Raw genomic sequence first — 57,671 nt, 5'->3', positions numbered from 1 at the left:
CAATAACTTCGTCACGATGACCTTCACCATTATCTAAATGATACGCTTTGAAAATCATTAAAGCAGTCCACTCACCATGAGCACCTGCAGCTGGTTGTAATGTAACTTCATCCATACCAGTAATTTCTTTAAGTTCTTCTTGTAAACTATACACAATTTCTAAAGAACCTTGAACTTGCTCTTCTTCTTGTAAAGGATGTGACTCTGCAAATCCAGGTATGCGAGCAACTTTTTCATTGATTTTAGGATTATATTTCATAGTACATGATCCAAGTGGATAAAAACCTGAATCTACACCAAAGTTTTTATTTGATAATTCAGTATAATGACGAACTAAATCTAATTCTGCAACTTCAGGAAACTCTGCTTTATTTTTACGGATAAATTTATCATCAAGAATACTTTCAACTGAATCTGTTTTTATATCGCTTTGAGGTAATGAGTATGCATATCTACCTTCTCTAGATCTTTCAAAAATTAATGGACTTGATTTACTTACTACCATTTAGCTCACCAGCTTTCTTAACAAATGTATCAATTTCATCTTTGGTTCTTAATTCAGTAACAGCAATTAACATATGATTTTCGAAATCTGCTGAGGCTTCACCTAAATCAAAGCCTCCAATGAAACCATGTTCTGCTAATTTTTTATTTATATCTTTGATTGGTTGATCGAATTTGACAACAAATTCATTGAATGAAGTACCATCAAGCACTTCAAAACCGTTGTCTTTAAATTGATTTTTAGCATAATTTGCGTGTTCTAAGTTTTGAACTGCAATGTCGTAAATACCTTGTTTACCAAGAGCTGACATAGCAATTGATGATGCAAGTGCGTTTAATGCTTGGTTTGAACAGATATTAGAAGTGGCTTTATCACGACGAATATGTTGTTCACGGGCTTGTAAAGTTAAAACGAATCCACGGTTACCTTCATCATCTTGTGTTTGTCCTACTAATCTACCAGGCACTTTACGCATTAATTTTTTTGTAGTTGCGAAATAACCACAGTGTGGTCCACCAAATTGTGCTGGTATACCAAATGGTTGTGTGTCTCCTACTACAATATCAGCACCAAATGAACCTGGAGGTGTCAATAGGCCTAATGCTAATGGATTAGCATAAACGATAAATAATGCTTTTTTGCCTTCAATAAATGATTGGATTTTTTCTAAGTCTTCCACTGAACCATAGAAGTTTGGATATTGAACTGCTACTGCAGCAGTTTCATCGTCTACAGCCTGTTCTAATTTTTCTAAGTCTGTAATTGTTCCATCTAAATCAACTTCAACAATTTCAAATTCTTCTCTAACTTTAACGTAAGTTTTTAACACTTGAAGTGCTTGATAATGAAGACCTTTAGATACTACAATTTTATTTTTCTTAGTATGATTAAATGCTAAAATACAAGCTTCAGCAAAACTAGTAATACCATCATACATAGATGAGTTAGCTACATCCATATCTGTTAGTTCACAAATTAATGTTTGGAATTCAAAAATCGCTTGTAATTCACCTTGTGAAATTTCTGGTTGATATGGTGTATATGCTGTATAGAATTCAGAACGTGAAATCATTGCATCTACAACAGCTGGAGCATAATGGTCATAAACGCCAGCACCTAGGAAAGATGCATGAGTTTCTTTAGTTACGTTTTTATTTGCAACTGTATTAAGTCTTCTTAATAAAGAAGTTTCAGCTTCACCACTAGCAATATTTAAATCTCTATTTAGTAAAATATCTTTTGGCACATCTCCGAACAATTCATTAATTGAACTTGCGCCAATTTTATCTAGCATTTCTTTTTTATCTTTTTCAGTTAATGGTATATAACGATGACTCACAATACACACCCCTTAATTATTTTTCAATTTGGTTTTTCTTAACAATTTTAGCTTTAAGCTGTCTTTTACGTACTTGAACTAATAATTCACGGCCCATTTCAAATTCATCTCGCTTAATAATTGCCATAGCGATTGATTTACCTGAAGATGGTGCTTGTGTTCCTGAAGTAACTTCCCCAATTTCGTTACCATCAAGGTCTAAAACAGGATAACCAGTTCTTGCAATTCCTTTATCAAGTAACTCTAAGCCAACAGTTCTACGTTCTGAACCATTTTCTTTTTGGTCTTTTAACACTGATTTACCGATGAAGTCTTCTTCAATCAGTGGTTTAGCAGCAAAAGCAATTCCGCCTTCATAAGGTGTGATAGATTCTGTTAAATCTTGACCATGTAATGGAAGGCCAGCTTCTAATCTTAATGTATCACGTGCACCGAGACCGCATGAAACTACATTATGTTCAATGAAGCCGTTCCAAATGTCTACTGTGTCTTTTGCTTCACAATAGATTTCAAATCCGTCTTCACCTGTATAACCAGATTGAGATAAGATAACATTTTTTCCAAATAGAGTAACGTTTTGTTGGAAATCAAATGGTTTCATTTCACTTACATCTATATCAACTAACCCGCTTACCAAATCTCTTGCTTTAGGACCTTGAACAGCTAACTGACCGAATTGATCAGATACATTTGATACTTCAACATCAAATTTAGGTGCATGTTTTTGTACCCAAGCAAAATCTTTATCTGTATTTGCAGCGTTAACAATTAATAGATAATCATTGTCGCCAATTTTATATGTTACTAAGTCATCAATAATACCGCCTTCTTCGTTACATAAAGCAGTATATTGAGCTTTAGTATCAGTAAGGTTGTTAGTATCGTTTGAAAGTAAGTATTGGACAAATTTACTTGCATCATTGCCTTTTATAGAGATTTCTCCCATATGGCTTACATCGAACATACCTACTTCATATCTAACTGCATTATGTTCTTCTTTGATACTTGTAAATTGAACAGGCATTGCCCATCCACCGAATTCTACTATTTTTGCACCACTGTCAACATAATTTTGATACAATGGTGTTTTTTTTAATTCGCTTGTCATTAGAAAACCCCCTATAATTTTTATAAAAAACAGAGTAGCAAATAGCTACCCTGTTTATACACTTAATCCAGGAATGCGTAGCAGTATTATCCTTTTGCCTGAGAGTTTAGTAGTTAACTTGCACCTTCGGCGATAAAAATTATTGTACTTAAATTTAAGTAATATATTTTTATTCTCTCTAATACTGATCAACCGCAAGTAAGATAATTTATAATCTCATTATAAATTTCTCTGATTGTTTTATCACTATTCACTTTCATGAATGCGATTTCATTATATCTTGAAATCCTTGATAAATACAAGTTATTTAACTGTTTTTTGGATTTATCAATTGCATTTGGTCTATGATTGTCGTTTAATACTCTCTTGAAGATAACATCAATGTCACAATCTAGCCAAAAAATGTATTTATACTGTTTCAAATGATTTAGTGATTCACTATATTCGATAACACCACCACCAGTTGCAATAACATCGTATTTTTTTGTGCATTCAGTTAAATAGTTATATTCTATCTTCCTAAAACCGATTTCTCCAACTTCTTCAAAGATTTCCGGTATTGTTTTATTTTCCTTAATTTCTATGTATACATCTAAATCTATGAAACTTAATTGATTTTCTAATGATAAGTATTCTCCAATAGTACTTTTACCTGTGCCCATAAAGCCGATAAGAATTATTGGCGAATTTTTTTTGTTCAATAGCATCACCTTTTTTCAAATAGTTGATATATCTTCAAATCATAATAACTATTAATGTTATGAATTGTCTTCAATTTTAAACTATATTGAGTTGTATAAAAAGAGATGATTGATAAATATATGATAAATATGAGCATAGTATATATGCTTATAAAACCTTTATAGTTATAAGTAAAGTGTTTTGTCATAGAAATTCTCCCTATTTCCAATCCTTAGAGACACTTCTATAATTCCTTTATGATTAGAAATGAACTTCGCATTTAAAACATTATTTAGTAGTGTAATATTCCCTCTATTGTTATTTACAAAAATAATTTTGTGATTTTGATATTTAATGAAACTATTTTGATTTTGTTGTTTGAGTAAAATTGAATGTTCATCAATTAATTTTAAAGAAGTTGCTTTAGAATTGGTCATTTTATTAAGGTCCAATTGAAAAAATGAATATTCTAATTGGTCAAATTCATAGGCCGCACTTAAGTAAGTATCAGTCAAACGAAATAGATGGGGTATTATAGTTAAAATAATTATAGTAATTAATAAGGATATTAGCATTTCTATAAATGTAAATCCTTTAGTTACTGAGCTGAACACAGACCTTATTCTTAGATAAACTATTATTATTGCATATTGTATTTTTATAAATTTTAATTTCATATTTTCCTATAGTTATCCCCTTCTTTAATTCTTTAATACTATAATGTTTTTGGCTTGTGATAATAGCACTTTTCATATCTAAAATTTCGTATTGATTACGTATATTGAAATTTAATTGTTGTAATAGAGGTAAGAATATTAAAGTAATAAAAGTTAGAATCAAAAAGCCTAATAAACTATCAATTAATAAACTTCCCCTAATTTGATAATTTAACAAATCTTATCCTTCCTTTATCAATGTTAAAAATTACTCTGTAAATATTCTCTTTAGCTTTCAAAATGATTGATCCAAAACGATTGATTTTACCTTCATTATTGAATGTTATGGTGTGTACTTTTGCAACTGAAATAATTTTAGTGCCAAATAATCCTAATTTGTATTTATTTCCATTTTGTTCAATAATATTCATTTCTGTGGCTTGTTTGCTAAATACAATTGTAATTGATTGGTTCTCAGCAATTGCTTTTGATTTTATATACTCTAATTGGGTGATAATATTTTTTACTTTTAATTCACTTTCGATTAAATCTAATTTAGTTTTTGTATAAATGCTTGGGGAAATCATAATAATTATTATTAAAATTAATAAGGTAAGCAATGTTTCAAGAAGAGTAAACGCATTAATTTTACTAGTTCGCAATAGCCTCACCATTAGATATTGTAATTGTTTCTCCCGATCTGCATTGTTTTTGTCCTTCTTTTATAAGGCCATCATTTATAAGATCATTTATATTAGAAGGTGTTCGATTATGTTTTAATGTATATGCTTCTATTTGACTATTTATCATTTTGACTTGAGCTTCACAACCTGTGGACTGGATATGAGCTGTTTGTTTTGCAATGTTTGGAATAATTAATATTAGTAATACGCTGATAATTAGTAATACTAATAACATTTCTATTAGAGTAAAGGCTTTTAACTTTTTTAAATTTTCAAAGTGATTCTTCATATTAAACTCCTTATCATTTAATATTTTGCATTAACTGAAACATTGGTAACATAATTACTAAATACAAACTAACAATGAACAAGCCTAGAAACAGAAAAATAATTGGTTGAATGATTTTTGTATGAAGAAGTGATTTTTCTTTAAATCTATTAATTAAAATACTTGAGTAAATTTTAAGTTCTATATCTAATTTGGCACTTTTTTCTCCCTGCTTTATAAATTTAATTAAGTCTTTTTGAAAACACGGCATCATAGCTAAACTATTTGCTAAAGTTTCACCTCTATTAGTTTTATCCATTAAAAATTCTCCTAGAAACCTTAAATATTCATTATCATTTTGTTTAATATATGTTGTAACAATGTCCTGTAAACTTACGCCATTTTTATAAAATAGACTTAAATCATTAGATATTTGATAAGTTTTAAAAATTTTATAATAGCTATTAAACAAAGGTATTGATGATAAAATAATTATTTTTTTAGAAGTTTCTATTCGTAATAATACTATGGTTAAAATTACAAAGATTAAAATTAAAATAGTAATGAAAAAGATTAAAAAAGCGGGAAAAGAAGTAATCATTGAGGTTAAGAATTTCTGGTAAAATGATAAATTTACATCCATAGAAATGTATAGTTGTTCAAATTGTGGAATGACAGTATAGTTTAAAACTACTATCATACACATAAAAATACAGCATAATAAGAGTGGATATTGAACAGCTTTAATTACTTGCTGTTTTGCAGATAAATTTGTCTTTAAATATTTAATGGACTCCTCTAAAGCGTCTTCTAAATTACCATATTTTTGTGAAAAATAGATTGGAGTTGTAATTGAATTTGGATAACCTATCAAATTTAATACTTCATAACATGTTTCACCTGACTTAATAGATGCTATGATTTTATTTTTTAATTCCTTATCTCTGTATTTGAAATATAGGTTGATGAACTCAAAACTCTCTAAAAGTGTGAAGCCACTTTTTAATAAGTTTGACAGTGTTTCAAGTAAGTGAATCATTTGTGCACTCGTTAAATTCTTAGATGACATTTTAAAAATATTTACTTGCAGTATCTTCACAAATTGTTCCTTCTTTAGATAATAAATTTAATTGCTGTTCTAAATTATTAAAATTATGTGGCATTGTTTGTTCATGCTCGAAGAAATATTGTATCTGCATTTTATCTATTGTTTCACAAATTAAGCGACGCTCATTCTGAGTAGTCGTTATTAATCTTTGATTAGAAATGATATTGATAGATTGAGTTAATTCTTGAATTGAAATTCCCATCTCAAGTAACCGAAGTAATGCACCTCTACAATTAGTAGAATGCATGGTTGATAATACAAGATGTCCACTCAAACTAGCTTGAATAACACATTTAGCAACCTCTGCGTCTCTTATTTCACCTATTAAAATAATATCAGGATCACATCTTAATATATCTTTAAATGAACTTATGTAGTCTATACCTGCCTTTTTATTTATTGATATTTGGGTAATGCCTTTTAGTAATTGCTCAACTGGGTTTTCGATAGTGATAACATTAAGATTTAATTCTTTATATGCGTGTAGAACCATTTGATACATTAGAGTACTTTTGCCGGATCCTGTGGGTCCAGTTAATAGAATTAATCCCTGCTTTTTATTTACTAAGTGTTTAAAATCGTTAAATTCTTTATATTCTTTTTTTGCTTGAAAATATTGAGGAATTATCCTAATTACACAACTTTCTATACCTAAAGACAAAGGTAATGTTGAAATCCGTAAATAAAAAGTAGATTTAGATTGATAAGTATAACGACCACTTTGAGCGGATTGTTGAGATGAAACGTCCAAGCCTGATTTGAACTTCATAAATACTAATAATTTTTGATATATATCTAAGTTGAATATTTCATAAAGTTCAAGGTAATCATTAATTCTAAATTTAATATGAACTTCATCAACTGAAGGGATAAAATGTATGTCGCTCGCATTTTTTGAAATAGCTTTATTAACTATCTCTCTGAATAATAGTTTCAAAAAAACACCTCCTACATATATAAACGTAGGAGGTGAAGAAATTACTTTATTTTATTGGCCATCTAAAAATGGATTTAATTGCTCGTCATCGACTGTTGTATATGGACCATGGCCAGGGAATAATGGTAAATCGCCTTCTAATTCAAATAATTTATCTTTGATAGAATCAACCAGTGTTTCATAATCACCGCGATATAAGTCAGTACGACCTATACCATTGTTAAATAACGTGTCACCGACTACAGCGAAATCCTCAAATACATACGTCAAACTTCCAGGAGAATGACCAGGAGTATGCAGTACATTGAATTTAAATCCTTCAATATTGTACTCACCTTCATCTAATTGGATTGGTGAGACGTCACTAGTAATTAAAGGCATACCATATTGCTTAAACTTAGCAGAACCATTTTTATCAGGATCCTTTAGAAAACTAAACTCTTCTTTATTCATGTATAATGGTACTTCATATTTATTAACGACATCGTCTAGTGCACCAATATGATCAAAGTGCGCATGTGTTAATAAAATTGCTTTTAATGGTTTGTTAATTTTATTTAATTTTTTAAAAATCTTATCTGGTTCACCAGCAGGATCGATTAATATAACACTTTCTTCATTTTCAATAAAATATGCATTAGTATCTACCATTCCTAAAGTTAAGCTTGAGATTTTCATATTATTCTCCTTGATTATCGATATGTTTTTGAACTGATTTTAGTTTATCGTTCATTTTACGTGATTTATCGCGTCTATCATCTATACGTAAGTTTGTGCAAACTCTATCAATACCTTTATTAAACGGCAATTCATGGATTGCCTGTACTACTTCGAATAAGTCTTTTAAATCCCCTTCGATTAGAGTATTCATTGGAGTTAATTGATAATCAATTTTTCCTTCTTGTTTAAAACTTTCTAATTTCATTTGTATTTCTGCAATATATTTACTAACACTTGGTCCTTCAGTTCCAACTGGAATAATAACTACATCAACAATAGCCATTATTTAACACCACCCTTTTCTAATATATATGTTTTAATTAGCCCTGCTGCACCAGTTATTCCTGCATCATTACCTAGTTGAGCTTGAACAATTTCAGTATCTTTTTGAGCGGGAGTGAATGTTAAGTTGTGGTACTCAGTTTTAATATTTTCGATTAAAATCAAACCAGCTGTTGACATACCTCCACCTAAAACGATGTATTTGGGATTGCTTGTTGCGCTAATAATACTACATAAATAAGCGATGTGGTTTGCCACTTTTTCAGTAATAAAGATACAGAATTGATCACCTGCTTTAGCGGCATCAAATACGGCTTTAGCTGTAACTTTATTGTCTTTTATTAACGGTAATATTGATGATTTAAACGTTAATTTTGGATAATAAAAATTAACCAAATTAACGACACCAGTAGCAGAAGCAACAGTTTCTATACAACCTGATTTACCACAATTACAATTAAAGCGTTGATCAAAATCAGTTCTGATGTGACCTATTTCTGCACCTGATCCATTATGACCATGGACAAGTTCACCATTAGAGATAATACCTCCACCTAAACCGGTACCTAATGTTATAGCAACTACATCGTCAGCACCTTGACCTGCACCTTTATGTTTTTCTCCTAATGCCGCTACATTAGCATCATTATCAACATACACAGGACAGTTAATAAATTCACTAAATATTTGTCGAACATTTACACTACCTGGCCAATGCAAATTAACTGCCCCATTAACAATGCCAGTTTCAAAATCAACAGGCCCCGGTACACCAATTCCAACACCAATGACATCATCAATTTTTAATTGGTGAGTTGAAAGTGTTTCGTTAAATGAATGATAGATATTCTTTAATAATGTTTTCCCCGTGTGGTCAGACGTATCTGTTTTTATAGACCATTTGTGTAGTTGTTCGAGTTCGCCATTGAATATTCCAAGTTTACAAGTTGTCCCACCAATATCTGCTGCTAAAATAATATCTTTCATTTATGCTCATTCCTTCTTTGGTTAATTAGTAAAATACATTTAAGGTATTCATCTTTAGATAATAGTTCGTAATGATATAATGATTTTATTTCTTGTAGCATCATTTCATACATATCGTTTGGATTTTTAAAATAGATAATAAATCCATAACGCTTTAAAAGCTGTAATACATCATAGAAATTTTTAATTTCTCGATTCATTTGATTGATCCAACTCTTTTTTTAAATTTTTATAATCATTATCGTCAGAATTAATAGTTAAAGCTTTTTTTACATATTTGAGTGCTTTTCCATTATCATCAAGTGCTCTATTAGCAATTGCAAGTTCATAGTTCAAAAGACCAGAATTCGGATGGTTTTTTAAACCGCGTTCCCAATCCGCCATGCCCTCTGCTCTAGAACTTGTAGCTGCTGTTATAAGCCCCTTTAAATAATACGTTCGATCGTCATCATAACCTTTGTCAATTGTATGGTTTACAATTGAACTTGCCTCTTTATAATTATAGTCTAATATAGCATCCTCAATTAATTTATCATAAATATTTTCTTCTTTAATAGTAAAAATTCTTACCTGTAATGCAACAAACAAAACAAGCAATATAATTAAGAAAATCCAAAATAAATTACGATTGTGTGTGAAATAATAACCAATTAAAGTGATTAAAACACCACCAATAAATCCTCCTAGATGAGCCATAATATTAATATTAGACATAAATAATGATAAAACAATTAGCACTAATAATGCGATTAACATTTGACCAATTGTTTTTCTAGTATAGGTCTTACTTACAAACATCATTGCAAAAATTGAGCCAATTAGCCCGAAAATAGCTCCGCTAGCACCTACAGATACAGTATGAAGATTAAATGATAGTGAAATAAAATTTCCGAGTAAACCAGAAATTACATAAATCCCTAACATTCTTAATGGGCCGACTATAGATTCGACTATCTTACCGAAAATAAATAATGACAGCATATTAATTAAAATGTGCTCAAAATTAAAGTGTAGAAACATGGATGTTATAAGTCGATACCATTCGCCATGAACGACGTTAAAGTGTACTAATCCACCTAAATCTAACAATTTAACATCGGAAAAATGATTTAGATAAAGAATCATTATTAGCCATATCAAAACGTTGATTATGATTAACCCATATGTCATAGGTGTAAAACGCAACATATGTTTATCAATTGGGTTTTGTGACAATACACGTCGCTTATAGTAATTTGATAGTTTGTTATCTTGTCTAAACATTAATTTAGTTAATATATTATTATGAATCAATTTATTTAAATCATTGTTATTTGAAATACTCATGCTTTCTATTTTAATGGGACTAGAGTCAGCGGATTTGATATTATCAAATTTTTGATCTGTGAAATAATAATATTTAACGCTTTTTAATTTAAAATTGAGGTCATCCTCATATTGTTGATAATTATCCAACATTTTAGCTTTATCAAACTGAATTTCTTGGTTAGAAGCGATATCTTTCCTAAATATCACTAGCTTGTTTTTCTTTTTATGTATAAGCCAAATTTCACTATCATTTTTATCAATATTTACAATGTGATAATTGTAATATTTTATAAAATAATAGATAGACTTCCAGAAGTATTTTTCTGTATCCATTAATTCCTCCAAAATTTAAGTATTGAAAATTATTAATTTTTCAACAGGTTGATCATGGGATTCGATATCAAACTGTGTTAATTGTAGGTCATAAATTAAACTAATAGTATTGGCATTTGAATCACTTAAGAAGCGATCATAATATCCTCCACCATAACCTATTCGATAACCATCATCTCTAAAAGCAACTCCAGGAACAACAATTAAATCTAATTGATCAGTAATTTCAGTGTCATCATTAACATATAATAAGCCTTTTTCATCTTTTTCAAGTCGGTTTAAAGATAATAGCTGTTTAAAATTCATTTCTTTTAATTTGTAGTTTGTATTAGGAACAAAGACTTTCTTATCATCAGATAACATCGTTTCGATGATGGGATAAGTATCTACTTCATGAGGCATAGATAAAACAATACCTATTCTTTTCGCGTTTTTATATTCAGTATTATTGATTAATTGATTCTTCAACCATGCGTCTGCACGAAGTTTGTGTTCTTTTTCTAATTGTTTCATTTGAGATAATATTTCTTTTCTAATCTCTTTTTTACTCATAACATCCCCACTCTCTAAACACTATATATATTATAACGTTATTAAAAGATGATGTCATTTAGATGAAATAAAAAAGGAGCTAGACAGAATCCATTATGGATTCATAGTCTTGCCCCTGTAAGGATGACTTGAGCCGAAAAACGCAACTTTAGCGTTTAACTATCAAGTCGGTTACTGCAAATTAGCAATGTAGTCTTATAATATTATTTTTGAAACAAACTCTTTAGATGAGTTGTTATTTAGTTTCACGGTGTAAAGTGTGTTTATTATCACGTGAACAATATTTTTTCATTTCAACACGTTCAGGATTAGTTCTTTTGTTTTTAGTAGAAATGTAGTTTCTATCTCCACATTCTGTACAAGCTAATGTTACATTTACGCGCATGTTAAATCCTCCTTACCTTTTCTAAATACGACTTTATAATCATACCACTTAGTTTAAAAATTGAAAAGTATTATTTTTGATGCTCTAAAAAATTTCAATTCATTAAAAGTAAAATAGTTATTTTTTATCGTCAAAGTAATAATTAATTACATCTCTTCCTAGGTCTCCACCATTTAACCATGGTGGTGGGACAGGTTGATTTGTATATACAATTGAGAATGATAATTTAGGATCTTTAATAGGTGCATAACCTATATATGTTGAATTAACTCTAGATTCACCGTCTTGGAATACTTCAGCAGTACCTGTTTTTCCTGCAGATGGCACTTTAGTTTTGTGGAAACTTGAATAACCTGTTCCATCTTGCTTATTGAATGCCATCTCAAACCCTTTTTGAACTTCATTAATTTCATCTTCAGAATTGTTTACTTTGTTTAATACATTACCTTTGATTTTTTGTTTAACAGGTCCTATGTCATCACTATTTGTAGCATCATGAATTGCTAATCCAATGTGCGGTTGGATTCTATAACCATCATTAGCTATTGTAGAAACGTACTGTGATAATTGAATTGGACTATATGTGTCATATTGACCAATTGATAAATCAAGATAATTGCCTGAATTGTTTGTTAATGGTTCAATTTGACCTATTGTTTCATTTGGTAAGTCAATACCTGTTTTAACTCCCAATCCGACTTGATTAAGCCCTTTTCTTAATTTCTGGCCAGCTTCACTTATATCTGTAGGTAAGCCCATTCCACTATAGTAAGGATCTCCGGCTAATTTAAGAGCAGTTTTAAACATATATACGTTTGAAGAGTGCATTAATGCTTCTTTATCATTAATTCTGACTTTATCATTTTTATTAAAGTATGAGCGTTTTGTTAATCCACCTTTAAAATGAAGTGGCTCATCTATCATTTCCTCGCCAACTTTAATCGCATTATTTTGATATCCAGCTAATAGGGTTCCACCTTTTACTGAAGAACCAACTGCAAATTGACCAGTAAAGTTTCCTAAATCATAATCTGTTAGCTTACCATTTTTATCGATTTGTTTTCCTGCCATAGCTAAAATATCGCCATTTTTAGGATTTTGCACTACAATAAGCGCGTTATCCATATCTTTAGCACCTTGACTGCGTAACGTCTTGATTTGATTTTCTAATAAAGATTCTACTTTTCTCTGTAAGTCTATATCAATTGTTAACTGTAAATCATCGCCTCTAGATCCAGGATTGATTACTTCAGAGTTTATGACTTTTCCAGATTTATCAGTAGTATATTTCATTTCTTTTTTCTTACCACGTAAAATATCTTCATATTGATATTCTAAATAAGATTTTCCAACTCTATCATTTCGAGAATAACCTTTAGCTAAATATTGTTCGGTCAATTCTTTAGGAATACCTTCACTTGATGTAGATACACTACCAAATATACTTCTTAATGTATCTCCATAAGGATAGCGTCGGTCCCAATCCATAGTTGTATTTACACCTGGAAGACTATCAAGTTGCTGTGACACTGCAGCATATTCTTTTTCACTTACATCCTCATTCTTAATTGTTTGCGGGTTCATGGTAGAACCAGCAGACATTTCACGATAAATTGCTAAAACTTGCAAGTCTTTTTTTGATAAACTATTAATTTGTTTGTCTCCAACTTTTTTATATAATTGTTTATCATATTGGTCTTGAGTAATACTACCTTCATTTAACATTGAAGTTTCTTTTTTCATTAATTTGTCTACTTCATCTTGATGTTTCTGAATCCAAAAATCTTGTTTATCTCTTTCAGTAATTTTGTCAGTTTTCATAGTAATGAGAGAAGACAATTTTTTTGCAGTATCGAGCATATCTTTTTGACTTGTTTTCCTAGATCTTGTGTATGTAATCGTTAGTTTAGAAGCATTATCTACTAATACTTTTCCATTCCTATCAAGAATTCTTCCCCTAGGAACAGATTCATTTACAGTTATGTTTTCATCGTTTTTTACTAGTTGGCTATAATGGGAGCCTTGCGCAATTTGTAAATATCCTAACCTTAAAACTATAATTCCAAATATAACTACAATAGCACCAAACACAAAACTTATTCGTTTATTCATTGTGTGCTTTATTTTTTCATCATTAGACTTTTCCTTTAACCTTTTAAGCAAGATAACCTACCTCAATTATTAAACATGTTTACTCATAAATGATATATGAAAATTAAACATATTACCATCATTTTAATAAAAAAAGTGGCCTCTAATAGAGGCCACATGTTAATTAGGAAATATAGAATTATTTTGTTGCATTGTATAATTCGTCAACTTTTTCCCAGTTAACAACATTCCAGAAAGCACTAATATAATCTGGACGTTTGTTTTGATATTTAAGGTAATAAGCGTGTTCCCAAACATCTAAACCTAAGATAGGTGTTTTACCTTCAGTTAATGGGTTATCTTGGTTAGGTGTAGTAACAATTTCTAATTGACCATTGTTAACAACTAACCATGCCCAACCTGAACCGAAACGAGCTGCTGCTTTGTCAGCGAATTCTTTTTTGAATTCATCTAAAGAGCCCCATTGTTCTTTGATTTTATCAACAACAGTACCTTTTTCTTCAGAATTAGGAGTTAATAATTCCCAGAATAATGAGTGATTTAAGTGTCCGCCACCATTATTACGAACAGCTGTTTGAATATCTTCAGGTACACTATCTAAGTTAGCAACAATTTCTTCAATTGATTTAGATTCAAGATCTGTTCCCTCAACTGCAGAATTTAATTTTGTAACATAAGTGTTGTGATGTTTGTCATGATGGATTTCCATAGTTTGTTTGTCAATGTGTGGTTCTAATGCATCTGCTGCATATGGTAAATTTGGTAATTCAAAAGCCATAATTAATCATCCTCCTAAAAATTCGTTACATTTATAATAACAAGTTATTAACTAAGCAACAAAATATTTGCTTGCAACTAATATTAATACGCTTATTATCAACTTACTTTTATAATATAACTCAAAATGATAACTTTTAAACATAATTACAGACTATAATTGGTTATTTTTAAATAATTCCTACTTTTGACCTATGTATATCAAAATTTTTTAATTACATTTAATTTTAAGATTGTTAAATTAAACTGAAATATGATTTGTTTTCTATTCTGTAAATCTATTAATTCTTTAATGGGATTCTCAGTCGACTGACTCAAAAAACTGAGAAAGCTACAATTAACACTTTCTCAGTTTACATTGCTAATATATATTTGCATTTTAGCCTTACAATAACTCATTTTTAAATTATTTAAGTGTATGAGCAAAAACAATTGATATTTATAATTTAAAAAATTTTATTTTGAGTTTTGTTTTTGACATTCTTCACACACGCCATAAACTTCTAGTTTATGGGTGTGAATATCTACATTAGGTAGATATACCTTTATTTGATCAATTGGGCAAAAATCAATGACTTTAGTATCACCACAATTTTCACAAATAAAGTGATGATGGTGATGATTCATACAAGCAATTCTAAATTTCATTTCACCATCTAATTCAGTACTCTCAATAATTTTTAAGTCTTTAAATAAATGTAAATTACGATAAATTGTATCGAAAGAGATACCTGGATAATCTTTGTCTAATTGTTGTTGAATATGTTTTGCATTAATGTATTTATCTTCTTTAACAAAAATATTAATCATATCTTCACGTTTCTTAGTATATTTCAAACCATTATCTTTTAAAATTTTAATTGCATCATTTGTATTCATAAGTTATTGCCCCTTTTTAAGTCTTACAATTGATTTTTGAAATAACATTGTAAGTCCTAATAATAAAACTAATAGTACTACAATAACACCACCTGGTGAAATATTCATATAAAATGCTAAAACAAGGCCCATTATAACTGAAAATTCGCCAATTATGACACTTAAAATGATTAATTGTTTGAAACCTTTAGTTATTCTCATTGCTATAGCAATGGGTAATGTTATTAATGCGCTGACTAAAAGTATGCCAACCACTCTCATTGAAGCAGAAATTACCATAGCCACGATAACTATAAATAAAAATTGAATCCATTTAGGAATATTTATAACTCTACTATATTCTTCGTCAAATGAAAGTATAAATAATTCTTTATAAAATAAAGTAATAAATAAAATAACGACAATTGCTATACCTACAACCGTTAATAAATCACTAAGACTGACCGCACTTATGGAACCAAATAGTAAACCTACTATTTCTTGGTTAAATCCATCTGCAAGAGAAATAAAAATGGCACTTAGTGCAATCCCTGCGCTCATAATAATTGGTATGGCAATCTCTTGATAGTTAGAATACGATGTTCTTAACTTTTCAATTAAAAGCGCACCTACGATAGCAAATAATATTCCAAACCACATCGGATTAATAATAGCTAGTGCGGGTGACAAAGTTAGTATAAACATGCCAAATGAGATACCGCCTAGTGTAACATGGCTAAGCGCATCTGCAATCAAAGATAATCTTCTTACAACTATAAAAGCACCAATCAAAGGTGCAATAAATCCAATTAAAATACCACTAAGTAATGAATATCTCATGAAGTCGAAATTTAATAACGCTTCAATCATGGATATCACCACTTACTTGTTTAATTAATACATTCATTTTGTTACTCCTAATATATTAAATTTTAAACTTCACAACAATCTCTATTATGTTGATGATCCACAAATTTAATGGGGTGACCATAAATTTTAGAAATTTCAACTTCGTCTAGTTTTTTGAAGTCCTCGGTTGATCCATGGAAATGTAAATGTTTATTTAAGCATGCTACTTTTGTTGCTGTATCAGCTACAACGCCAATGTCATGTGTTACTAATATAATCGTTATACCTTCATCTTTTAATCTTTCAAGCGTTTCATAAAATTCGCTTACATGTTTTGCATCAATACCATTTGTAGGTTCATCTAAAACTAAGACAGAAGGATTGGAGATTAAAGCTCTCGCAATTAATACACGCTGTTGTTGTCCGCCGGAAAGTTCTGCAATATTCTTGTTGATGAGATGATTAATATTTAATCTAGTTAAAACGTCATCGACAAGTGCTTCATCTTTTTTATTAAACTTTTGAAATAACTTCTTTGTTTTAGTAAGACCACTAAGTACCACTTCTTTAACACTAGCTGGAAATCCAGCATTAAAAGCTGTAGCTTTTTGTGATACGTAACTTATCTTTAAAGCAGATTGGTTTTGCTTTTTATATGATTTACCATCTATATATATTTCGCCCTTTTGCAACGGAAGCAACCCTAATATGATTTTTAGTAAAGTAGACTTACCTGCTCCATTGGGACCTACAATTGCTAAAAATTCTCCTTTATTTATGTGTATATTAATATTTTCTAAAACTTGCTTATTATCAAATTGATAATCGATATTTTTTAATTCAAAAACAGGTTGATTCATTATTTCACCTCGTTTAATACTATACAATTAAGTTTAGAAGTTGTAAATAGTAATGTTTACGACTTGATTTAATAGATAATAAAATGGAGCGATACAGAATTATTGTAAAATTCATTGTATCACTCCTGAGAAAATTATTAAGTCTGTGAAGAGTTAAGGTTTAACGATTTTAAGGTTATACAGCTATTGTTTTATTACATCATAGCCTCAAATATTAATATTTGATTCAGCTTCCAATTAATAGTAATTATTGTTGAAGAATTTTATCTTTTAATTCTGAATCAAATTGTTGTGCTTTTAACATCTCTATTTCAAATTTATAAGGGGGTTTCTTATTTTTTTTATCTTCACCAACATAAGGTGTTTCTAAAATTTTAGGAATATCTTTGAAAACATCATGGTGTACTACATAATTTAATGCGTCAAATCCAATGTGACCGAATCCAATATTTTCGTGTCTATCTTTATGAGCACCTTGCTCATTTTTACTATCATTAACATGAACCACTTTTATTCGATCTAAGCCAATAATTTTATCAAATTCATTTAATACACCATCGAAATCCCCTTTAATGTTATATCCAGCATCATGAGTGTGACATGTATCGAAACAGATTGATAATCGATCATTATGCGTAACCCCGTCAATAATTTGTGCGATTTCCTCAAAACTTCGTCCAACTTCAGATCCTTTTCCAGCCATAGTTTCTAGAGCGATACGCACATCATTATCATGAGTTAAAACTTCATTCAAACCTTTAATAATCTGTTGAATACCTTTATCAGCACCAGCGCCAACATGTGAACCAGGATGTAGAACAATATCTTTAGCACCTAAAGCTTGTGTTCGTTCAATTTCATTTTGAAGGAAATCTACCCCTAATTGAAAGACTTCCGGTTTTGTAGTGTTAGCGATGTTTATAATATATGGAGCATGGACGACTAAATTAGATAAACCATATTTATCCATGGCTTCATGTCCTTTTTCGATATTTAAATCCTCTATGCTCTTTCTTCTTGTATTTTGAGGTGCACCAGTATAAATCATAAATGTAGACTCACCAAATTTGTGTGCTTCTTCTGCAGAACCTTCTAACATCTTTTTACCACTCATAGAAACATGTGACCCAAGTAACATTGCTTTCACCTAACCCTTTTTATTATTTTTTCGTTGTTGTCTATTTTGTCTTTTACTAAATTGTTTTCTTTCTTGTCTCTTCATTCTTTCGACTTCTTGTTTAAATTTCTTTTTATAACCTGGTTTGACTTTATTTTTAGTCTTACTTCGCACTTTATGTTTCACTTCGTTCGTTAAGTGATCGTCTTTTCTTACACGCTTACGTCGAGTATTATGTGCTTTAATTGGTGTTAATTCATTATTTTTCACATCAACATTTTCAAAATGGTAGCCTTTATCTTCAATTAGTGTGATTAAATGTTCTTCATCCGGACTATAAAGAGTTATTGCCACACCTTTATAATTACCTCTACCTGTTCTACCCACACGGTGTGTGAAGAAGTCAATATCTTTAGGTACGTCAAAATTAATAACATGACTAACGCCTTCAATGTCTATACCTCGAGAAGCTAAATCACTTGCGATAACAAATTGAAATTCTAAATTACGTATACGTTTCATTTGTTGCTTGCGCTCTCTAGGTGTTAAACCTCCGTGTATCATGCCAACTTTAATACCGGCTGCATTTAATGAATTAGCTAATTCATCCGCATTATCTCTACTATTACAAAATACAATACATAAGTACGGATTTAAAATATCAATTAATTGAAGTGTTTTATCTACTTTTTCAGTACCTTTAGTTGGAATTAGATAAAATTCGATATTTTTTTTATTTTGAGATTTAGAATCAACCTCTACATACTCAGGATTACTAAGATATTTATTTAAAAATGGTTGTAAGGATTTAGGTATAGTAGCACTGAAGACAGCTATATGTGCATTTTCATCTAGACGAGATGCAATTAAATCTACATCTTCAATTAATCCTAAATCAATCATTAAATCAGCTTCATCCACAATAAGATAAGATGCTAAGTGCGCATGTAAATGACCACTTTGAGCTAAATCATTAATTCTAGTTGGTGTTCCTATTACTAATTGCGGTTGATTACTTGTACGCTGTCTATCTTTCTCTATATCTGTACCACCTATAAACAAACTAACTTTAACGCCCTGTTTAAAAGTAGCTAGATGGTTTGCTGCCTGATATAACTGTTGTGCTAATTCTCTTGTAGGAGCCACCACGATAGATTGAGGTTCTTTATTTTCAACGTCTATTTTATCCATTAATGGTAATAAAAATGCATGAGATTTCCCTGTACCTGTTTGAGATTGACCTATTAAATTAACCCCTTTTTTAATTCTAGGAATTATTCTATTCTGAATTTCAGTTGGTTTTTCAAATTTTAAATCTTTAATTGCTTCTATAAGTTTTGAGTCTAAATTAAATAACTCAAATGGATGAGTTGCCATCGATTAGGCCTCCTTAAAATATTCAATTGATGTTGATTAAATTTTATTTAGCTATAATTGAATGGGTCTGTATTAATATTAGAAGCCTCAATTGGGAAGTTTACATTTTCAGTATTTAACCAATGCTTCAATAAATCTTTCAGTCCCTCTCTCATTACATATTCACTATAATGATTAATATCTAAAATGGTTATGCCGTTGGTCTGTGCATCAAGTGCATCATGGTGTTTAACATCCCCTGTTATAAAGATATCAGCACCCTTATTGAATGCAAGCGATTCAAATCCAATTCCAGAGCCACCAATGATTGCTACATTTCGAATGAGTTTATCAGAATCACCAGTATATCTAACACTAGGTATACCAAGCTGCTTTTTTACAAATTTCACAAATTCAGCTAATGGCATTGCTTCTTCCATATTCCCGATTTTACCAAGTCCATAATTGGCAGTTTTAGTCATTTTAATAAAATCATAAACTGGCGTTTCATAAGGATGGTTGCTAATTATTGCTTTTTCAGCTAATTCATATTGACTATCTTTAATCATAAATTCAATTTTAACTTCGTTCACGTATTCAATATTGTTTATTTGACCTAAATATGGTTTAGCTTCACCTACAGGTTTGAACTGACCGCGGCCCTCAGATTCATAAAAACAATATTCATAATTACCTTCTTTTGCGAGTCCTACTAGATCAAGGCTATTTTTAAAGGTTTCTATATCTTCCTTAGGTATATAAGTCTGAACTTTAAAATAGGTTTCGTTTTCTTGTGTTAAAAATTGTATATTGTTCAACTTTAATTTATTAGCTAGCATTTGGTTTACACCATTAACGTGGTTATCAAGGTTTGTGTGTAAAGCAATGAGGTTAATATCATGACGAATAATTTTTTGAATTAATTGTCCATAACCATCATCAATAATTGATTTTACACCCTTAAAAATGAGTGGATGATGAGCGATAATCGTGTTGTAATCATTATCTATCGCTTGGTTAACAATTGCGTCGGTACAATCCAGTGTAGTTAAGATACCATTGATTTCAGATTCATTACTACCTATAAGTAATCCAACGTTGTCCCAACTTTCTGCTGTTTTGAGAGGAACGTGATTATCAATAATAGACATTAACTCTTTAATCTTCATTATTTAACACCTCAGTAATTAATGATATATCATTCTCTATTTCTTTAAGTCTCTCATGATGTGATTTTGAATTCAATTGATTGCGAATATGTTTAAGTGCTTCTAATTCATGATTCCATTTCTTATAAAAAATTTCATTTTTCTTTTGTAATAGCTTGGGTCCAAATTTTAATTCTTTATTATTCAAATTTTCACTAGTCGTATTGTATTCAGCTACAACTATTTCGTAAATATGTCCTTTTTCTTCCATAATAATCTCATCAACAATGTGATAGTTGATAGACATTAAAGTATATCTTAACGCTTCAGTCTGAATGTTACTTTGCAGAACTAGTCTAGGACCTTGAACTAGATGCTCTTTTCCTTCTTTCAATATTTTAGCAATTAGTGGACCGCCCATACCACAAATAGTTATATTCTGTATTGATTCGTTTTTGCTTAAAACACTCAATCCATCCCCTAATCGAACATCAATTACATCATTAAGTTGATTTACTAATACATTTTTTCTTGCTGCTTCATATGGACCTTTAATAACTTCCCCAGCAATAGCACTAGAGATTAAATTATTTTGAATCGCATAAATTGGAAGATATGCATGGTCAGAACCAATGTCAGCCAATTTTCCAGGAATAAGGTAATTGCAAACAGAAGTTAATCTTTGATTTAAAGTTATCATAGGTATCTCCTTTACTATAAAAAGAGACTGGGACAAAGTTAAGTGTCTCAGCCTAAAATTCTCTTTAGCTCAATATAGTAACGTTTAAAATGGAATTGAATTATCAAAGTAGATAATAGAATCATTAATTAGTAAATGCTACAAACTAACTAATAAATTAATTGAAATGAATATTTCAAAATTTTAAACGATAAGTACTCTATGAGCATTGAAAACAAATAAAGTTTTAACTCGAATTATTAAAATTAATCCATAAAGTCTTTTAATCTCTTACTTCGACTTGGATGTCTAAGTTTTCTTAGTGCTTTTGCTTCAATTTGACGAATTCTTTCACGTGTAACACCAAATACTTTACCAACTTCTTCAAGTGTTCTTGTTCGACCATCGTCTAAACCAAATCTTAAGCGTAAAACATTTTCTTCACGGTCAGTAAGTGTATCTAAAACATCTTCTAATTGTTCTTTTAAAAGTTCGTAAGCTGCATGGTCAGATGGACTTTGCGCCTCTTGGTCTTCAATGAAGTCACCTAAATGACTATCATCTTCCTCACCTATTGGTGTTTCTAATGATACTGGTTCTTGAGCAATTTTAAGAATTTCACGTACTTTTTCTGGAGGTAAATCCATTTCTTCCCCGATTTCTTCAGGTGCAGGATCACGACCTAAATCCTGTAATAATTGTCTTTGAACACGTATTAACTTATTAATTGTTTCAACCATGTGAACTGGAATTCTAATTGTACGTGCTTGGTCGGCAATCGCTCTTGTAATTGCTTGTCGAATCCACCAAGTTGCATAAGTGGAGAATTTGAATCCTTTACTAAAATCAAATTTCTCAACAGCTTTTATTAATCCCATGTTGCCCTCTTGAATTAAATCAAGGAATAACATGCCACGTCCAACATATCTTTTTGCGATACTTACAACTAGTCGTAAATTAGCTTCAGCTAATCTAGACTTAGCAATCTCATCACCTTGCTCAATTCGTTTAGCTAATTCAATTTCTTCTTGAGCACTTAGTAGATTAACTCGGCCAATTTCTTTTAAGTACATTCTTACAGGGTCATTGATTTTAACACCTGGAGGGGCACTTAAATCATTTGGGTTTAATTTTTCATCAGTATCTGAGCTATCTTTCTCATTTACTAAACTAATATCATTATCATTTAATTGGTCAAAGAAATCATCCATTTGATCAGAATCCATATCGAAATTTTGTAATTTTTCGGCTATTTCCTCATGACTAAGGTGACCTTCCTTTTTACCTTTATCGATTAATTGTTTCTTAAAATCTTCTAATGTTAATGTCGGATCTATTGTTTGTTTTTTAATTTTAACTTGGTTATCAGACATAAAAAGGCCTCCCAATAGTAATATATGCTTTCAAACAAGATATTTAATTATATAATATTTCAATATAATAAGAAAAGTATTAATAAAAATTCATAATAATGGTAACATTTCATATTCAATATTTGAACGTTTAATATCAATTATATTTAAACGACATCACATTTATTAAATATTACTTATGTTCCATATCTACCCGTTAAAAACGCATAATAACCATTATACAATAATGGTTATTAAATAGAAATACTATTTATATGATTTATTAAAGTATGCAATTTCATAGCAGTTTTTATCATAATGAGTTACATACGAGCTTTATTTTTATTAACGATTTGTTCCAAATAATATTTTTGCAATTCTACGTCGCCTATCCGTGACGCTTCACGTAATTTATGATTTAATTCTTCAAGTGTATCTCCATACTTTGATTCATTGATGACATTCATGTAATCTTCTATTTCACTATCATAAGGCTCTTGATTTAAATCATAATTATCCAAAGCGATAATTGCATCTCTCAAATTATCATTATCTGTGTAAAGTATCATATCGCTAATTGTATAACTGTCATTTTCAGCGTAAAAATCTTCTAAAACACTATATATACGTTTGAAAAATTGATTATCAAAGTCATCACTTTCAAGTTGCTTATGATAATTTAAGAATAAGTCTTTATCATTCATAAAATGTTTAAGTAAGGCTCTTTCAGCGCTTTCATGTTTTGATAAATGACTAAATAAATTATTTGTATTATTTTGTATTTCACTATCATATGATTGATAATCATTAAAATGAGGTTCGCTAGGAATATATTGTTGTTGATTCAACACAGTGCTATTTAGAGTATTAGAATCAACATTAAATATATGTGCTACATCTTTGATTATCTTATTCTGCAAAATTTGAGAATTCATTAATGCAATATCTTGGGTAACTTCTTTAAGATAACGTTCATAAGCTAAGTCATTATTAGCAATTTCATCTCTGTGTTTATTTACTTTATAAATGATAAATGATTTCTTTTCATTATTTACATATTCAAGAAATTTTTCATTACCATATTTTGATATATACTCATCTGGATCCATATCTTTAGGTAATTGAACAACAAAAACATTAAATCCTTGTTGTAAAAGGTGTTGCCCAGTTTTAATTGTTGCTTCTTGACCAGCGAAATCACCATCAAACATTAGAGTAATATGAGATGTTAATTTTTTTAGAACAGTAATGTGTTCATCTGATATAGCTGTTCCCATACTTGCAATGACCGGTTTTAGACCTGATGAATCGGATTTAATTACATCCATAAATCCTTCTAATAATATGGCTTCATCATTTTTTCGTATATGCTTTCTAGCATTATCAAGATTATATAATAATCTTCTCTTTTGAAATATGGGGGTTTCCGGGCTGTTTAAATATTTAGGTTCTTGATTATTATATGTTCTACCTGAATAGCCTACTATACGACCCTGAGCATTATTTAAAGGGAACATAATGCGATCTCTAAACCTATCAAAATAGCTGAAATTTTCTTCATTTCGTGATAAAAGACCAGCTTCGTACGCGAGTTCTATATCATACCCTTTTTGTTGTAAAAAGTCATGACAAAAGTGAGTATGATTAGGCGCATAACCAATACCACGTGATTTAATAAGCTCTTCAGTAAAACCACGTTTTGTTAGATAATTTAATGCCTCTTCACCTTCTACTGTCTTAAGCAAAGCATATTGATAATATTCATTCATTAATTCATGCATCTCAATCATTGTTAAATCATCCGATGCTATTTGACTTGTATAGTCACTACTATTACCAATATCAACTGAAATGTTAATTCTTTCTCCAAGCTCTTTTACAGCCTCTACAAATGATAAATCTTTTATCTCTTGAGTAAATTGAAAGACATTACCACCTTTTTTACAACCAAAGCAATGACAAATCTGTTTATCTTCAGATACAGTAAACGAAGGCGTCTTCTCATCATGAAAAGGACACAAACCAATGTAATTGCGTCCTCTCTTTTCTAATTTTACATATTCACTTACTAAATCCAAAATATCGGTCTTATCTTTAATTTCATTAATTACTGATTGTTCAATACGCAATATATATCACCTATAAATTGTAGTCATAATATTATACTTTGTTTAAAGATAAATTAAAACTATTTTGATTGGCTTTCGATTATGTTAATTACATCATTAGCTGTTTCTTCAATTGCTTTATCAGATACATCAATGACTGCACATCCAATTCTGTCTACGATATCTTCGAAATATTTAATCTCTTCTTTAATACGTATTTCATTAGCGTATCTAGCTGAATCACCTAATCCGAGCTGTTTCAAACGTTGTTTTCTAATACGATTTAATTTTTCTTCACTAATTCTTAAAGCGATACATTTTGATGAGTCAATGTCAAATAACATGTCCGGTGGGGTTACTTCAGGTACAATTGGAACGTTCATCACTTTATAACTTTTATGGGCTAAATATTGAGATAAAGGAGTTTTAGATGTTCTTGAAACACCAATTAATACAATATCCGCTTTAGGTAATCCTTTAGGGTCTTTTCCATCATCATATTTTACCGCAAACTCAATCGCATCAATTTTCTTAAAATAAGCGTCATCTAAACGATGGACTCTACCAGGTTGATTATATGGATTCTCATCAAAAGCATCTTTCAAATAGCCCATTAATGGTCCCATAATATCAATAGAACGTAACTTATTAGTACCTATCTTACTTTCCATATAAGTTTTCATTTCTGGTTTAACTAACGTATAAACTATAATTGCATTTCTGTCATTTGCTACTTGAATAACTTCATCAATATCCTCTTTTGTCTCGATATAAGGATACCTTAAAAATTCATGTTTACATTCCTTTGGATTGAATTGAGAAATACATGCTCTTGTTACTAATTCAGCAGTTTCTCCAATTGAATCAGAAGCGATGATTATCTTTATATTTTCCATCGTTCTACCACCTATTCTTTAAATAATGATACAAATAATTTTGCAATTGTTGTTTTTGAAATTCTACCAGTGACTTGATATTTATTATTACCTTTATTTTTTACAATGGGTATTGAGTCGATTTCTTTCTCTATCATTTGATCTGCAGCATATATAATAAGTTCATCTTCTTCTAAATAAGTTAAGTTAGGCATTCTAGACATGTTTACACTGATAGGCATTGTATGAATATCCTCACCAATCATAGATGCTCGTAACAAATCCTTTCTTGAACAAACGCCTATAAAATCATTATGCTCATTTGTAATGAATAAAGTACCTGCGTCTTCTAAAAAGATGGTACAAATAGCATCATAAACAGTCATATCTTCTTTTACAATGACTGGTGGAGACATATAGTCTTTAACAACATATTGGCGCAATTTATCGGTCATTAATTTGTTTTTTGATTTTCCTGAATAATAATAACCAACTCGAGGTCTAGCTTCTAAAAAACCGGACATAGTTAAAATTGCTAGGTCAGGTCTTAGAGTAGCACGCGTTAAATCTAATTTTTCGGCAATGTGTTCTCCAGTGATGGGTCCACCGCTTTTAACTATTTCAATGATTTGCTCTTGTCTTTTACTAAGTTCTATAGGTCTTCACCCCTTTTTTATTCACGTCTATTATACCTATTTATTTATGTAGCTACAAATACATATAATTTCTTGCTATTAAATAATCAATCTATTAAACTAATAGTAAGCGAGTTAAGGATGGTGTAAGCTTAACAATTTTAATTTGGCTAATATTAAAACTTTATAAAAGAGAGTGGCTACACTAATTTGGGTGGAACCGCGGGTTATTAAGGTATCAACTATATTAAAACAATATAGTAAAATAAATTAACTCGTCCCAAGATAATGATAAATGTAATTAATACATTTATTTATTGTCTTGGGGCGTTTTTATGTATTAAATAAGGAGAGATTATATGGTTAAAGATATGGAAACAATTGTATCATTAGCGAAACACAGAGGATTTGTATTTCCTGGTAGTGATATTTATGGTGGATTATCAAATACGTGGGATTATGGCCCATTAGGTGTTGAATTAAAAAATAACGTAAAAAAAGCATGGTGGCAGAAGTTCATAACTCAATCACCATTTAATGTTGGTATTGATGCTGCAATTTTAATGAATCCTAAAACTTGGGAAGCTTCAGGTCACTTAGGTAACTTTAATGATCCTATGATTGACAATAAAGATAGTAAGATTCGTTATCGTGCAGATAAATTAATTGAAGATTACATGCAAAAAGAAAAAGGCGACGAAAACTTTATCGCTGATGGTTTGAGTTTCGAAGAAATGAAACGTATTATTGATGATGAAGGTATTGTGTGCCCGGTAAGTGGAACTGCTAATTGGACAGATATTCGTCAATTTAATCTGATGTTTAAAACATTCCAAGGTGTTACAGAAGATTCTACAAATGAAATTTTCTTAAGACCAGAAACTGCACAAGGTATTTTTGTGAATTACAAAAACGTGCAACGTTCTATGCGTAAAAAATTACCATTTGGTATTGGTCAAATTGGTAAGTCTTTCCGTAATGAAATTACACCAGGAAACTTCATCTTCAGAACTAGAGAATTCGAACAAATGGAATTGGAATTCTTCTGTAAACCTGGTGAAGAAATTGAATGGCAAAATTATTGGAAAACATTTGCTAGTCAATGGTTAAAAGATTTAAATATCAATGAAGAAAACATGAGATTACGTGACCATGACGAAGAAGAGTTATCTCATTACTCTAATGCTACGACAGATATCGAATATCGCTTCCCATTTGGTTGGGGTGAATTATGGGGTATCGCAAGCCGTACTGACTTTGACTTGAAAAAACATAGTGAACATTCAGGTGAAGACTTTAAATATCACGACCCTGAAACAAACGAAAAGTATGTTCCATACTGTATTGAACCATCTCTTGGTGCTGATCGTGTTACATTAGCATTCTTATGTGATGCATATGAAGAAGAAGGTGTTGAAGGAAGCAAAGATGCACGTACAGTGATGCATTTCCACCCTGCTCTAGCACCTTATAAAGCGGCTGTTTTACCATTAAGTAAAAAATTATCTGAAGAAGCTATTAAGATTTTCGAACAATTAAGTTCTAAATTTGCAATTGATTTTGACGAGTCTCAATCAATTGGTAAACGTTACCGTAGACAAGATGAAATTGGTACACCTTATTGTATTACATTTGATTTTGACTCATTAGAAGATAATCAAGTTACAGTACGTGACCGTGATTCAATGGAACAAGTGCGTATGCCTATTTCAGAATTAGAAACATTTTTAGCTGAAAAAGTGGCATTCTAATAAAATATGAATAATTAGTACTAACCCCACCTCAAATTTCTTTGTGGTGGGGTTTTAAGTGTGAATATTGTTGTATATTAATATTCTATACGTTTAAGTTGGTTAATTAGCTTTTGACCTTTGAAGTACATGCCTGCATATTCTTTATAGATTAATAATATTAATTCAGACATTTCATCTAATATTTCTTGACTAATGTTAAATTGATTCATTTTATCAATGGGTAATTTTTGTAAAACATCTAATAAGTATAACGTTTTGTTAGATATTCGAAAGGCATGTGGGTCTTTATATAATTCTGATTCAAGAATAGTTCCATCATATACAAAACTATACGCAACTAATTTTGATTGATCAAAGCTATTTGAAATAGCTGAGTGATTAAAAAATGCTGTAAACCCAAAACGATTCATACATTTTAAAAGAACTATAATTGACATTAATTGAGCTGAATCACCATTTGAGATCTTTTCGAGTACGAAGTGTAAAAGTTTATAATGGAATGGTGAAATGTCATCATTATCCATAGAACGTTCAATTGTCTCTGCACATAACGTAGCATAACTACTATTATATATATCTAAACGTAAATCATAATATTGATTGATAACATCAACTGAACTTAATGTACCCATACCTTTCCATTTATTATAAATAAATAAGCCATACACAAATAGTTGCGTATGGGCTTGCAAACCTGTTTTTGATTTTTTAGCTCGTCTAACCATTAATGGTATTTTTGCACCATGCTCGTTTAATATTGTAATAATTTTATCAGATTCTCCATAATCTACGGATTTTATGATGATACCTTTTTGTTTTTCGAGCATAGTTTCACGACCTTCCTAAAATCAAATATTTTTAATCTTGATCTTCAATATATCCCATTTGACGAATAAAATTAACTTTATTTCGCCAATCTTTTTGAACTTTTACCCAAAGTTCTAAATAAACTTTTGAGCCTAGTAACATTTCAATATCATGTCTTGCTCTTTTACCGACTTCTTTTAATTTTTTGCCACCTTTACCGATAACAATACCTTTTTGTGAATCTCTCTCAACAAAAATAGTAGCTTCAACTCTAACACGTTCGTCATTTTCTTTAATCATTCTATCTACATTTACGCCTATTGCATGCGGAATTTCTTCACTAGTTAAATGTAAAATTTTCTCACGAATGATTTCACTGACAACAAACTGTTCAGGGTGATCTGAGATTTGATCATCTGGATAGTATTTTGGACCTTCAGGTAAATATGTTTTCAACACATCTATAAAATGGTCAACATTTAGTCCTTCTAAAGCTGATATTGGTACGATTTCAGTAAAATCCATGTATTTTTGATATTGTTCGATTCTTGGCATTAAAGCATCAGGATGAACTAAATCGATTTTATTTAATACTAAGAAAACGGGCGTCTTAACATTCTTTAGCATTTCCATGATATACTCATCGCCACGACCGATTTCTTCATTGACGTTAACCATGAACATGATTGCATCAATTTCAGATAGAGTATTTTTTGCAACACGCATCATATAATCACCTAATTTGTGTTTAGGCTTATGAATACCTGGTGTGTCTAAAAATATGATTTGCGCATCATTTCTAGTCATTACACCTTGAATTTTATTTCGAGTTGTTTGAGCCTTGTCGGACATAATTGCAATTTTATGGCCAATAACTCTATTCATAAATGTAGATTTTCCTACATTCGGTCTTCCTATTATTGAAACAAATCCTGACTTATGTTCTGTCATTTATTCTAAATCCTTTCCTGAAAAGCCATGTGGTAATAAATCTCCCACAGTTGACTCAAGTAATTCCCCTTTATGGTTTGTCATATATACCGGCATATCATCATCGCATAATTCTTTAAGTACCTGTCTACAAGTTCCGCAAGGAGAAGACGGTTTTTCAGAATCAACAATTACTGTTATTGATTCAAAATCTCCAGGTCGATAACCTTCAGAAATTGCGGCCACTAAACTAGAACGTTCAGCACAAATGGTAGCAGGGTAAGCTGCATTTTCAACATTAGCACCATAGAACGTACGGCCGTCTTTGGTCTTTAAATAAGCACCTACTTTAAAGTTGCTGTATGGTACATACGCACGGCTTTGAGCCTCTCTAGCTTCTTGAAAATAATGTGATTGATAAGTCATTTAAACATCCCCTTTATAGTTAGAAAATATGAGGTAAAAATATAACTAATCCAGTTATTAAAGCGAATATTGATACCAACATAACGCTAAATGCGGCAATATCTTTAGCCTGTTTAGCAAGTTCATGATAATCCATTGTAACCAAATCAACTACACATTCAATTGCGGTATTAACTGCTTCTAAGGTTAATACTAAAAAGATGGCTAGTAATATAAATAACCACTCTATAGCACTCAATTGATAAATATAACCTAAAATAATTGTTATAAAAGCAATAATGATATGAAGTAAATAATTATGATCTTTTAGAAGAAGCGTTTTTAACCCATCATACGTATGTTTAAAACGTTTAATATGTTTAATCTCTAGTCAATCCATACGCGTTTAGTATAGTGTCTTGACGGCCAAACATTACTTTCTCATCTTCTTCATTCATATGATCATAACCTAATAAGTGTAAAAATCCATGAAGCGCTAAAAATCCAAGTTCTCTTTCAAATGAATGGCCATAGGAGTCAGCTTGCTCTTCAGCTACATTAGTGCAGATAATAATATCACCGAGAACTCTAGGCATATCTAGTCCAATAATTTCTGGTTCGTCTTCTTCAAGAGCGAATGAAATAACATCTGTTACTTTATCTTTATCGCGATAAGTTTTATTTATTTCTTGAATTTCATTTTTATCTACGAATGTGACTGAAAGTTCAGCATCCTCGTTAATTTGCTCTTGCTCTTTAGCAAAATTTAGTAAATCTTCAATCTGATGATACCAAGATTCATTTACCAGGTCTGAATGATCATTAAAATCAATTGTAAACATTTAAATGTCTCCTTCATAGCGATCAATTATTTTACTTACTAACGGGTGTCTTACAACATCACTTTGATCTAATTGCATAATATTAATTCCTTTGACACCATGTAATTTTTTGACTGCTTCTTTAAGTCCACTTTTAACACCTTTTGGTAAATCGATTTGAGTTTGATCTCCTGTTACTACCATTTTAGAACCAAACCCAAGTCGTGTTAAGAACATCTTCATTTGAGCATGCGTTGTATTTTGAGCTTCGTCTAAAATCACAAACGCATCATCAAGAGTACGACCACGCATATAGGCTAAAGGCGCAATTTCAATAGTACCTCTCTCTATAAATCGGGCTGTTTGTTCTCTTCCTAATACAGTGTTTAATCCGTCATAAAGAGGTCTTAAATAAGGGTCCACTTTTTCTTTTAAATCACCGGGTAAAAATCCTAGAGACTCTCCTGCTTCAACAGCTGGTCTAGTTAATACAATCCGTTTTACTGAGCCCTTTCTTAGTTGTTTAGCTGCATATACCACTGCTAAAAAAGTTTTACCAGTACCTGCAGGCCCAATGCCAAAGACTAAGTCATTATTCTTCATTGCATTAACATATAGTCTTTGTCCCATAGTTTTTGCTCTAATAGTTTTTCCATAAGCATCTTTTGTTATTTCTTCATCATATAAATCAATAAGGTGATGTATTGTATCATTTTTAGCCATTTTTATTGCAGCTTCTACATCTTTTAATGTAATTATGTTACCCATTTCAATTACTTTTAATAAATTTTTAAGAACTAATTCTGACTTTTCTACAGGCTCTATTTTTGGGCCTTTGACTGCTATTTCTTGGCCACGAGCATGTATTTCGACATCAAATGCCTCCTCAATCGCATTAATATGTTCATCATTATTACCAATTAATGCTTGGGAATGGTTAATATCGTCTATTTGAATTATTCCTGGCATACAAGCGCTCCTTTTCACTTAAACAATGTAAAATCTTTTGATTATATCAGTTTCACTTAAGATTCAAAAATTAAACATGATTTGTTAATCTTCAAAAAAGTAAAACTAAATTGAGTTTAGTAAATTAACTTTCATTTAAATTTTACTAAAGTCTGTTAAAGTATACAAATTTAATTGGCTTTGTGTGCTGATTTATTAAATTGTAATATGAGCCTTTTCTTTTAATTAAATAAAACAACCCGAAAATCATTTAAAAATGAAATTCGGGTTGAATATAATTTTAAATTATAAAATAATAACATCAAATTATAATTGTTTAGGTTTATTGAGAATTTCTTGCCATAGAATACCATTTACAACAGGATCATTATCAAACTGAAAACTTTGATGTGTCATATCTTGTTCTATTGCTTTACTATTTAACAATTGTTTTAATCTATAGCGTTTGGTACGTTCAGATAGATTTTTATCATTGATAATAGCTCTTGCTTTATTTTCAATTCTAGAAAGTTGTTTTTCTTTTTCACGATCGATTTCTGTACGTACGTTATATAAATCGTCTACAAGTTGTTTTTCTAATTCTTTTTGAAGTTTATTCGAGTCTCTATTGCTCTCGCGTGAATTAGCAGATTGACGTGTTTCTCTTTCAACTCTGCCACGTTGTCTTGCAGAACGCTCTAATTCCTCTGGTACGCTCTCTTTTTCGATTTCTTTTTCAAGTTTTTTATCCTGATAAACACGTTTTGTGTTAGTTTGTTTATTTTTCTTTTGTTGGTTAGATGGTTTATCTTCGTTTGTAAATTCTTTTTCTAACTCACTAAATGCTTCTTCAATTTGCTCAAAAAAACCTTTTTCATGCGTTTCTTTTTTGTCAGAAGTTGACTTTTTTGGCTGAGGGGGTCTTTGATTTTTTCTTTGTTCATGACTTTTATCCCTCATCGCACTAATACCTGTAACAATTATGGATATTATAAAAATTATAATACCAATATTCATCTAATCACCCCTTAAATTTTACTTTGGTGATTCATCTTCATTTTGTTCAGTACGTTTGTTTATCGCATTTCTCATGCCAGTGTCAGCCTCTACGTTTTTTAAATTGTAGTAATCTTTGACACCCAAATTACCTTCACGTAATGCTTCTGCCATAGCAAGTGGAACTTCAGATTCTGCTTCAACCACTTTAGCACGCATTTCTTGAACACGCGCTTTCATTTCTTGTTCAGAAGCTACGGCCATAGCACGGCGTTCTTCAGCTTTAGCTTGTGCAATATTCTTATCTGCAAGTGCTTGTTCTGTTTGTAAGTCAGCACCGATATTTTTGCCAATATCTACGTCAGCGATATCAATAGATAAAATTTCGAAGGCTGTACCTGAATCAAGACCTTTACTTAAGACAGTCTTAGAAATGTTATCAGGGTTCTCAAGTACTTGTGTATGATGCTCACTTGAACCAATAGTAGAAACAATACCTTCACCTACACGAGCAATGATTGTTTCTTCTCCGGCACCACCAACTAAACGAGAGATGTTAGCACGTACAGTAATTCTAGCTTTCGCTTTTACTTCTATACCGTTCATTGCAACACCAGTAATAAACGGTGTTTCAATTACTTTAGGGTTTACAGACATTTGAACTGCTTCAAGAACGTCACGTCCAGCCAAGTCAATCGCTGCACCACGTTCGAATGGTAAGTTAATATCTGCACGTTGAGCAGCTATATTCGCATCGACGACTCTATCGACATTACCACCCGCTAAATAATGTGATTCTAATTGATTTGTTGTAAGGTTTAAACCAGCTTTATGTGCTTTAATTAATGGACCAATTACCTTACGTGGAGATACTCGACGTAATCTCATACCTACCAATGTTCCAATACCTACTTTAACTCCAGCAGCAATTGCAGATATCCAAAGTCCTACTGGGACAAATGAGAATAACACTAGTAAAGCAATAACAATGATAACTGCTATAACTATAATGCCTAATCCAAACATTTAACCACTCCTCTATGTATTTTCAATTTCTCTAACAACAACTCTAGATCCTTCTACCTCAAGAATTTTAACTTCTTTATTTCTTAGAATAAAAGCGCCATCTGATACGGCATCTATTCTTTCATTATCAAGCGTTATAATTCCTGCAGGTCTTAAATCTGTCACAGTACGAGCTGTTTGACCAACTAAATGAGAACGATCATCGTGAGATCTATATCCTGCTTCTGAATTAGTAGAATCTTTTAACACAACTTTATCTAAAAATGGAATTTTCCTTTTAAACCATTTCACTAATATCACCCATTCAATAATTGCCAATATTGACGCAATCACAACGTTTAATAGCATCAAGAGAATGTTATCTCCTAACATTATTATGCTAAGTATGATCAGTGATATACCAATAATGCCTATGACCGCACCAATGACAAATAATTCAATAATAACGAGTATTGCTCCAACGAAGAATAGCAATACAGAAATCAGATTAACATCACCGTTTATTAAAAAACCGAGAAAGAGAATTAAAAGTGCAAGCATTGCAATAATTCCTGCAAAATTAATACGCTTCGAATACAATTGATATAAAAAGCCTAAAAAAATGATACATGTTAATATAAGTGATAGTAATGGACTCGTTACGAACTGGGATAGATTATTAAATAAATTATTAGTGGTTAAAATGGAATTGATAATTGTATGTATTGCATTGAAATAGTTCACAATTTCACCTCGCTCTCAATTCCGATTATACATGAATACACTTAGTTATAATAGTGATAGTAGAATCTTTAAGATAAAAAAAGCTCTCGACTAGTTAAACTAATCGAGAGCATATATATAATTAATATTCTTGTTGAGGGAGTCAACAGAGTTATTAATTATTTGAATTTACGTTTACGTGCAGCTTCTGATTTCTTTTTACGTTTAACACTTGGTTTTTCGTAAAATTCACGTTTACGTACTTCTTGGATAGTACCACTTTTAGATACTGAACGTTTAAATCTACGTAATGCATCTTCAAGTGATTCATTTTTACGTACTACTGTTTTAGACATCTGTATTTCCCTCCCTCCAAATATCAACGGAACTTTAAAGTCATTGCATAGTAAGATACAACTATGCTTTACTTAGTATAATATATGAATTTATTATGGTCAATTCCAAATTATTATAAATTTTAAAAATTATAATAATACGCCTTCTTCAGATTTGTTCGTTGCGTGTTCTACAATTCTCACGACTTTACCTGTATTAATAGGATAATCAGCTTTAGCGATTTTTACTTTTACAATTTGACCGATTAAAGAGTCATTGCCTTCAAATTGTACTTTCATATAGTTGTCAGCATATCCCACCAATGTTCCTTCTATCTCACCAGCTTCTTCAGGAATAACTTCTAAAACTTCATCTTCAAATTTAGAGGCATATTCTTTAGCTAATTGATCACTTAACGTGATTAATTTATGCACACGTTCATTTTTGATAGTTTCATCAATTTGATCATCCATACGAGCAGCAGGTGTACCAATTCTAGCTGAATAAGGGAAGACATGTAATTCAGAGAATTTGTGTTTAACAATAAAATCATAAGTTTCTTGGAATTCCTCTTCCGTTTCACCTGGAAATCCAACTATAACATCGCTTGTAACAGCTAAATCTGGTAGCGCATCATGTAATTTCGTGATTCTTTCTGAAAAATGTTCCATAGTATATTTACGTCTCATTCGTTTTAAAACAGAATCTGAACCTGATTGTAATGGAACATGTAAATGTCTAACAACTTTATTTGAACGTTTTAGAACATCAATGACCTCATCAGTTAATTGACTGGCTTCAATAGAAGAAATTCTAATTCGTTCAAGTCCATCAATTTCTTCTAAATCACGGAGTAACTGTGCCAAATTATAATCTTTTAAATCTTGACCATAGCCACCGGTATGAATACCAGTTAAAACAATTTCTTTATAACCAGCGTTAACTAATTGCGTAGCTTGTTCAACCACTTTTTCTGGATCACGTGAACGCATTAGTCCACGCGCCCATGGTATGATACAAAATGTACAGAAATTATTACACCCTTCTTGGATCTTTAGTGAAGCTCTTGTTCTATCAGTAAAATATGGTACATCTAATTCTTCATATGTACGATTTTTCATGATATTTCCAACACCATTGATTGGTTGACGTTCTTCTCTGAACTGTTGGATATAGTCTAATAGTTTATGTCTATCCTGTGTACCCACCACTACATCTACGCCAGGAATTTCCATGATTTCTGCAGAAGATGTCTGAGCATAACACCCTGTCACACATACCACTGCGTCTGGATTTTGTCGAATTGCTCTTCTAATTATTTGTCTACTTTTTTTATCTCCAGTATTTGTTACTGTACAAGTGTTGATTACGAAGACGTCTGCATTAGTTTCAAAATCAACTCTGTCATAATTAGCGTCTTTAAATAATTGCCAAATTGCTTCAGTTTCATAATGGTTTACTTTGCAACCCAATGTGTGAAACGCAACTGTTGACATAATATTCACCCCATTAATTCATTTTCATAACTGATAGCACTTAAAGCGTAAAGTGGCGCCGTTTCTGCCCGTAAAATTCTAGGTCCTAAACCAACATTGAAACTCGTTTCATTTAATAAAGTGATTTCTTTTTCTGAAAAGCCGCCTTCAGGACCAAATATTAATAAAATACGATCGTTAGTTTTAAACTTTTTCAAGGTTTCTTTAAAAAGACTAACTTCACCACGTTTTGCTTCATCTTCGTATGCTAACAAGATATAGTCATAATGATTAATAGTATCATAAATCTCATTTAAATTCGACTTAAAAATTATATTAGGAATAATTAAGCGATAGCTTTGTTCAGCAGCCTCTTTAATAATCTTTTGCCAGCGTTCTAATTTTTTTTGAACTTTATTTGGGGTAAGTTTCACTACAGATCTGTCCATTTCTACAGCTATAAAACTATCAGCACCTAATTCAGTAGCTTTTTGAATTAGCCATTCATATTTATCGGCTTTAATTAATCCACTACATATAGTAACTTGTACTGGTAACTCTGAATTGAGATCAATTTGCTCTATTAGTTTAATTTCAATTGACTCATGTTCAATAGTAATAATTTCCGATTTAAAAACTATTTTATCTTTAAATGTTATAATAATCTGATTACCAATTGTATTTCTCATCACATTAGTAATATGATGTATATCTTCTTTATTTGTTATAAAAAAACGCTGACTTTCATCAGCGTTTTGATCGATAAAGTATCTTTGCAAATTATTCACTCACTTTCTGTCCTACAATACATACCCAACCATTGTCATGATTTACTGATTTAATATCAAATCCAACATTTTCCATTTGATTTAATATTTGTTTATGTTTTTCCTCTATAATACCTGATGTTATAAAATAACCATCTTTATTTAAAGTATTATAAGCATCTTCAATCATATCTTCAATAATATGAGCTAAAATATTTGCAATAACAATATCAAATTTTTCAGTTTCATTTTTTAATAAGTTTCCTGGTACAGCTTCAATTGCATCTTCACAATGATTTTTAGCAAAATTTTCTTTAGCAACGTTAACAGCCAATTCATCAATATCCAAAGCTTTAATTCTTTTAACTCCAAGTAAATGACTGGCAATACTTAATATACCAGAACCTGTTCCAACATCGATAACGGAATTGTCAGGATCAACGTAGGTCTCAATTGCTTTTAGACACATGCTTGTAGTTGGATGATCTCCAGTTCCAAATGCCATACCTGGGTCTAATTCAATACACTTTTCAGAATCATCTTCTTTAGTGTATTGTTCCCAACTTGGCACAATTGTGAATTTTTCTGAGGCTCTAAAGGGATGAAAATAATTTTTCCACTCGTTCTCCCAATCTACTTCAGCTATAGTTTGCTCAGAAAAATTTAAAACAGTTGAATCAATATTTTCAAGGTTAGTAACAGCTGTCTTAATTTTACTTCTTAGTGAATCATCAAACTTTAATTCGTTGAAATAAGCTTTTAATCGGACCCCTTTTTCAGGATAATCTTCTTGTTTCAGTTCATAAATTTCACCGAATTTATCAGCAGGTTGATTAATTAAATCATTAGAATCTTCAATTACTACACCATTTGATCCATAATTTTCTAATATATCAGTAACTAAAGGTTCAACTTCATGGTTTACAACAATCGAAAGTTCTGTCCAGTTCATTCGCTTATTCTCCTTTAAAGAATTTGCGTGCTCTATCTTTAAAATTAGATGGTTGTTCTTCAATCGATTCACCATTTAATTCAGCAAACTCTCTCATTATTTCTTTTTGTCTATCTGTTAGTTTTGTAGGTGTAACTACTTTAATATTAATAAATAAATCACCATGACCATATCCATGAACATTTTTGACACCTTTATCTTTTAATCGGAACTGTTTACCAGTTTGAGTACCAGAAGGAATTGTCAACATAACATTACCATTCAGTGTTGGAACTTTTATTTCATCCCCAAGAGAAGCCTGAGGGAAACTAACATCTAAATTGTAATAAAGATCGTCTCCGTCACGTTCAAATTTATCAGATGGTTTGACTCTAAATACGACATACAAGTCGCCATGTGGTCCGCCATTTTCTCCTGGTGTTCCTTCGCCAGCAAGTCTAATTTGTTGGTCATTATCTACACCTTCAGGTACAGTTACTTCTAATTTAACTGTTTTATTTTCTGTACCTTTACCATGACATGTTGGGCATGGTTCTTCAAATTCTTGACCAGTTCCATCACATTTTGGACATGTTTGTTGAGTTCTTACACGACCTAAAATTGTATTTTGCTCAACTGACACATGACCTGCCCCATTACAATAACTACATGTTTTTTTACTTGTACCTGGTTTAGCACCATCACCATTACAAGTGTGACATGTCACATCTTTACGAATTGAGATTTCTTTTTTAGTTCCAAATACAGCTTCTTCAAATTCTAGTGTCATTGTATATTGTAGATCATCACCCTTTCTAGGTGCATTAGGATCTCTTTGACGTGAGCCACCAAAGAATGAACTGAAGATGTCTTCAAATCCACCTCCGCCAAATCCACTAAAGTCTTGGCCACTAAATCCTTGACCACCAAAACCACCTTGAGGTCCGTCGTGACCAAATTGGTCATAATTTGCTCTTTTATTATCGTCGCTTAGGACTTCGTAAGCTTCTGAAATCTCTTTAAATTTCTCATCTGCACCCTCTTCTTTATTGATATCAGGGTGATATTTTTTTGATAATTTACGATATGCTTTTTTGATTTCATCTTTAGATGCATCTTTACTTACACCTAGGACGTCATAATAGTCTCTTTTAGCCACAATCATCTCTCCTTAACTTAATTATTTACTAGGTTTAAAAGAACGAAGTTATAAAAGAAAAAGTCAAAGCCAATGTTCAATTGACTTTGACTTTTTGGCTTACATTCATAATAGTTTGCTAATTAAAGCATACTTTACAAACGGTTAGCAATTATTTTTTATCTTCATCATCATTAACTTCTTTAAATTCAGCATCTTCAACATTGCTATCGTTTTGAGTTTGTTGAGTACCTTCTTGGGCTTGTTGCTGAGCTTGTTGAGCTTGTTGATATACTTTTGCAGATAAATCTTGAATTACTTTTTCAAGTTCTTCTTTTTTAGCTTTAATATCTTCGATATCTTGCCCTTCAAGAGCAGATTTTAAAGCATCTTTTTTACTTTCCGCATTAGATTTATCGTCATCACTTATATTGTCGCCAAGGTCAGTAATTGTTTTTTCTACTTGGAATACTAAGCTATCTGCTTCATTTCTTAAATCTACTTCTTCACGACGTTTTTTATCTGCTTCTGCGTTTTCTTCAGCATCTTTAACCATGCGATCGATTTCTTCATCAGAAAGAGCAGAGCTTGATTGAATAGTAATATTTTGTTCTTTATTAGTACCTAAGTCTTTAGCAGTTACATTAACGATACCATTTTTATCAATATCAAATGTTACTTCGATTTGTGGTACACCACGTGGAGCAGGTGGAATGTCAGTTAATTGGAATCTTCCTAATGTTTTGTTATCAGCTGCCATTGGACGTTCACCTTGTAATACGTGAATATCTACTGCTGGTTGGTTATCAGCTGCAGTTGAATAAACTTGAGATTTTGAAGTTGGGATTGTAGTATTACGTTCAATTAACGTATTCATACGTCCACCCATAATTTCAATACCTAATGATAATGGTGTTACGTCTAATAATACAACATCTTTAACATCACCAGTGATAACGCCACCTTGAATCGCAGCACCCATTGCTACAACTTCGTCTGGGTTTACACCTTTATGAGGATCTTTACCAATTTCTTTTTTAACAGCTTCTTGAACTGCTGGAATACGTGTTGAACCACCAACAAGAATAACTTCATCAATTTCAGAAGTTGATAAACCAGCGTCTTTTAATGCTTGACGAGTTGGTTCCATAGTTCTTCTAATTAATGAATCAGCTAATTCTTCAAATTTAGAACGAGTAAGGCTAATTTCTAAGTGTAATGGACCACTTTCACCAGCTGAAATAAATGGTAATGAAATTTGAGTTTGTGAAACGCCAGATAAGTCTTTTTTAGCTTTTTCTGCAGCGTCTTTTAAACGTTGTAACGCCATTTTATCTTGAGATAAATCTACGCCATTTTCTTTTTTGAATTCTGACACTAAGTAGTCAATAATTACTTGGTCAAAGTCATCACCACCAAGTTTGTTGTCACCTGCAGTTGATAGTACTTCGAATACACCGTCACCTAATTCAAGAATTGATACGTCAAAAGTACCGCCACCTAAGTCGAATACTAATACTTTTTGATCTTGATCAGTTTTATCTAAACCGTATGCTAATGCAGCTGCAGTAGGTTCGTTGATAATACGTTCAACTTCTAAACCTGCAATTTTACCAGCATCTTTTGTTGCTTGACGTTCAGCATCATTGAAATATGCAGGAACTGTGATAACAGCTTTATCTACTTTATCACCTAAATAACTTTCAGCAGTGTTTTTAAGGTTTTGTAATACCATAGCTGAAATCTCTTGAGGTGTATAAGATTTACCTTCAATATCTACTTTATAGTCAGTACCCATATGACGTTTTATTGATTGTACAGTGTTTGGGTTAGTGATAGCTTGTCGTTTTGCTACTTCACCGACTTGTGTTTCACCATTTTTGAATGCCACAACTGATGGAGTTGTTCTAGCACCTTCTGGGTTTTGAATTACTTTAGGTTCATCGCCTTCTAAGACAGCTACACATGAATTTGTTGTTCCTAAGTCAATACCGATTACTTTACTCATAATAAAATTCCTCCAATTTTAAAATTTAATATATGGTATTTTTCGTCAATTTATTGATTTACTTTTACCATAGATGGTCTCAATACTCTATCTTTTAACTTATAACCTTTTTGTAGTTCTTGAGTAATATCACCAGATTTGAAATCTGGATTATCATCTTGAACAACAGCTTGGTGGAAGTTAGGGTCAAAAGCTTGTCCTTCAGATTCGATTTCTTCAAGACCATTATCTTTTAATGCTCTAAGTAAACTTTCGTGTACCATTTGAACACCTTTTTGAAGTGATTTAAACGATTCATCATCACCTTCAATTTGAAGTGCGCGTTCAATATTATCAATCGTAGGCAAAATGTCAGTTAGAACACGCTGAGATTGATAAGTTTTATTTGTTTCATTTTCTTTCTGAATTCGTCTTTTGTAATTTTCGAATTCAGCGTATAATCTTAAATATTTTTCTTCATTTTCATTAGCTTTTAATTGTAATTGCTGAATTTCTTCATCTTTAGGATCAACTGCAGTTTCTTCAGAACTTTCTTCATTCGAACTGTCGTTAGATGAATTATCACTATCAGAAGTACTACCTTCAACACTATCAACTGTTGAAGTTTCTTCATTCTTAACTTCTTGTTCTTCAGTATATTCAGAATTACTTTTTACTGATTCATCTTTTTCTGTCATTTTTTACCCTCCAATATAATTACAATTAAAATCACCATATTTGGTTAAGTAATTGAATCACATTCTGATAACGCATCGCTGTAGGTCCAATAACCGCAATTTGACCTTTTAATGAATTGTCGAAGTGATATTGACTCGTTACAATGGATATATCACTAAGACTTTCATCAATTTCTTTTCCTATCTTAACGTTAATATCATTTGTAGTAATTGTCTGGAGCAATTCAGTGATTCTCTCAGATTCTAGATATTGTAAAATTGGTTGAATTGATGAAACATTTGATTCATTTAACGCATCAATTAGTTTAACCTTTCCACCTAAGAAAATGGTATTACTTTGTTTGCTAATATGAGAATTTATCATCTTAACAATGTCATTAATAAATTGTTTCTCTTCATTCGAGCTAGCAAAAGAATTTATTTTATTTGATAGTTTGGCGCTCATTTCTAAATTATTGTTACTAATAAAATTAGAAATAGCGATTAATCTATCGGATGATAACTCAAGTGAAGAATTTAAGTGAAAATGCTCAACATGACCAGAATTATAAATAATTACTAAAATCATGATTGAATCATTTGCTTTAATCAAATGAACATTATTAATCATTTCTTCACTATGCTTTGGACGTACAACTAATGTTGCATAATGAGATTTCATTGACAACTCATTTGCAAAGTAGCTTAATGCTGAAGAAATATCATAGTGATTCTCAATCAATAGTTGATTTAAACGTTGTATTTTATTTTTATTTTGACGAGAGGTTTGTTTTAACAATTGATCGACATAAAGTCTAAACCCTTCTTCGGAAGGTGAACGCCCTGAAGAAGAATGCGTCTTCTCTAAAAAGTTCAAATCTTCAAGTTGCTTCATCTCATTCCTTATTGTTGCAGGACTGACATCTAAATGATGTCTATCAATCAAAGCTTTAGAACCTATTGGTTGTCCTAAATCAACATAATCTTCAACAATTGCATTTAAAATGCTTAATTGTCTTTGTGTAATCATGTTTTCACCTCATTAGCACTCTTTTGTCCTAAGTGCTAATTATAATTTATCAAATTGGTCAAAGTAAGTCAACGTTAAAGCCTTACTTTTTGGATTTTTATTAATTTAATAAGAAAGCTTCAAATACTTCGTTACCTATAACCTTTCCTCTTTCAGTAAGTGAGATGTTTCCGTCCGTTTCAACCAAAAGTTGTTTTGATTTAAAATCAAATATTGTTTCTCCAAATGTGTCATCTAATGAATGACCAAATTTTAACTCGAAACGTTCACGATTGACCCCTTGATTCATTCTCAAGCCTAAAAACATTTCTTCTTCCATCTTTTCGTTCAAGGTTGGATAACTAGAGGTTAAAACAGGTCGTTTTCCATTATTAATAGCATCAATATAGTGGCGAACTGGATTTAAATTTGTATAGCGTTCACCTTCAACATATCCACTTGCACCTGCTCCAAATCCGTAATATTCCTCGTTAAACCAATACACTTTGTTATGATCTGATTCATGATTAGTTTTAGCAAAGTTGGAAATTTCATATTGTTTAAAGTCGGTTTGATTTAATGTTTTCATTAGGTATTGATACATTTCAGCGCCTAAGTCTTCATTCGGTAATTTCAATTTCCCTTTACGATACATATTGTAAAACTGTGTCTTTGGTTCAAGTATTAAACCGTAACTTGAAATATGGTCAATATCCATATTAATTGCTTGGTTTAAACTATCTGCAAAATCATCTATCGTTTGTTCAGGTAAATGGTACATTAAATCAAGGCTTATTGAATTAATACCAGCTTTCCTAGCATTATTTACTGCATTAAAGATATCTTGAGTATTATGTGTTCGTCCTAATATTTTTAACAACTCAGGTTTAAACGTTTGCACACCCATTGAAATTCGATTAACACCATACTGTTTAAGTAACTTAACTTTATTTAAAGTAAGTTCATCTGGATTTGCTTCAAAACTAAATTCGCCATTTATCGAGAATTTTGAATTTATCGCTTGTAATAAACGTTCTAATTGCATTTCACTTAGTGCAGTTGGCGTGCCTCCTCCAACGTACATTGTTTCTAGTTTTTTTGTTTTACTAAATGACATTTCTTTTATTAAGGCATCAATGTATTCATCTACTGGCTGTTTATCAATATAATATTTATTGAAATCACAATAAGTACAAATTCTCACACAAAAAGGTATGTGTATGTACGCACTTTTAACTTCCAATGTTACACCCCTTTTTATAACTTAAAAAAGAGATTGAGACTTTGTAATATAAGTTAGTAGCTTCTTTATCAATAATATTCATTATTATTATGATATCTACCAATATATATTCGTCTCGACCTCTTTTATGTTCTATTCATCATCCATTTTTAGTACAGCTAGGAAAGCGTCTTGAGGAATTTCAACACTACCAACGGCTTTCATTTTAGCCTTACCTGCTTTTTGTTTTTCAAGTAACTTACGTTTACGGCTAATATCCCCACCATAACATTTAGATAATACATTTTTACCCATTGATTTGATGTTTGTTCTTGCAACAATTTTTTGACCAATAGCTGCTTGTACAGGTACTTCAAATTGTTGACGTGGTATAAGCGTTTTTAATTTTTCAACTAAAGCTTTACCACGTTTGTATGCAAAGTCTTTATGGACAATAAAGCTTAAAGCATCAACTTTATCTCCATTAAGTAGGATGTCCATTTTCACTAAGTTACTTTCCTTATTTTCAATAAATTCATAATCAAATGAAGCGTAACCTTTAGTGTTGGATTTAAGTTGATCAAAGAAATCAAAAACAACTTCAGAAAGTGGTATCTCGTATACGATATTAACTCTAATATCATCTAAATAATCCATATTAATAAATTGTCCACGTTTACGTTGGCATAACTCCATAACTGCTCCAACGTAATCATTTGGAACCATCATTGTAGCTTTCACATATGGTTCATAAATTGAGTCAATCTTATCTCTTTCTGGCATTTGAGCCGGATTATCTACTGTGACCTCTGATCCATCTTTCATAATACATTGATAAATTACTGATGGCGCAGTAGCAATCAATTCAATACCAAATTCTCTTTCGATTCTTTCTTGGATGATTTCCATGTGAAGCATTCCTAAGAAACCTGTTCTAAAACCAAAACCAAGAGCCTGAGAAGATTCTGGTTCAAATTCTAATGAAGCGTCATTTAATTGTAATTTTTCAAGCGCTTCTCTTAAATCATTATAGTCTTTATTTTCAATTGGGAACAAACCACAATATACCATTGGGTTCATTTTTTTATAACCTTTTAATGGTGCTTCAGCTGGTCTATTAGCATGAGTAATAGTATCACCCACACGTGAGTCATCAACATTTTTGATGCTTGCAATAATATACCCTACATCACCTACTGTTAGTTCTTCGATAGGTAGTTGTTTAGGAGTATTAATGCCTACTTCACTAACTTCAAATTCTTTACCAGTAGCCATCATTTTAATTTTGTCACCAGCTTTAACAACACCTTCCATCACACGTATTGATGAAATAACACCTCTATAAGGGTCGTATTCTGAATCAAAAATTAATGCTTTCAATGGTTCACTAGGGTCACCTTCAGGTGGTGGCACAACTTCTACAATTTTCTCTAAAATATCTTCAATACCAATATTTGACTTTGCACTTGCCAGTACTACATCGTCTTGATCTAAACCAATTACATCTTCTAATTCTTGTTTTACTCTTTCAGGTTCAGCTGCAGGTAAATCAATTTTGTTTACCACAGGTAATAATTCTAGATCATTATCAAGTGCTAAGTATACATTTGCTAATGTTTGTGCTTCAATACCTTGTGCTGCATCCACAACTAATATTGCACCCTCACATGCTGCTAAAGATCGTGAAACCTCGTATGAAAAGTCTACATGCCCTGGTGTATCAATTAAATGAAATGTATAAGTTTGACCATCATTTGCTTCATATTTTAATCGCACAGCATTTAATTTAATTGTGATGCCTCGTTCTCTTTCAAGATCCATTGAATCTAATAATTGATCTTGCATTTCTCTTGTTTCTACAGATTTAGTGTTTTCTAAAATTCTATCTGCTAATGTTGATTTACCATGATCAATATGAGCAATAATAGAAAAATTTCGTATATATTCTCTTCTGTTATAGCGTTCTTGCATATCCATAGCCTATCATTCTCGCTTTCATAAAATTAGCCCGTATATGTATACATCTTTGATATAATAACGTTTTTAATGCTTAATTGCAAACGTAATTGTGCTATTAAAAATTTAAGCATAAACTTAATAATGCATTACTTACATTACATTTTCATTTGGATTACATACTAATTATAAAGTGTTAAAGAGTGCATTCCAACAGTAATTATGATTTAATTCAGATTTTAATTACACTATACTTAATTAATGATTGCACAAATATGTATGTTTTGATAAAATATTTCTTGTTGTAATCAAAATAAAATTTGATATGCTTAAGATCACTTTTAGGAGGTGACAGTAATGCCAAATATTAAATCTGCTATTAAACGTGTTAGAACAACTGAAAACGCTGAAGCTCGTAATATTTCACAAAAAAACGCTATGCGTACTGCTGTGAAAAATGCTAAAACAGCAATCAACAATAATGCTGATAACAAAGCTGAATTAGTTAACTTCGCTATCAAATCAGTTGATAAAGCTTCACAAAGTAACTTAATTCATTCAAATAAAGCTGATCGCATTAAATCACAATTAATGTCTTCAAGTAAATAATTTGTTAAAAAGCGCGGAACAATGTTCCGTGCTTTTTTTATTGTTAGACAAATTCCCATATAATATTAATTATGTGTTTATCACTGATTTAATTTAAATATTTGAATCTGATTAATATTTAAAGTGATAAAATAAATAATTCAAGAATTAAATGTTTGTCCATATATGAAGATTTTAGTTTATAATCTGTTTCGGCACAGTTATTAATAATATTTAGTAGTTGACCTAACTCGTAATGACGTACTTGATTTAATGCTAGTTTAACTCTATAAGGGTGAACATTTATGGTCTTAGCAATTTGCTGGCCACTATAGCCCTTTTGAGCAAGAATTTTACATTGATAATATAATCTATAATTACTTGTAATAAGCGCCAGTAATTTTATAGGTTCTTCTTTCATAATTATTAAATCTTTTACTAATTGTATAGCCTTATCTTTCTGGTTCTTCTGAATGAATTCTGTTAAAAGAAAAACATTTTGCTCTAAACTTCTATTTATTATTAAACTAACATCATTTTTAGTAATAGTGGTTCTATCACCTAGGAATAAAGAAATTTTGTCTAATTCTTGAGAAACGATATTAAAGTTAACACCAGTTAATTCTATAAACAGATTTAATGCATCTTGTTTTATATCTTTGTAATTCTCGTGTAACTGATTTTGTATCCATGATTTAATTTCTTGTTCTGACATTTGTTCTACTTTTGAAAGTTTACTAGTTTTCTTTAATGTTTTAGTTAATTTCTTTCTCTCATCTAATTTATTGCTATATATTTCAAAAATGACTAAGTTTTCACCATCGTACTTTTCTAAGAACTCAATAACTTGTTCATTATTTGGTGTAATATCTTTGTTAACTTTTTCACCAGTAAACATGAATGCATTTTTAACAACTATGACTTTCTTCTCAGATATAAAAGGCATAGTTAAAGCTTCTTCAATAACTGTAGACATATCAGTTTCATAAAGATTATATTTAATATAGTTAAAATCATCTTTATCTTCATTTAAGAATGAATGTGTCAGTTCATTACTTTTCTTTTCAACTAATTCAGGCACTTCACCATATATTGCCGTAATGTTATTTGCCATAATTGTGAACTCCCTTTCAAATATCAAACATTTCTAATTATACCACGTCTGTTTAAAGCCTCTCTAGCTAAATAACTAATTTTTAAATTTTATATCTAAACCATGGTCTAAGTCTATCGTTATTTCTCCAACATCTTGTGTGTTTAAGATTGAACTATTTGTAGATCTTAGCGTTTGTAACGTTTCCGGATTAGGTAAGTGATATTTATTGTTTTTACCACTTGAAATGATACTTATTGTTGGCTTTATTAAGTTAATAAATGATGCAGAACTGCTAGTCTTACTTCCATGATGACCAACTTTTAGTATATCAATTTTCGGTAATTGATATATTTTCATTAATTTTGATTCATTATTTTTTGTTGCATCTCCCATTAAAAGCATTTTGTATCTTTGATATTGAATAAGTAAAATGATGCTATGTTCATTTTTATCATTACTGTTGGGAATATCTCCATGTAAAAATGAAATTTTAGAATTATTTAGTTGAATAAATTGTATCGTTGTAGCATCTATTAATTCAATATTATTAATCTTACATAAACGTTTTATTTTTATTAATTCTATTTCTGAATAGCTATATAAGTTAATATATAACTTTTTGATTCTGATGTGTTGGGCGATATATGGTAATTCACCAATGTGATCGGCATGCGGATGAGTAATAATTAGATGATCAATTTTTGTAATTCTTTTTTTCTTTAATGTTGGTATAATATGATACTTAGCAATATTATGATTATCAATATTACCTATTTTAACCTCTTTACCACCCGTATCAACCATGATAGTTTCTTGTTTCCTTGTTTGAAAGATAAGACTATCCCCTTGACCAACATCAAAGAAGGTTATCGTGCTAACATTTGGTCGAACGTTAATAACACATAAAACTATAAACACGATAATGAATAAAAACAGAATTTTCAATTTTTTATAACAGAAAGAGATATAAATGAGTACTATCAATAATACGAAAATAGAAAATTCTACTGTAGATTTAGGTGCTATAAAAATTTGATAATATTTAAAAGTTAAAAATAAATCCAAAAGTTTGTTATGAACTATATATGTTTTGTCAAAAACTAAATTAATCAAAGTCATATCACTTACAAAATGATAAGCAAAGAATAAAAATATGGCTAATGGAAAAATGATAAAACTATAAAATGGAACAAAAATGAGATTTGATAGTAATCCTATCCATTGAATTTGGTTAAAATGATAGATTGAAATTATAGTTGAAGAGAGTTGTGCGATAAATGTAAGTACGAAAATATTTTTAAAGAAAGTTAATTTTTTAATAAGAGGAAATGAAATAATAATAAAAAATGAGATTATAAATGAAAATTGGAAACCAATGTCATATAGATAATCAGGATTGAAAATAATCATAACTAAAAATATGAGACCTAGTATATCAATAGAAGCTATTTTTGTTTTATTTGAAATAAGTATGACAGTAGTTGTTGCTAAAATTGCTCTTAGTGCACTTGGTGCAAATCCAGTATAATATGCAAATATTGATAAAAATAAGATGATTAAACCGTTAATAATTAATTTAGGAATGTTTAATCTTACAAGTGGTTGATAAATGAGAAATGAAATTGTTGCAATATGTGATCCGCTAACGGCTAATAAATGGTAGATACCGATATCTTTTACTTTATCAATGAAATCAGTATTGATTCCATTTACATCTCCAGTTACTAAAGCAATAACATATTCAGGATGAGATAAACTTGAATTGTTTAATTTTTTAATAATAAAGTCTCTTTGTTTTTCAATTATATTTTTACTTTTAGTAATATGACATGAATTTAAGTCTATATTACTTATAGAGACATAAGGAGTATGATTTAAAACACTAATTACCTTGCCTTTAATAACACAAGATTTATTTTCTAAATCCTTTTCTTTTAGATTATTAGAATAAAGGTAATACACAAAAGGTTGATGCCTAAGTTCAAATATACCTTTTAGTTGTCTATCTTGTTTCTCTATCTTGGAACCAAATTGAACTTCGGTAGATATATTAGAATTTGACTTAAGAAATTCGTCTTTATTTAAATTATATTCATTGTGAAAGTGTTCAAAAGTTAAGCCGGAAAATAAACAAATAATCAAAATGAAAATATGTAGTAACTTTAATCTCTTTTGTAGCGAGATAATAATTAACAATAGATTAATAAGAAAGGCAACCCATTTTATATGTATCCATAAAATACCTGATAGAAAAGATAATGCATAAAATATCATATATTTAGTTAGTCAAATATCGAGCTACATTTTGTGCTGAAAAAGGTATTTTTTTATAATCAATACCCGCTTGATCTAAAAGTTCTAGTGCGTATTTATGATTGTGATAGTCTTCAGCATAGTATATTTGTTTAATACCAGCCTGAATAATAGATTTTGTGCAATTAAGGCATGGGAAATGAGTAACGTATATAGTAGCTCCATCAGTCGATACACCTTGTTTAGCACATTGTAATAAAGCATTCATTTCGGCGTGAATAGTTCTAATACAGTGGCCATCTTCAATTAAACATCCTTCATCAATACAATGAACTTCTCCAGCTACTGACCCATTATAACCGCCAGCAATAATTCTATTGTCTTTGACGATTGTTGCCCCTACTGACAATCTTTGACAAGTTGAGCGTAAAGCTAATAGATGACTTTGTGCCATAAAGTATTCATCCCATTTCAATCTTTCCATTTTCTTCACTCCAATACATAATTGTTATAAATATTATAAAGTATCCTTAAATAGAAGCCAATAATCAATATTAAGTTGTAATATATTCTTTAATTCTTTCAAAAGTTTTATCACCAATACCTTTAATATTTTTCAAATCTTCTATTGAATGAAACGTATTATTTTTTTGTCTGTAATCAATAATTTCTCTTACTTTAGTAGGACCAACACCCGGGATTTTTAATAATTCTGCTTCGCTTGCAGTATTTATATTCACCTTATTAGTAGATGATGAATTTAACGATTTACTATGGCCACTTTTATTATTATCGTCATTTTGAGTTATGCGATTTTTATTTTCATTAGCTGAGGGAATATATATCATTTTTTGATCTGTTAACTTTTCAGATAAATTGACCTGACTCAAATCCGCATCAGTAAGCAATTTAGCTTTATCTAACACATCTTTTATTCGATCTGAACTTTTCATTTTATAAACATTTGGGTGTTCTACTGCACCTTTAATATCTACAAAAACTATTTCGTCTCCATTTTGAATTGTATTAGATTCTATCTTCTTATTATTTTTATCATCATTTTTCAACACATCATGATTTTTTCCTTTTTGATTAGAGTTTACATGAGATGTAACAATAGCTTTAGTATCATTTGTGTCTTCATCTGATTTCGAATAAATTAGTAATAAAGCTATAGATATAATCACTAATAAAGTGATACTTAATTGAAATTTCCATTGCTTAATAACATTTAATAATTCTTTTTTATCTTTAAACAAAAAACTCATCTCCTTATATGTATAAACGTTTAAGGAGATGAGTTTACTTTATTTATTTAAAAGCTACGAAGAACAGGCGCTCACCATGATCATCGTGATTATTTCGGTTAAAGTCAATAAATGTTTCGATGTTTTTAAAACCTATTTGATTTAACATGTTTATATAAGTTTCTTTTTCAAAGGTTCTTTGATAGTGAGATTCATTAAATCGTTGATAAGTACCATTATTGTCCTCTATAAAGAAACTCATTTCGTGATAAACACTAAAAGGTTCATCACCTTCAATGGCTTCCCATGCTAAAAAGGTTGACTCATTTTCATCAATATAACATTGATTATGAAACAACGTACTCATCTTATAAATAGTGTGAACATCAAATATAAAAACGCCATTTTCTGATAAATGATTGAAAACATTTATAAATGTTTTATTTACATCTTCTATATCAGGTAAATAATTCAGTGAATCACAAAATATTGTTATTACATCAAATTCATTTTTAAATGAAAAATCGGTCATATCTCCCTCTAACCATGATACTTGATTAGATTTGTTTGCAGCAATGGCTAGCATATCAGTACTTAAATCCATTCCTGTAACCGAACCAATAGTACTAAGTTGAGCAGTTAAACTGCCTGTCCCACAACCAAGGTCAAGAATATTAGGCTTATGATTGAAATTTTGAGAATAATGTTGTACTATCTCAAACCATTTATCATAAGGTTGGTCTTGTGTAAGTTGATCATATACTTGACTCATTTCAACATATTGGGTCATTTAATAAGCAACCTGACCATATGATTCTATTGGTGCATCTTGATATAGCTTCTCAATATTATAATAATTGCGTTCGTCTTTATGGAAGACATGAATAACTACATCTGCCAAATCAATTAAAACCCATCTGGCACTTTGATACCCTTCCATACGTTTAACATCAATAGCTTGTTCATGTGCAGCTTCTTTAACTGCTCTAGCAATTGATTGAACTTGACGTTCATTATTACCGTGACAAACCACAAAATAATCGGTCATATCACTGATGCCTTTCATATTTAGAGAAACAATATCTTCTGCTTTTTTGTTTTCTGTCGCATCGACAGCAACATTTAATAATTCTTCTGAATTCATTTAATCATCCTTTATTCTTTGATCACTATAATTATAATAGTTTAAACATGAAATCGTTGTGCCATAAACTGTAATATCCTTACTGATTAAGAAAAGTACCGTTCGCTTAGAAATTTCATAAATCGTTTTATCTAAGCTACCTTGATTGTATGCCATATCTCTTATTTCTTCAACTCCTGGGGTTTTTCTCCCTGGCTCAATATAATCAGCAATGAATACAAGTTTTTCAGTTTTAGTCATTTCTTTACGTCCAGTTGTATGATTCTTAATTGCTAGTAAGACTTCTTCATCTTCGACTCCAAATTCCGAGCGCATTATAGCGGCGCAGACAGGTCCGTGTAAGATTTCCCCACCATAACTTAATAATTCACTATCTAAATCATGCTGTCTAACAATTTGATACATAGTACTTAAATCATCGTATTTGCAATAATCATGTAATACACCTGCTAAGTTAGCTTTATCTTTATCACCATCATAAATTTCTGCTAATTTTACAGCAGTTTCAGCTACTCTCAACGAATGTTTGAATCGTTTTTCAGGTAGTTTATCTTTAATAAGTTCAATAGCTTTATCAATTTTCATAAAATCCTTCCTCTCTTATATAGTCGTGAATACTAGGAGGAACCAAGATATTTATTGGTTGTTTATTTTTTACACGATTTCGAATTAATGAAGAGCTAATATCCATTCTAGGTATTTGAATTGCCATCATTGAATCTTCTATTTCTTGATAGTTAACATCTCTGTTAACGACTACAAACGTGATTAGTTTTTTTAATTTATCAATTTCATACCATTTATCTAGTTGCTTATACTGATCAGTTCCGATAATGAAATAAATCTTAGCATTTTTTTCATTTTTTGCGAAATCTTTTATCGTATCATAAGTATAGCTTTGGCCTCTCCTGTTAAGTTCGATGTCACAAATTTCACCAAAACCTAATTCATTAATTGCTAAATTTATCATATTGATACGATATTTAGCATCTAAATATTCATCGTGAGTTTTTAAAGGGGCCATAAAACTTGGTAGGAAATAAAATTTATCTGGTTGAAGTTGATGATAAACTTCATTAGCAACTAACATGTGTGCAGTGTGTATTGGATTGAATTGACCACCATAGAGAACAATTGTTTTCTTATTCATAACTTATGGTAATGTAATTTCTTTATTATCAACTGATTCTCTATATATTACGATCATAGAACCAATCACCTGTACAATTTCACTTTTAGTTGCATTGCTTAACGCTACCGCTAATTCATTTTTATCATCAAAATTATTTTGTAACACGTGTATTTTAATTAATTCTCTATTTTCAAGTGTATCATCGATTTGAGCAATCATATTTTCATTAATACCTGATTTACCAATTTGAAAAATAGGATCTAAATTGTGAGCTAAACTTCTTAAATATCTTTTTTGTTTTCCTGTTAACATATTAAACTCCTTGTAATTTACTTAATACTGTATTTTTCATTTCTTTTAAGTTTGGTTGTTTTCCCGTCCATATTTTAAAACTTTCAGCGCCCTGATTTATAAACATATCTAAACCATTATGAATCACGTTACCTTTAAGTTCAGCTTCCTTTAATAACTTAGTCTTATATGGAATATAAATAATATCACTGACTAGTGTGCTAGATGATAGATTGTCTAATTTTATAACAGTGTCATCGTTATTATCTAGTCCTGCTGATGTTGTGTTGATGATAATATCAAATTCATCTAAATATTGTTCAGCTTGGTTTAATGAAATAGCATTAATAGTCATATCCCATGATTCAAATCTACTCATCGTTCTGTTTGCGATTGTTAACTTAGGTTGAACAATCTTATTAAGTTCATTAGCAATTCCTTTACTTGCGCCACCAGCACCTAGAATAAGAATATAAGCATTAGCTAAATCAGGATATATTTGTTTGAGACCTGAAACATAGCCAATTCCATCTGTGTTATAACCAATCCATTTATTATCAACAATTTTTACAGTATTAACAGCTCCTACTGCTTTTGATTGATCATCAATTTCATCAAGATACTGAATAATACTCTCTTTATAAGGAATTGTTACATTAAATCCAACAATACGCTTATCTTCTATAATATTACGTATATTATGGAAGTCTTCTTTACGTACATGCAAAGCTTCGTACGAATCTTGCATATCCAATGATTTAAAGTTTGCATTATGCATTATTGGAGATAAAGAGTGAGAAATTGGATCGCCTATCACTGCATAATTCATAAATAATCCACCTTACATTATTGAATTTCTTAAGATTACATCAACATTTTTTGGTACACGTACAATAACTTTTGCACCTGATTCAATGGTTATAAACCCTAGACCGGAAATCATTATGTCTTTCTTCTCTTTTCCAGTCTCTAGTCTAACTGCTTTAGTATCACTCATATCAAATTGTTCTGGATTATTTGGTGGTGTTAAAACATTTCCAATTTGATTTCGCCATAAATCATTAGCTTTTTCTGTTTTGGTACGGTGAATATTTAAATCATTTGAAAAATAACAAACTAGCGGTCTTTTTCCACCTGAGACATAATCTATTCTAGATAACCCACCAAAGAATAACGTTTGCCCTTCATTAAGTTGGAAAACTCTTTGTTTAATTTCATTTTTAGGTACGATTGTTTTTAGCTCTTTTTCAGAAACATAGTGAGTCATTTGATGAGATTGAATAATACCAGGAGTATCATACATAAACGTTTTTTCATCTAAAGGTATGTCAATTAAGTCTAATGTAGTACCAGGAAATCTTGATGTAGTAACTACATCTTTCTCTCCTACACTTTGTTCAATTAATTTATTTATAAGTGTAGATTTACCTACGTTCGTTGTGCCGACTATATAAACATCTTGTTTATTTCGATTTTGGTCAATTGATGCTAGAAGATCATCGATTCCCCAACCTTTTTGAGCAGATATTAATATAACATCGTCAGCATCTAAGCCATATTTTCTAGCAGTTTTCTTAAGCCATTCTTTTACTCGTCGTTTATTAATCTGTTTTGGTAGAAGATCTAGTTTATTAGCAGCTAAAATAATCTTCTTGTTACCAACTATTCGTTTTAAAGCATTAATAAATGATCCTTCAAAGTCAAATATGTCAACTACATTAACAATAATGCCATTTCGGTCAGACAGTTCATTTAATAAATTTAAAAAATCTTCACTATCCATTCCAACATCTTGAATTTCATTGTAATTTTTTAGTCTAAAACAACGTTGGCAAATAACATCCTCTCTAAAAAGGTTATGTTCAGGAACATAACCAGGTGCACTTTTATCTTCGGACTGAAGTGGCGCACCACAGCCAATACATTTTAATGTGTCATCCAATCAATTTTCCTCCCATGTAATATAGCCTTTATTTTTAAAGTAATTTAATAAGCGGCGTTCAATAATACGGTTGAACTTTGTAATAAAACCATCTGTACGTTTAACAGGAACCACCATAATTGTATATAAACCATTTCGATTGCCTCCAAATACATCAGTTAACATTTGGTCTCCAATGACAATCGTTTCTTCAGGTTTAATATTCATATGTTTAATAGCTTTTTTAAATGCTTTGCCCATAGGTTTTCTAGCTTTGAAAATAAAATCCACATCTAGATCTTTAGAAAAACTAGACACTCTATCTTCATTGTTGTTAGATACAATTGTAATTGTGATACCTAACTCATTTGCTCTTTTAAACCATTGTTGTATCTCTATAGTTGGAGATTTAACATCCCAACCCACTAAGGTATTATCTAAATCTGTGATAATACCTTTAAAACCAGCCTCAGCTAACTTTTCAATGTCGATTTGAAATACAGACTTAACGTAGTCGTTTGGCATAAAATATTTTTTTATTAGTCCCATTTATTTATCACCTTTATTATTATTTATAAAACTTTGATTAATGCTTCAACAATTGAACTTGAAGATTTTGCGGCTTCGCCAAGAAACTCTTCAAAAGATATGTCTGCTTTACCATTAGCTAAATCTGAGACTGCACGTGTAACTATAAAAGGAACATGAAATTGATAGCAAGTTTGTGCAATTGCAGTTGCCTCCATTTCAACAGCCATAGCCTCAGGAAACTGTCGTTTAATTGTTAATCGCTGCTCTACACTACCAATAAAGCTATCACCACTAACAATTTGGCCAATTCTAGCATTATAATTTTTTTTATTAATTACTGTTTCTGCCGATTTAAGTAGTTCTTGATCTGACTTATATTCTAATGGCATTTGAGGTATTTGACCCAGTTTATAGCCAAATGCTGTTGCATCAACATCATGATAAACAACATCATTACTAATTAACATATCTCCAACAGATAAACTCTCATCTAATGCACCGGCAGATCCAGTGTTGATGATTAGGTTTGGATTAAATTTTTCAATTAATAACGTAGTTGAAATAGCAGCATTTACTTTGCCAATACCACTCTGAGTTAACACTACTTCTTTTGAATTTAATTTCCCTCTATAAAACTTTACATGTGCAACAGAAATTTCATTCATATCTGTTAATTTGTCTTTTAGTATAGCTACTTCTTCTTCCATAGCTCCTATAATTCCAATCATATTAACACCTCAGTCTTTATCTTAGCAATTGCTATTTTATCATATATTTTTATTCATCACGACAATGTTATTTACTCTTTAATTAAAAAAATAAATTCTTCTAATATAAAATCTTTTAATGTCATGAAATTAATGCACTAAATTAATATAAACTTGAAAAAAGGCTCTATAATAAAGTGGACTGATTACTAAAAAATCATCAGTCCAATATTTATGTTTGAATACAAAAATGGCGCAAGTACATATCTAATTATTAGCTACCAAAAAAAAGAAAA

The 57,671-nt window shown here is 30.6% G+C and carries 62 protein-coding genes, 1 pseudogene and 1 riboswitch (1 of these 64 running past the window's edge); of the genes and pseudogenes, 2 read left to right on the top strand and 61 right to left on the bottom strand.

What is annotated here, in order from left to right; translation table 11 throughout:
- The 29 genes and pseudogenes from gcvPB to ccpN form a co-directional block, all read right to left on the bottom strand.
- Positions 1–505 carry the beginning of an aminomethyl-transferring glycine dehydrogenase subunit GcvPB gene (gene gcvPB, locus F1592_RS05440; protein WP_037536554.1) on the bottom strand. 974 nt of this gene lie to the left of the window's left edge, so the window shows 505 of its 1,479 coding nt (coding positions 1–505); the start codon lies at positions 503–505; the stop codon falls past the left edge of the window.
- Complete coding sequence (gene gcvPA / locus F1592_RS05435; protein WP_053017335.1) at positions 492–1,844, bottom strand: aminomethyl-transferring glycine dehydrogenase subunit GcvPA; 1,353 nt, start codon at positions 1,842–1,844, stop codon at positions 492–494. The genes gcvPB and gcvPA overlap by 14 nt, the downstream gene beginning before the upstream one ends.
- A gap of 16 nt (positions 1,845–1,860) precedes the next feature.
- Positions 1,861–2,952, bottom strand: coding sequence for a glycine cleavage system aminomethyltransferase GcvT (gene gcvT / locus F1592_RS05430; protein WP_149809748.1), 1,092 nt, complete (start codon positions 2,950–2,952; stop codon positions 1,861–1,863).
- A gap of 76 nt (positions 2,953–3,028) precedes the next feature.
- Positions 3,029–3,144: riboswitch (glycine riboswitch) on the bottom strand.
- Positions 3,141–3,659 carry a shikimate kinase gene (locus F1592_RS05425; protein ID WP_053017337.1) on the bottom strand — a complete coding sequence of 173 codons (519 nt, stop codon included), beginning with the start codon at positions 3,657–3,659 and terminating at the stop codon, positions 3,141–3,143. Its footprint overlaps the riboswitch before it by 4 nt.
- Before the next feature lie 159 nt (positions 3,660–3,818).
- Positions 3,819–4,310 carry a prepilin-type N-terminal cleavage/methylation domain-containing protein gene (locus F1592_RS14005; RefSeq protein WP_053017343.1) on the bottom strand — a complete coding sequence of 164 codons (492 nt, stop codon included), beginning with the start codon at positions 4,308–4,310 and terminating at the stop codon, positions 3,819–3,821.
- Between the two features lie 197 nt (positions 4,311–4,507).
- The gene (gene comGD / locus F1592_RS05405) at positions 4,508–4,960 is read right to left on the bottom strand and encodes a competence type IV pilus minor pilin ComGD (RefSeq protein ID WP_370444504.1); all 453 of its coding nucleotides are present in this window, start codon (positions 4,958–4,960) and stop codon (positions 4,508–4,510) included.
- A complete protein-coding gene (gene comGC, locus F1592_RS05400) occupies positions 4,941–5,261 on the bottom strand; it encodes a competence type IV pilus major pilin ComGC (protein ID WP_011275670.1) in 321 nt (106 codons plus the stop codon). The genes comGD and comGC overlap by 20 nt, the downstream gene beginning before the upstream one ends.
- A gap of 13 nt (positions 5,262–5,274) precedes the next feature.
- Positions 5,275–6,339, bottom strand: coding sequence for a competence type IV pilus assembly protein ComGB (comGB, locus tag F1592_RS05395; RefSeq protein WP_053017349.1), 1,065 nt, complete (start codon positions 6,337–6,339; stop codon positions 5,275–5,277).
- Positions 6,311–7,285 carry a competence type IV pilus ATPase ComGA gene (gene comGA, locus F1592_RS05390; protein WP_149809747.1) on the bottom strand — a complete coding sequence of 325 codons (975 nt, stop codon included), beginning with the start codon at positions 7,283–7,285 and terminating at the stop codon, positions 6,311–6,313. Before comGA ends, comGB begins: the two co-directional genes overlap by 29 nt.
- 51 nt (positions 7,286–7,336) lie before the next feature.
- On the bottom strand, positions 7,337–7,963 hold the full coding sequence (locus F1592_RS05385) for an MBL fold metallo-hydrolase (RefSeq protein WP_053017353.1): 627 nt from the start codon (positions 7,961–7,963) through the stop codon (positions 7,337–7,339).
- Between the two features lies 1 nt (position 7,964).
- The gene (locus tag F1592_RS05380; RefSeq protein ID WP_011275666.1) at positions 7,965–8,288 is read right to left on the bottom strand and encodes an MTH1187 family thiamine-binding protein; all 324 of its coding nucleotides are present in this window, start codon (positions 8,286–8,288) and stop codon (positions 7,965–7,967) included.
- Positions 8,288–9,274 carry an ROK family glucokinase gene (locus tag F1592_RS05375; RefSeq protein WP_037536575.1) on the bottom strand — a complete coding sequence of 329 codons (987 nt, stop codon included), beginning with the start codon at positions 9,272–9,274 and terminating at the stop codon, positions 8,288–8,290. The genes F1592_RS05380 and F1592_RS05375 overlap by 1 nt, the downstream gene beginning before the upstream one ends.
- Positions 9,271–9,474 (bottom strand): YqgQ family protein, encoded by a 204-nt coding sequence (locus F1592_RS05370; protein WP_037536577.1) that lies wholly within the window; start codon positions 9,472–9,474, stop codon positions 9,271–9,273. The genes F1592_RS05375 and F1592_RS05370 overlap by 4 nt, the downstream gene beginning before the upstream one ends.
- Positions 9,458–10,915 (bottom strand): rhomboid family protein, encoded by a 1,458-nt coding sequence (locus tag F1592_RS05365; RefSeq protein ID WP_149809746.1) that lies wholly within the window; start codon positions 10,913–10,915, stop codon positions 9,458–9,460. The genes F1592_RS05370 and F1592_RS05365 overlap by 17 nt, the downstream gene beginning before the upstream one ends.
- A 15-nt stretch (positions 10,916–10,930) precedes the next feature.
- Positions 10,931–11,467: a 5-formyltetrahydrofolate cyclo-ligase gene (locus tag F1592_RS05360; protein ID WP_053041566.1), complete on the bottom strand. Its 537-nt coding sequence runs from the start codon at positions 11,465–11,467 to the stop codon at positions 10,931–10,933.
- 235 nt (positions 11,468–11,702) lie between these two features.
- Positions 11,703–11,852: a 50S ribosomal protein L33 gene (gene rpmG / locus F1592_RS05355; RefSeq protein ID WP_011275661.1), complete on the bottom strand. Its 150-nt coding sequence runs from the start codon at positions 11,850–11,852 to the stop codon at positions 11,703–11,705.
- Positions 11,853–11,969: 117 nt separating this feature from the next.
- Positions 11,970–14,015: a peptidoglycan D,D-transpeptidase FtsI family protein gene (locus tag F1592_RS05350; protein WP_053017360.1), complete on the bottom strand. Its 2,046-nt coding sequence runs from the start codon at positions 14,013–14,015 to the stop codon at positions 11,970–11,972.
- A 127-nt stretch (positions 14,016–14,142) separates the two neighbouring features.
- On the bottom strand, positions 14,143–14,742 hold the full coding sequence (locus tag F1592_RS05345; protein WP_037558187.1) for a superoxide dismutase: 600 nt from the start codon (positions 14,740–14,742) through the stop codon (positions 14,143–14,145).
- A gap of 455 nt (positions 14,743–15,197) precedes the next feature.
- Complete coding sequence (locus tag F1592_RS05340) at positions 15,198–15,620, bottom strand: Fur family transcriptional regulator (RefSeq protein ID WP_011275658.1); 423 nt, start codon at positions 15,618–15,620, stop codon at positions 15,198–15,200.
- Positions 15,607–16,469 (bottom strand): annotated as a pseudogene (locus F1592_RS05335) (metal ABC transporter permease). Before F1592_RS05335 ends, F1592_RS05340 begins: the two are co-directional and overlap by 14 nt.
- 62 nt (positions 16,470–16,531) lie before the next feature.
- Positions 16,532–17,308 carry a metal ABC transporter ATP-binding protein gene (locus F1592_RS05330; RefSeq protein ID WP_053017364.1) on the bottom strand — a complete coding sequence of 259 codons (777 nt, stop codon included), beginning with the start codon at positions 17,306–17,308 and terminating at the stop codon, positions 16,532–16,534.
- Positions 17,309–17,555: 247 nt separating this feature from the next.
- On the bottom strand, positions 17,556–18,446 hold the full coding sequence (locus tag F1592_RS05325) for a deoxyribonuclease IV (RefSeq protein ID WP_037536592.1): 891 nt from the start codon (positions 18,444–18,446) through the stop codon (positions 17,556–17,558).
- Positions 18,447–18,455: 9 nt separating this feature from the next.
- On the bottom strand, positions 18,456–19,802 hold the full coding sequence (locus F1592_RS05320) for a DEAD/DEAH box helicase (RefSeq protein ID WP_037536595.1): 1,347 nt from the start codon (positions 19,800–19,802) through the stop codon (positions 18,456–18,458).
- Positions 19,803–19,849: 47 nt separating this feature from the next.
- Entirely contained in the window at positions 19,850–20,950 is a 1,101-nt protein-coding gene (locus F1592_RS05315; protein ID WP_053017366.1) for a Nif3-like dinuclear metal center hexameric protein, read from the bottom strand.
- On the bottom strand, positions 20,940–21,629 hold the full coding sequence (locus F1592_RS05310; protein ID WP_053017368.1) for a tRNA (adenine(22)-N(1))-methyltransferase: 690 nt from the start codon (positions 21,627–21,629) through the stop codon (positions 20,940–20,942). The genes F1592_RS05315 and F1592_RS05310 overlap by 11 nt, the downstream gene beginning before the upstream one ends.
- 245 nt (positions 21,630–21,874) lie before the next feature.
- A complete protein-coding gene (gene rpoD / locus F1592_RS05305; protein ID WP_053017370.1) occupies positions 21,875–22,981 on the bottom strand; it encodes an RNA polymerase sigma factor RpoD in 1,107 nt (368 codons plus the stop codon).
- A gap of 302 nt (positions 22,982–23,283) precedes the next feature.
- Positions 23,284–25,089, bottom strand: a complete 1,806-nt coding sequence (dnaG, locus tag F1592_RS05300; protein ID WP_053017371.1) for a DNA primase — start codon at positions 25,087–25,089, stop codon at positions 23,284–23,286.
- A gap of 59 nt (positions 25,090–25,148) precedes the next feature.
- Positions 25,149–25,964, bottom strand: a complete 816-nt coding sequence (locus F1592_RS05295; protein ID WP_037536603.1) for a pyruvate, water dikinase regulatory protein — start codon at positions 25,962–25,964, stop codon at positions 25,149–25,151.
- Positions 25,965–25,975: 11 nt separating this feature from the next.
- Positions 25,976–26,599 (bottom strand): transcriptional regulator CcpN, encoded by a 624-nt coding sequence (gene ccpN / locus F1592_RS05290; RefSeq protein WP_075140644.1) that lies wholly within the window; start codon positions 26,597–26,599, stop codon positions 25,976–25,978.
- A gap of 338 nt (positions 26,600–26,937) precedes the next feature.
- On the opposite strand from ccpN, the gene F1592_RS05285 reads away from it, so the two are divergent.
- On the top strand, positions 26,938–28,329 hold the full coding sequence (locus F1592_RS05285; protein WP_037536605.1) for a glycine--tRNA ligase: 1,392 nt from the start codon (positions 26,938–26,940) through the stop codon (positions 28,327–28,329).
- Between the two features lie 77 nt (positions 28,330–28,406).
- Here F1592_RS05285 and recO read toward each other — a convergent pair whose 3' ends face one another.
- The 19 genes from recO to lepA form a co-directional block, all read right to left on the bottom strand.
- A complete protein-coding gene (recO, locus tag F1592_RS05280; RefSeq protein WP_037536607.1) occupies positions 28,407–29,159 on the bottom strand; it encodes a DNA repair protein RecO in 753 nt (250 codons plus the stop codon).
- Between the two features lie 31 nt (positions 29,160–29,190).
- Positions 29,191–30,090: a GTPase Era gene (gene era, locus F1592_RS05275; RefSeq protein WP_037536609.1), complete on the bottom strand. Its 900-nt coding sequence runs from the start codon at positions 30,088–30,090 to the stop codon at positions 29,191–29,193.
- On the bottom strand, positions 30,091–30,495 hold the full coding sequence (cdd, locus tag F1592_RS05270) for a cytidine deaminase (protein ID WP_149809745.1): 405 nt from the start codon (positions 30,493–30,495) through the stop codon (positions 30,091–30,093).
- 19 nt (positions 30,496–30,514) lie between these two features.
- Complete coding sequence (locus F1592_RS05265) at positions 30,515–30,850, bottom strand: diacylglycerol kinase family protein (protein ID WP_037536612.1); 336 nt, start codon at positions 30,848–30,850, stop codon at positions 30,515–30,517.
- A gap of 4 nt (positions 30,851–30,854) precedes the next feature.
- Positions 30,855–31,316, bottom strand: coding sequence for an rRNA maturation RNase YbeY (gene ybeY / locus F1592_RS05260; RefSeq protein ID WP_053017373.1), 462 nt, complete (start codon positions 31,314–31,316; stop codon positions 30,855–30,857).
- Positions 31,317–32,264: a PhoH family protein gene (locus F1592_RS05255; protein WP_053017375.1), complete on the bottom strand. Its 948-nt coding sequence runs from the start codon at positions 32,262–32,264 to the stop codon at positions 31,317–31,319.
- Positions 32,265–32,570: 306 nt separating this feature from the next.
- Positions 32,571–33,260 carry a hypothetical protein gene (locus tag F1592_RS05250; RefSeq protein WP_037536618.1) on the bottom strand — a complete coding sequence of 230 codons (690 nt, stop codon included), beginning with the start codon at positions 33,258–33,260 and terminating at the stop codon, positions 32,571–32,573.
- 18 nt (positions 33,261–33,278) lie between these two features.
- Positions 33,279–34,265 carry a flotillin-like protein FloA gene (floA, locus tag F1592_RS05245; RefSeq protein ID WP_037550667.1) on the bottom strand — a complete coding sequence of 329 codons (987 nt, stop codon included), beginning with the start codon at positions 34,263–34,265 and terminating at the stop codon, positions 33,279–33,281.
- Positions 34,266–34,277: 12 nt separating this feature from the next.
- Positions 34,278–34,949, bottom strand: a complete 672-nt coding sequence (locus tag F1592_RS05240; protein ID WP_390897005.1) for an NfeD family protein — start codon at positions 34,947–34,949, stop codon at positions 34,278–34,280.
- A gap of 197 nt (positions 34,950–35,146) precedes the next feature.
- On the bottom strand, positions 35,147–35,323 hold the full coding sequence (rpsU, locus tag F1592_RS05235; RefSeq protein ID WP_000048060.1) for a 30S ribosomal protein S21: 177 nt from the start codon (positions 35,321–35,323) through the stop codon (positions 35,147–35,149).
- Between the two features lie 129 nt (positions 35,324–35,452).
- Entirely contained in the window at positions 35,453–36,799 is a 1,347-nt protein-coding gene (gene mtaB, locus F1592_RS05230; RefSeq protein WP_053017378.1) for a tRNA (N(6)-L-threonylcarbamoyladenosine(37)-C(2))-methylthiotransferase MtaB, read from the bottom strand.
- 5 nt (positions 36,800–36,804) lie between these two features.
- Positions 36,805–37,557: a 16S rRNA (uracil(1498)-N(3))-methyltransferase gene (locus F1592_RS05225; protein ID WP_053017401.1), complete on the bottom strand. Its 753-nt coding sequence runs from the start codon at positions 37,555–37,557 to the stop codon at positions 36,805–36,807.
- A 1-nt stretch (position 37,558) separates the two neighbouring features.
- Complete coding sequence (gene prmA, locus F1592_RS05220) at positions 37,559–38,497, bottom strand: 50S ribosomal protein L11 methyltransferase (protein ID WP_053017380.1); 939 nt, start codon at positions 38,495–38,497, stop codon at positions 37,559–37,561.
- A 4-nt stretch (positions 38,498–38,501) separates the two neighbouring features.
- A complete protein-coding gene (gene dnaJ / locus F1592_RS05215; protein WP_037536631.1) occupies positions 38,502–39,635 on the bottom strand; it encodes a molecular chaperone DnaJ in 1,134 nt (377 codons plus the stop codon).
- Positions 39,636–39,786: 151 nt separating this feature from the next.
- Entirely contained in the window at positions 39,787–41,622 is a 1,836-nt protein-coding gene (dnaK, locus tag F1592_RS05210; RefSeq protein ID WP_053017384.1) for a molecular chaperone DnaK, read from the bottom strand.
- A gap of 50 nt (positions 41,623–41,672) precedes the next feature.
- On the bottom strand, positions 41,673–42,299 hold the full coding sequence (grpE, locus tag F1592_RS05205; protein WP_037536635.1) for a nucleotide exchange factor GrpE: 627 nt from the start codon (positions 42,297–42,299) through the stop codon (positions 41,673–41,675).
- Positions 42,300–42,330: 31 nt separating this feature from the next.
- A complete protein-coding gene (gene hrcA, locus F1592_RS05200; protein ID WP_149809744.1) occupies positions 42,331–43,308 on the bottom strand; it encodes a heat-inducible transcriptional repressor HrcA in 978 nt (325 codons plus the stop codon).
- A 100-nt stretch (positions 43,309–43,408) separates the two neighbouring features.
- A complete protein-coding gene (gene hemW / locus F1592_RS05195) occupies positions 43,409–44,530 on the bottom strand; it encodes a radical SAM family heme chaperone HemW (RefSeq protein ID WP_149809743.1) in 1,122 nt (373 codons plus the stop codon).
- 132 nt (positions 44,531–44,662) lie between these two features.
- The gene (gene lepA / locus F1592_RS05190) at positions 44,663–46,486 is read right to left on the bottom strand and encodes a translation elongation factor 4 (RefSeq protein ID WP_149809742.1); all 1,824 of its coding nucleotides are present in this window, start codon (positions 46,484–46,486) and stop codon (positions 44,663–44,665) included.
- Positions 46,487–46,822: 336 nt separating this feature from the next.
- On the opposite strand from lepA, the gene rpsT reads away from it, so the two are divergent.
- Positions 46,823–47,074 carry a 30S ribosomal protein S20 gene (gene rpsT / locus F1592_RS05185; protein WP_011275628.1) on the top strand — a complete coding sequence of 84 codons (252 nt, stop codon included), beginning with the start codon at positions 46,823–46,825 and terminating at the stop codon, positions 47,072–47,074.
- A 118-nt stretch (positions 47,075–47,192) separates the two neighbouring features.
- Here the strand turns inward: rpsT and holA are convergent, their stop codons facing one another.
- The 13 genes from holA to F1592_RS05120 form a co-directional block, all read right to left on the bottom strand.
- The gene (holA, locus tag F1592_RS05180; protein ID WP_053017388.1) at positions 47,193–48,167 is read right to left on the bottom strand and encodes a DNA polymerase III subunit delta; all 975 of its coding nucleotides are present in this window, start codon (positions 48,165–48,167) and stop codon (positions 47,193–47,195) included.
- 75 nt (positions 48,168–48,242) lie between these two features.
- Entirely contained in the window at positions 48,243–50,111 is a 1,869-nt protein-coding gene (locus tag F1592_RS05175; RefSeq protein ID WP_223197217.1) for a DNA internalization-related competence protein ComEC/Rec2, read from the bottom strand.
- A gap of 316 nt (positions 50,112–50,427) precedes the next feature.
- Positions 50,428–50,886 carry a ComE operon protein 2 gene (locus F1592_RS05170; protein ID WP_011275624.1) on the bottom strand — a complete coding sequence of 153 codons (459 nt, stop codon included), beginning with the start codon at positions 50,884–50,886 and terminating at the stop codon, positions 50,428–50,430.
- Positions 50,887–50,956: 70 nt separating this feature from the next.
- The gene (locus F1592_RS05165; RefSeq protein ID WP_223197216.1) at positions 50,957–51,670 is read right to left on the bottom strand and encodes a helix-hairpin-helix domain-containing protein; all 714 of its coding nucleotides are present in this window, start codon (positions 51,668–51,670) and stop codon (positions 50,957–50,959) included.
- Positions 51,671–51,713: 43 nt separating this feature from the next.
- Positions 51,714–52,439 carry a class I SAM-dependent DNA methyltransferase gene (locus F1592_RS05160; protein WP_037536653.1) on the bottom strand — a complete coding sequence of 242 codons (726 nt, stop codon included), beginning with the start codon at positions 52,437–52,439 and terminating at the stop codon, positions 51,714–51,716.
- A complete protein-coding gene (gene rsfS / locus F1592_RS05155) occupies positions 52,440–52,793 on the bottom strand; it encodes a ribosome silencing factor (RefSeq protein ID WP_149809740.1) in 354 nt (117 codons plus the stop codon).
- Positions 52,794–53,378: a bis(5'-nucleosyl)-tetraphosphatase (symmetrical) YqeK gene (yqeK, locus tag F1592_RS05150; RefSeq protein WP_037536655.1), complete on the bottom strand. Its 585-nt coding sequence runs from the start codon at positions 53,376–53,378 to the stop codon at positions 52,794–52,796.
- Complete coding sequence (nadD, locus tag F1592_RS05145) at positions 53,368–53,943, bottom strand: nicotinate (nicotinamide) nucleotide adenylyltransferase (RefSeq protein WP_053017395.1); 576 nt, start codon at positions 53,941–53,943, stop codon at positions 53,368–53,370. Before nadD ends, yqeK begins: the two co-directional genes overlap by 11 nt.
- A 3-nt stretch (positions 53,944–53,946) precedes the next feature.
- Positions 53,947–54,237, bottom strand: coding sequence for a ribosome assembly RNA-binding protein YhbY (gene yhbY, locus F1592_RS05140; RefSeq protein WP_037536659.1), 291 nt, complete (start codon positions 54,235–54,237; stop codon positions 53,947–53,949).
- 1 nt (position 54,238) lies between these two features.
- On the bottom strand, positions 54,239–55,045 hold the full coding sequence (gene aroE / locus F1592_RS05135; protein ID WP_053017397.1) for a shikimate dehydrogenase: 807 nt from the start codon (positions 55,043–55,045) through the stop codon (positions 54,239–54,241).
- Positions 55,046–55,057: 12 nt separating this feature from the next.
- On the bottom strand, positions 55,058–56,158 hold the full coding sequence (yqeH, locus tag F1592_RS05130) for a ribosome biogenesis GTPase YqeH (RefSeq protein WP_037536663.1): 1,101 nt from the start codon (positions 56,156–56,158) through the stop codon (positions 55,058–55,060).
- A complete protein-coding gene (locus tag F1592_RS05125; RefSeq protein WP_037536665.1) occupies positions 56,159–56,686 on the bottom strand; it encodes a YqeG family HAD IIIA-type phosphatase in 528 nt (175 codons plus the stop codon).
- A 23-nt stretch (positions 56,687–56,709) separates the two neighbouring features.
- A complete protein-coding gene (locus F1592_RS05120) occupies positions 56,710–57,396 on the bottom strand; it encodes a 5'-methylthioadenosine/adenosylhomocysteine nucleosidase (RefSeq protein WP_053017399.1) in 687 nt (228 codons plus the stop codon).
- Positions 57,397–57,671: the final 275 nt, after the last annotated feature.

It is taken from the genome of Staphylococcus sp. GDX7P312P (genome assembly GCF_008385775.1).
Taxonomy (GTDB): Bacteria; Bacillota; Bacilli; order Staphylococcales; family Staphylococcaceae; genus Staphylococcus; species Staphylococcus haemolyticus.
The sequence above is the reverse complement of the archived record's forward strand: the minus strand, read 5'-3'. Positions and strand labels throughout refer to the sequence as shown.

What these genes read in the sequence shown, in the direction of transcription:
- yqeK (WP_037536655.1), bottom strand. Translation starts at nt 53,378, where the DNA reads ATGAAAATTGATAAAGCTATTGAACTTATTAAAGATAAACTACCTGAA.
- rsfS (WP_149809740.1), bottom strand. Translation starts at nt 52,793, where the DNA reads ATGAATTCAGAAGAATTATTAAATGTTGCTGTCGATGCGACAGAAAAC.
- cdd (WP_149809745.1), bottom strand. Translation starts at nt 30,495, where the DNA reads ATGACTTATCAATCACATTATTTTCAAGAAGCTAGAGAGGCTCAAAGC.
- F1592_RS05360 (WP_053041566.1), bottom strand. Translation starts at nt 11,467, where the DNA reads ATGAGTAAAAAAGAGATTAGAAAAGAAATATTATCTCAAATGAAACAA.
- recO (WP_037536607.1), bottom strand. Translation starts at nt 29,159, where the DNA reads ATGCTCGAAAAACAAAAAGGTATCATCATAAAATCCGTAGATTATGGA.
- rpmG (WP_011275661.1), bottom strand. Translation starts at nt 11,852, where the DNA reads ATGCGCGTAAATGTAACATTAGCTTGTACAGAATGTGGAGATAGAAAC.
- F1592_RS05320 (WP_037536595.1), bottom strand. Translation starts at nt 19,802, where the DNA reads ATGGCAACTCATCCATTTGAGTTATTTAATTTAGACTCAAAACTTATA.
- gcvT (WP_149809748.1), bottom strand. Translation starts at nt 2,952, where the DNA reads ATGACAAGCGAATTAAAAAAAACACCATTGTATCAAAATTATGTTGAC.
- F1592_RS05370 (WP_037536577.1), bottom strand. Translation starts at nt 9,474, where the DNA reads ATGAATCGAGAAATTAAAAATTTCTATGATGTATTACAGCTTTTAAAG.
- rpoD (WP_053017370.1), bottom strand. Translation starts at nt 22,981, where the DNA reads ATGTCTGATAACCAAGTTAAAATTAAAAAACAAACAATAGATCCGACA.
- aroE (WP_053017397.1), bottom strand. Translation starts at nt 55,045, where the DNA reads ATGAATTATGCAGTGATAGGCGATCCAATTTCTCACTCTTTATCTCCA.
- F1592_RS05340 (WP_011275658.1), bottom strand. Translation starts at nt 15,620, where the DNA reads ATGAATACAAATGATGCAATTAAAATTTTAAAAGATAATGGTTTGAAA.
- F1592_RS05160 (WP_037536653.1), bottom strand. Translation starts at nt 52,439, where the DNA reads ATGACCCAATATGTTGAAATGAGTCAAGTATATGATCAACTTACACAA.
- F1592_RS05385 (WP_053017353.1), bottom strand. Translation starts at nt 7,963, where the DNA reads ATGAAAATCTCAAGCTTAACTTTAGGAATGGTAGATACTAATGCATAT.
- F1592_RS14005 (WP_053017343.1), bottom strand. Translation starts at nt 4,310, where the DNA reads ATGAAATTAAAATTTATAAAAATACAATATGCAATAATAATAGTTTAT.
- F1592_RS05170 (WP_011275624.1), bottom strand. Translation starts at nt 50,886, where the DNA reads ATGGAAAGATTGAAATGGGATGAATACTTTATGGCACAAAGTCATCTA.
- rpsU (WP_000048060.1), bottom strand. Translation starts at nt 35,323, where the DNA reads ATGTCTAAAACAGTAGTACGTAAAAATGAATCACTTGAAGATGCATTA.
- ybeY (WP_053017373.1), bottom strand. Translation starts at nt 31,316, where the DNA reads ATGTTTACAATTGATTTTAATGATCATTCAGACCTGGTAAATGAATCT.
- F1592_RS05380 (WP_011275666.1), bottom strand. Translation starts at nt 8,288, where the DNA reads ATGGCTATTGTTGATGTAGTTATTATTCCAGTTGGAACTGAAGGACCA.
- mtaB (WP_053017378.1), bottom strand. Translation starts at nt 36,799, where the DNA reads ATGTCAACAGTTGCGTTTCACACATTGGGTTGCAAAGTAAACCATTAT.
- F1592_RS05345 (WP_037558187.1), bottom strand. Translation starts at nt 14,742, where the DNA reads ATGGCTTTTGAATTACCAAATTTACCATATGCAGCAGATGCATTAGAA.
- lepA (WP_149809742.1), bottom strand. Translation starts at nt 46,486, where the DNA reads ATGGATATGCAAGAACGCTATAACAGAAGAGAATATATACGAAATTTT.
- F1592_RS05285 (WP_037536605.1), top strand. Translation starts at nt 26,938, where the DNA reads ATGGTTAAAGATATGGAAACAATTGTATCATTAGCGAAACACAGAGGA.
- F1592_RS05425 (WP_053017337.1), bottom strand. Translation starts at nt 3,659, where the DNA reads ATGCTATTGAACAAAAAAAATTCGCCAATAATTCTTATCGGCTTTATG.
- F1592_RS05375 (WP_037536575.1), bottom strand. Translation starts at nt 9,274, where the DNA reads ATGAAAGATATTATTTTAGCAGCAGATATTGGTGGGACAACTTGTAAA.
- F1592_RS05295 (WP_037536603.1), bottom strand. Translation starts at nt 25,964, where the DNA reads ATGGAAAATATAAAGATAATCATCGCTTCTGATTCAATTGGAGAAACT.
- F1592_RS05255 (WP_053017375.1), bottom strand. Translation starts at nt 32,264, where the DNA reads ATGCCAGGAATAATTCAAATAGACGATATTAACCATTCCCAAGCATTA.
- dnaK (WP_053017384.1), bottom strand. Translation starts at nt 41,622, where the DNA reads ATGAGTAAAGTAATCGGTATTGACTTAGGAACAACAAATTCATGTGTA.
- F1592_RS05165 (WP_223197216.1), bottom strand. Translation starts at nt 51,670, where the DNA reads ATGAGTTTTTTGTTTAAAGATAAAAAAGAATTATTAAATGTTATTAAG.
- F1592_RS05125 (WP_037536665.1), bottom strand. Translation starts at nt 56,686, where the DNA reads ATGGGACTAATAAAAAAATATTTTATGCCAAACGACTACGTTAAGTCT.
- nadD (WP_053017395.1), bottom strand. Translation starts at nt 53,943, where the DNA reads ATGAATAAGAAAACAATTGTTCTCTATGGTGGTCAATTCAATCCAATA.
- F1592_RS05315 (WP_053017366.1), bottom strand. Translation starts at nt 20,950, where the DNA reads ATGAAGATTAAAGAGTTAATGTCTATTATTGATAATCACGTTCCTCTC.
- F1592_RS05250 (WP_037536618.1), bottom strand. Translation starts at nt 33,260, where the DNA reads ATGAATATTGGTATTATAATTTTTATAATATCCATAATTGTTACAGGT.
- floA (WP_037550667.1), bottom strand. Translation starts at nt 34,265, where the DNA reads ATGTTTGGATTAGGCATTATAGTTATAGCAGTTATCATTGTTATTGCT.
- F1592_RS05325 (WP_037536592.1), bottom strand. Translation starts at nt 18,446, where the DNA reads ATGTTACTTGGGTCACATGTTTCTATGAGTGGTAAAAAGATGTTAGAA.
- prmA (WP_053017380.1), bottom strand. Translation starts at nt 38,497, where the DNA reads ATGAACTGGACAGAACTTTCGATTGTTGTAAACCATGAAGTTGAACCT.
- yhbY (WP_037536659.1), bottom strand. Translation starts at nt 54,237, where the DNA reads ATGTTAACAGGAAAACAAAAAAGATATTTAAGAAGTTTAGCTCACAAT.
- F1592_RS05330 (WP_053017364.1), bottom strand. Translation starts at nt 17,308, where the DNA reads ATGAATCAACCTGTTTTTGAATTAAAAAATATCGATTATCAATTTGAT.
- comGC (WP_011275670.1), bottom strand. Translation starts at nt 5,261, where the DNA reads ATGAAGAATCACTTTGAAAATTTAAAAAAGTTAAAAGCCTTTACTCTA.
- F1592_RS05310 (WP_053017368.1), bottom strand. Translation starts at nt 21,629, where the DNA reads ATGATAACTTTAAATCAAAGATTAACTTCTGTTTGCAATTACCTTATT.
- grpE (WP_037536635.1), bottom strand. Translation starts at nt 42,299, where the DNA reads ATGACAGAAAAAGATGAATCAGTAAAAAGTAATTCTGAATATACTGAA.
- rpsT (WP_011275628.1), top strand. Translation starts at nt 46,823, where the DNA reads ATGCCAAATATTAAATCTGCTATTAAACGTGTTAGAACAACTGAAAAC.
- F1592_RS05120 (WP_053017399.1), bottom strand. Translation starts at nt 57,396, where the DNA reads ATGATTGGAATTATAGGAGCTATGGAAGAAGAAGTAGCTATACTAAAA.
- holA (WP_053017388.1), bottom strand. Translation starts at nt 48,167, where the DNA reads ATGGCAAATAACATTACGGCAATATATGGTGAAGTGCCTGAATTAGTT.
- era (WP_037536609.1), bottom strand. Translation starts at nt 30,090, where the DNA reads ATGACAGAACATAAGTCAGGATTTGTTTCAATAATAGGAAGACCGAAT.
- hrcA (WP_149809744.1), bottom strand. Translation starts at nt 43,308, where the DNA reads ATGATTACACAAAGACAATTAAGCATTTTAAATGCAATTGTTGAAGAT.
- F1592_RS05365 (WP_149809746.1), bottom strand. Translation starts at nt 10,915, where the DNA reads ATGGATACAGAAAAATACTTCTGGAAGTCTATCTATTATTTTATAAAA.